Raw genomic sequence first — 55,728 nt, 5'->3', positions numbered from 1 at the left:
GATCTGGTGCTGGTGTTCAATCGCGGCGCAGCGTTCAGCTTTCTGGCCGAGCATTCCGGCTGGCAACGCTGGTTCTTTACCGGACTGGCCGTCATCATCTGCGGCTGGCTGACCGTACTCCTTCATCAGCACCGGAATGAACGTCTGCTGCCGAGCGCGTTCGCACTCATCATTGGCGGAGCGATCGGCAATGTGGTCGATCGCCTGATGCATGGCGCCGTCGTAGACTTTCTGTACTTCCACGCCGGTCGTTTCGGCTGGCCGGCGTTCAATCTCGCCGACTCGGCCATCTTCGTCGGCGTCGCCCTGATGCTGTGGGCGCAGTTCCGCAGCAGCAAACAACACACCCACTCAAAACCGGAGCGTTCCTCGTGAGCCAGACCGTTGCCGACAACAGCCTTGTCACCCTTCACTACCGCATCACGCTGACCAATGGCCAACCGCTGATCAGCACCTTCGAGGCCACCCCCGCCACCCTGCAACTCGGCGCGGGCGAGATGCTGCCGGCAATGGAGAAGCTGATCGTGGGGCTCGAAGTGGGCAGCAACCATGTCTTCGAACTCGAACCCGAGAACGCATTCGGCCCCCACCGCGAGGAACTGGTGGAGCGGGTAAAGCGCGAACACATGCCTGCGGAAGAGATCGAAGCCATGAGTATCATGGAGTTCAGCGCGCCCGACGGTTCGCGCTACTCGGGACTGGTGCGCGAAATCGATGCAGAATCGGCGCTGATCGACTTCAACCACCCGCTCGCGGGAAAGAACATCCGCTTCGAAGTGAAGATCATCGGCACCTCGTGATGCCGGGCTCAGCCACAGAGAGAACAAATGAACGATAAGGAAATCATGCTCGCCACCCCACGCGGCTTCTGTGCCGGGGTGGAGCGCGCCATCGAGATCGTCGAGCGGGCGCTGCAGCGGTTCGGCGCACCGATTTATGTTCGCCACGAAGTGGTGCATAACAAGTTCGTCGTTGATGACTTGCGCAACAAGGGCGCAATCTTCATCGAGGAACTGGAAGAAGTCCCTTCGGGCAACACCGTCATCTTCAGCGCGCACGGCGTGTCGCAAGCAGTGCGTGACGAAGCCGAGCAGCGTGGCCTGCGTGTGTTCGACGCCACCTGCCCGCTGGTCACCAAGGTGCATATTGAAGTGGCCCGCATGCGCGAACAGGGCCGGGAACTGGTCATGATCGGCCACAAGGGGCACCCGGAAGTCGAAGGCACAATGGGTCAGGTCAGGGACGGCATCCATCTCGTCGAGACCGCCAATGACGTCGCCGGCCTCACCGTTGCCGACCCCGACAAGCTCGCCTATGTCACCCAGACCACGCTTTCGGTGGACGATGCGGCAGCGATCGTTGCTGCGCTTCGCGAGCGCTTCCCGAACATCGTTGGCCCCAAAAAGGACGACATCTGCTACGCGACCCAGAACAGGCAGGACGCCGTGAAGTTCATGACGCCGTTTGCCGACGTCGTGTTCGTGGTGGGCTCGAAGAACAGTTCGAACTCCAACCGTCTGCGCGAAGTTGCCGAACTGCGCGGAGTGCCCGCCTACCTGGTGGACAACGCTGACGGTATCGACCCGGCCTGGCTGGACGGCAAGCGCCGCATCGGCGTCACCGCGGGCGCGTCTGCGCCGGAAGTCCTCGTGGAGGACGTCATCGTGCGACTCAAGTCACTGAGCGGCGGAGCGGTGCGCAACCTCGACGGCGTGCCCGAAAAAGTGACCTTCCCGCTCCCCAAGGAGTTGCAGGACACCCCGTAAGGCAGATGGTCGGGGATGCGAGCCCTGCCCCCATCCCCGACCAGACAGCGCCACGGAAGCCACCAGGCGCAGCGCGCCCGGACAGCTTCCACGGACACACATCAGATATGCGGCTCCATGATGCGGCGATAGAACTCATGGAAGTGCTGCATCCCGTCCTCGTAGGGTGACTGGTAAGGCCCCACCTCGCTGCGGCCCTCCTTCAGCAGGGCACGACGGCCGCGATCCATGCGCTCGCCGATCTCGTCATCCTCGATCGCGGTCTCCATGTAGGCGGCCTGCTCGGCCTCGACGAACTCGCGCTCGAACTCGACGATATCTTCCGGATAGTAGAACTCGACCACATTCGTGGTCTTGTCGACATCGACCGGAATCAGCGTGCTGACAACCAGCACGTGCGGATACCACTCCACCATCACGTTCGGATAGTAGGTCAGCCAGATCGCGCCATGCGCCGGCTTCTTCTCGCCGTAGTAATCCTGCACGGCCTTGTGCCACCTGCCGTAGGTCGCCGACCCCGGCTTGGCAAGCGAAGTGATGCCGACGCGCTGCACCGAATACCAGTCACCGAACTGCCAGGAGAGATCATCGCAGGTGACAAACTTGCCCAGCCCCGGATGAAAGGGTGCAACGTGGTAATCCTCGAGGTAGACCTCAATGAAGGTCTTCCAGTTGTAGTTGCACTCGTGAATCTCGACACGATCCAGTTTGTAGCCTGTGAAATCGAGTTCGCGCGCCACCTGCATGCCGGCAAGGTCGGCATTGGCCGAGCGTGGCCCCTTGAACAGCAGCCCCTGCCAGTCCTCAAGCACGTCGCGCCGGAGATTGAGACAGGGATTATCCGCAAAATGAGGCGCGCCCAGCAGTGTGCCCTGCTGGTCGTAGGTCCAGCGATGAATCGGGCATACGATGTGCTCGGTCGAGCCCGACCCTTCGAGCATGATCGCCTGCCGGTGCCTGCAGACGTTGGACATCTGATGGATGCCCGCATCGGTGCGAAACAGCAGCTTGGAATGATCAAGCCATTCAAGCGAACGATAGTTGCCGACTTCCGGTACCATTAGCGCATGGCCAACGTACCCCGGCCCGGCATCGAAGAGGAGTTTCTTCTCCATCTCGAAAACCTTCTCGTCGAAGTACCATGAAACCGGCAGCTGCGATGCTGCTGGTGCCAATTGCGACTTGGCCGCGATATCGGACATTACCGAACCCCCTAATCTGGACCAGAATCCGGACAAATAAACGTAATATCTTAAGCGAAGCCCCGTTTGACCGCCAGACGCCCGATCGGTTATTTTCCCGTCTTTACCCGCGCCACGTCCTGATCCATGCCAAAGTCGGCGTCAGCTCCAAAATCCTTCGAAGCCGCAGTCTCCGAACTCGAGACCATCGTCCAGCAAATGGAATCCGGCACCCTGACGCTCGAGGATGCCCTCGACCGCTATCAGCGCGGCGCCAGCCTGCTCAAGTATTGCCAGGAAACCCTGAGCAATGCCGAGCAGCGCATCCGGGTACTCGAAGGTGATTCACTGGTCGACTTCAATCCGGACCCGACGCGGAGCGATACATGAGCCAGAACGACTTTGCCGACTGGATGCGTCAGGTTCAGGCGCGCACGGAAACCGCGCTGGCGGACGTCCTGCCCGACCCCAGCCTCGCCCCTGCCCGCCTCCACGAAGCAATGCGCTACGCGGTGCTCGGTGGTGGCAAGCGGGTTCGCCCGCTGCTCGTTCATGCTGCCGGGCAGCTCGTCGGCGCACCGTCGGCGCACCTCGACCATGCAGCCTGCGCGGTCGAACTGATCCACGCCTACTCGCTGGTGCATGACGACATGCCGTGCATGGATGACGACATCCTGCGTCGCGGCAAACCGACCGTGCATGTCGAATATGACGAAGCGACCGCACTGCTGGTTGGCGATGCATTGCAAACCCTCGCGTTCCAGGTGCTCGCAGACAACCCGGTCAGTGCCACGCCTGCGGGCCAAATCGCAATGATCCGCCAGCTGGCCACTGCCTCGGGCTCGCGTGGCATGGCAGGCGGTCAGGCCATCGACCTCGCTGCAGTAGGCAAACAGTTGTCGCGCGAAGAGCTCGAGTTCATGCATGTCCACAAGACCGGCGCCCTCATTCGCGCGTCGGTGCTGCTCGGCGCGCAGGCCGGCACGCCCCCCGACGAGGCGGACCTCCAGCGCCTGGACCGTTACGCCAAGCTGATCGGCCTGCTGTTCCAGGTGGTCGATGACATCCTCGATGCCGAGGCCGACACGGCCACGCTTGGCAAGACCGCGGGCAAGGATGCCGACAATGACAAACCGACCTATGTCAGCCTGATCGGGCTCGATGAAGCCAAGCGCCTGTCGCGGGAGATGCTCGCCGAAGCGCATGAGGCACTGGCACCGCTCGGCGAGCGCGCCGCCCGCTTGCGTGCGCTCGCCGAATACATCGTGCATCGCCCATTCTGACTCCCACCTTCTTCTGCCGGCCCGACACATGTCTCCGTACAAAAATCTAGAACGCATCACCTCACCCGCCGACCTGCGCGCCTTCGAACGCCGCGAACTGGGTCTCGTCGCCGATGAGCTGCGTGCGTTCCTGATTGAGTCGGTATCCAAGACCGGCGGACATCTGTCATCGAACCTGGGCACGGTCGAACTGACAATTGCCCTGCACTACGTGTTCAACACCCCGGAAGATCGCATCGTCTGGGACGTCGGGCATCAAACCTACGGCCACAAGATCCTGACCGGGCGCCGTGAAGCGATGAGCAATCTGCGGCGCTGGGGTGGCATTTCCGGCTTTCCGCGCCGCTGCGAAAGCGAATACGACACCTTCGGCACTGCGCACTCCTCGACCTCCATCTCGGCCGCCCTCGGCATGGCCGCAGCGGCCCGCGACCGCGGCGAAGAGAGGCAGTCGATTGCGGTCATCGGTGACGGCGCAATGTCTGCAGGCATGGCCTTCGAGGCACTGAACAACGCCGGCGACATGGAAGGCGTCAACCTGCTGGTGATTCTGAACGACAACGAAATGTCGATCTCGCCACCCGTCGGTGCGCTCACCAAGATTCTTGCCCGTCTGATGTCCGGCTCAACCTACAACACCGCCCGCCGCGTCGGCGAGAAAGTGCTGGGAATGGCACCTTCCGTTGCTGAGCTGGCGCGTAAGGTCGAAGAGCACGTAAAAGGCATGATCACCCCGGGCACCCTGTTCGAGGAGTTCGGCTTTCATTACTACGGCCCGATCGACGGCCACGATCTCGACGCCCTTGTGCCCACGCTGCAGAACCTGCGCAAGCTCAAGGGCCCGCAGTTCCTGCATGTGATCACCCGCAAGGGACAGGGTTACAAGCTCGCCGAAGCCGACCCCATTCTTTACCACGGCGTCTCCAAGTTCGACCGCAACGCCGGCATCCAGAGCAGCAAGACCGGCGGCAAGCTCACCTATACCCAGGTATTCGGTGACTGGTTGTGCGACATGGCTGCGACCGACCCGCGTGTCGTCGGCATTACGCCGGCCATGCGCGAAGGCTCGGGCCTGGTGCGTTTCGAACAGGAGTTCCCCGACCGCTACTACGATGTCGGCATCGCCGAGCAGCACGCGCTCACCTTCGCCGCGGGCATGGCCTGCGAAGGTTATCGGCCGGTTGTGGCAATCTATTCAACCTTCCTGCAGCGCGCTTACGACCAGCTGGTGCATGACATTGCGCTGCAGAACCTGCCGGTGGTGCTGGCAGTCGATCGCGGCGGTCTGGTCGGTGCCGACGGCGCGACCCATCATGGCGCGTTCGACCTGTCCTTCCTGTCGTGCATCCCGAACATGGTGGTGATGGCGCCGGCCGATGAGAACGAATGCCGGCAGATGCTCTACACCGCAGTCTGTCACGACGGCCCCACCGCAGTGCGCTACCCGCGCGGCAGTGGCACCGGCGTTGCGCCGGAAACCGCGATGACCGCACTGCCCATCGGCAAGGCCGAGAAAAAACGGCAGGGCAAGCGCATCGCACTGCTCGCCTTCGGCAGCATGGTCAATACGGCCACTGCAGTGGGCGAAGTGCTCGATGCGACGGTTGTTAACATGCGCTTCATCAAGCCGCTCGACGACGCGCTGATTGTCGAACTTGCCGCGAGCCACGACCTGCTGGTGACGATCGAGGAGAACGCCGTCATCGGCGGCGCAGGCTCGGAGGTCGCACGTGTCGTTGAAACACTCGCCGAACGTCCGCGCATCCTGCGTCTCGGCCTGCCCGACAATTTCATCGACCATGGCGAGCAGGGACAACTTCTGGCCTCGATTGGCCTCGACAAGGACGGCATTCTCGCAAGTATTGCGAAAGCCTATCCAGGCAATAGTTGAGTAAGCTTGTCGGGATTGCTAGCATTCGCGCTCAGAAAGGGCGCAGATCCCGACCACAACAGAGAACACACATGAACACCCAGGCAGCACAGGCCATTCCCGACGTCCAGAGCAGCATCGATCGCCGCGAGATTGCGATCAACAAAGTCGGGATCAAGGCGATCCGTCACCCGATCAAGGTCAGCGACAAGTCGGGCGGCGTGCAGCACACCGTTGCCACTTTCAACATGTATGTCGGCTTGCCCCATAACTTCAAGGGCACCCACATGTCGCGCTTCGTTGAGATCCTCAACAGCAACGAGCGTGAGATTTCGGTCGAGTCCTTCGAGCCGATGTTGCGTGAAATGGTGACGCGCCTCGAGGCCGAAACCGGTCACGTCGAGATGAGCTTCCCCTACTTCATCAACAAGGCAGCACCGGTATCCGGCGTGCAGAGCCTGATGGATTACGAAGTCACCTTCATCGGCACCATCCACGAAGGCGGTCGCTACGCGTTCACCATGCGCATCATGGTGCCCGTCACCAGCCTGTGCCCGTGCTCGAAGAAGATCTCCGAATACGGCGCGCACAACCAGCGCTCGCATGTCACGGTCACCGCAACGCTGAACGACCATCTGTGGATCGAGGACGTCGTACAACTGGTTGAAGGCCAGGCCTCGTGCGAAGTCTATGGCCTGCTCAAGCGCCCCGACGAAAAGTACGTTACCGAGCGCGCCTACGAGAATCCGAAGTTCGTCGAAGACATGGTGCGCGACGTCGCCGGCCTGCTCAACCATGAGCCGCGCATCGACGCTTACGCGGTCGAATCGGAAAACTTCGAATCGATTCACAACCACTCGGCTTACGCACTCATCGAACGGGACAAGCGTCAGGCGGCCTGACTCATATGACTCTGCCCGCCGTCCCGTTGTCGGTGCTCGATCTTGCGCCGGTTCCACAGGGCAGCACGCCTGCCGACGCGCTGCGCAACACCACCGAGCTTGCACGTCACACCGAGCGCCTCGGTTTCAATCGCTACTGGCTTGCCGAACACCACAACATGACCGGCATCGCCAGTGCGGCGACGGCGGTGGTCATTGGTCACGTGGCCGCGGCAACCTCGAGCATTCGCGTCGGCGCTGGCGGGATCATGCTGCCGAACCACGCTCCGCTTGTCATTGCCGAGCAGTTCGGCACGCTTGAGTCGCTCTTTCCCGGGCGCATCGATCTCGGCCTCGGTCGCGCACCGGGCACCGACCAGCGCACCGCGCGCGCATTGCGGCGAAACCTCGCCAGCAGTGATGACAGCTTCCCGCAGGACGTCGCGGAACTCCAGTTCTACTTTGCTCCGCCACAAGCCAACCAGCCTGTGCGAGCCGTTCCGGGCGCAGGTCTCGATGTGCCGATCTGGCTGCTCGGCTCCAGCCTCTACAGTGCGGAGCTCGCAGCCCACCTCGGCCTGCCCTTCGCCTTCGCGTCGCACTTCGCGCCGCGCTTCCTGATGCAGGCAATCGACCTCTATCGCAGCCGCTTCAGACCATCCGCCGCGCTCGACAAACCCTATGTGATGGTCGGCGCCAATGCGATCGGCGCGGACGGCGACGACGAAGCGCAGTTTCTGCTGCGCTCGCTGCGCCTGCGCTTTGCGGGCATGGCCCGCGGCGTGCGTGGCACGCTTCCGCCCCCGGAGGACTTCAAGGAAAGCGACTGGACGGCAGCAGAGCTCGCCTTTGCCGACGAGTCGCTGTCGTGCGCGGCAGTCGGCACCACCTCAAGCATGGCCACGCAACTGTCTGCGCTCGCCGCGCAAACCGGTGCCGACGAAATGATCCTCACCGCGCAGATCTTCGATCACCAGGCGCGGCTGCATTCGTATGAGGTCCTTGCCCAGGCATGGGGTCTGGCGCCCCTGAGCGCATCGCAAAGCTGAATCGCTGCGTGGCACACGCCCCGCAGCGGGCTGAAGCCTGTCAGCGTGCTGGCGCACCCGCAGTGAGCCCCTGCCGCAATTCGCGCAGTTTTGCCTTGATTCGACGTGCGTTGTCGACGCCCATCCGCACCATGACCTTCTGCCCTGCGGACAAGGCTTCGAGTTCGGGGTCTTCGAAGCGGTAACGCACCTTGGGTTGAATCAGGCGAATCGGGCCTGCGACTTCGGGCGCCGCCAGCATGTGATCAATGACGACGACCAGGCGATCGTTGAAATAGGCAGACGGGTAGCCAAGCTCGTCATACGCGGCCTGAAACAAGGGATACAGCCGCCGGTACGCGGCAACGAGCATGCGCATGTCGGCCTGCTCGGCGAACAGCACGTACGGCAGATAACGTGCCTCGTTGTCGGCCGCAATACTCCGTGCGCCGTCCTGTTCGTTAACGATGAACCCGCCTTCGGCCTTGCGCACCGGGGAGCGAGACAAGGGCAGCCGCTCACCAGGCAGGTTATCCACCGTCACCACGATCCGCCGTACGAGATCCTTCACCACGACAAGCTCGCCCAGACCGCCGCCAAAGCTGCTGCCGAACTCCGCAGCCACACGGTCGTCACTGCCGGCGAGCTCGGGCGGTGGTGCGACTGCAGCCTCTGCCGGCGCCTCCACCACGGCGAGCTCGGGCACAATCGGGTAGCGAATGACCGGCTCGATCAGCCCTGACGACGCAGGCTCCGCCGGCTGCTGCACTTGCGGGACCGGTTCGGCCGGCTTGACTTGCTCGAGCGCTGGCCCGAACCCCAGATACGCAACACCCGCTCCGATCGCAAGCACCGCAACCAGCAATACACCCTTCAGCGTTCTTGAGCTCACCCGTCCCCCCGTCAGTCGTGTCCGACGCAGCGCAGCGTCACCCCGTTCGGGGCGAAGCACGCGCGCGTTCCCGTCATCCAAAACAGCCTCGGACGGAACGACGGATTCCATCGCCCCGCGCCGGCAACAGGAACAACAATACACGGACGGGGCGCGCGTGTCCGCCCCGCCGCAGGGCGGACACGTCCACCGCGTTCAGGCGAAGAAGCGCAGCGCGGTGTCGACCACTGCGCTCGCCTGCGGCACGAAAGCCTGTTCGAGCGGGAAACTTGCCGCTGCGGGTGCGTCCGGGCCAGCCACCCTCCGCACCGGCGCCTTGAGCTCAGCAAAAGCCTTGTCCGCGATGGTAGCGGCAATCTCGGCGCCGACACCGCAGCTCCGGCTCGCCTCATGCACGATGATGGCCCTTCCCGTCTTCCTGACCGAAGCGAGGATACTTGCCTCATCCAGCGGCTTGAGCGTGCGCAGATCGATGACTTCTGCCGACACCCCCTGCCCGGCAAGCGTTTGCGCCGCTTCTTCGCACACTGCGACCGTCTTCGCATAGGAGATCAGGGTGACATCCTGCCCCGCCCTGCGTACCGTCGCCTCGCCGATCGGTACCAGACATTCGCCGTCCGGCACGTCGCCGGCAACGAAGGCGAGACCGATATCGACAAAGAACAGCACCGGGTTGTCATCTCGAATCGCAGCCTTGAGCAGTCCCTTGAAATCCGCCACGCTGGAGGGCATGACCACCTTCACGCCCGGGCTATGCACAAACCAGGCTTCGATATTGTGGTTGTGCTGGGCACCGACACACCAGCCGGCGCCGGTCATCGTGATCGCCACCAGCGGAAAACTGAACTGTCCGCCGGACAGATAGCGCAGTTTTCCCGCACTGTTGACCAGCTCGTCCATCGCGTAACACAGGAAAGGCGCGAACAGCAGGTCGGCAACGGGACGCAGCCCGGTGGCCGCCGCACCCGCAGCCGTACCGGCGATGATGCCCTCGGCCAGCGGGGTGTTGCGCACCCGCTCGCGCCCGAAGGCCTCCAGCAGCGCATGTCGTTTCGTCGCCACGCCTTCGCCCATCAGCATCACGCGCGGGTCGCGTGCCATCTCCTCCGCCAGCGCCTGGTCGATCGCTTCCTGAACTGTAATCTGTGCCATTTTTCCTGGCTCCTCAGGCGTAGACATCGGTGACGAGTTCATCGATCGCGGGATAGGGCGAGTCCTTTGCATAGGCGACCGCCGCGTCGACACGGCTTTTCGCCGCCGTCCTCATCGTCGCGATGGCGTCGGCATCGAGCCGTCCGGACTCCCGCAGGCTGGCCTCGAAGCGCGACAGCGGGTCACGCGCCCACGCAGACGCCAGCTCCTGCGCATCGACGTACGCCTGATCATCGGGTTCGAAATGCCCCCGCAGGCGGTAGGTCCGGGCTTCGAGCAGAAAGGGCTTGCCGCTGCGGACCACGTCCAGCGCCTCAGTGGCTACTGCGCGCACCGCCTCGACGTCGTTCCCGTCCACCGTGACACTGTCGATGCCGAACGGCGCAGCCCAGCTCGCGATACGATCGGCCAGCATGGTCTCGCGCCGGCTGACAAAGGCCTGCCATTCGTTGTTCTCGCACACGAAGAGAATGGGCAAACCCCACACCGCGGCAAGATTTAGCGATTCATGGAACCGCCCTTCGCAGGCTGCGCCGTCGCCGAAGAAACACACGACGACACCCGCGCGATGCAGCATCTTCTGTGACAGCCCGACGCCACATGCCAGCCCGAGTTCGCCGCCCACGATGGTCGAGGTCAGAATCACCCCCAGCTCACGCGCCGAGATGTGCAGCGAACCACTCTTGCCCTTGCAATAGCCGTCCCTGCGCCCCATCACTTCCGCGAAAAGACGCCCGGGGTCTGCCCCGCGTGCCAGCAGATGCCCGGCGCTGCGGTGATTGGTGAGAATCAGGTCATCCCTGCCCAGCGCCGCAATCACACCCACCGCGCAGGCTTCCTGACCCACCGAGGTACAGGTGCCGGGCACCCCGGATTCGGCCTGCAAGGCCGCCGCCTGCTTTTCATAGGCACGGATCAGCTGCATCATCTGCAACAGTTCTTCCGGCCGCTCGCCATACAGTTTCACGCTCACGCCACACCTCCTGCTCCGCTTCGGTCTGTGAGTCCGGCGCCAGAAGCGGCCGGACGCGACAGACTCTAGCCGCAGGAACTTCCCTGCGGCACGGGCTTAGGAAACATTTAGCATGATGCGAATGAAATCTTAGACTTCGCCCCGCGCTCAGGCCTGGATCAGGCTCAGCGGACGCTGAACACGCAGACGGAAACGCCCGCGCCCCGTCTTTTCGATCTGCACGGGCGCCGCGCGTTCGACCAGCCGGCGTGCAAGCAGGATCAGCCGCGCCTCGAGATTGTCGCTGATCTCGGGCAGCCGGATTCTGGGGTCGAGCCGCAGTTCACGATTGGAAAACTCAGTCTGCCCCTTGTCAACGTAGTCGCGAACCAGCGCCAGAAAGATGGAACCGGCCACGCCCTTGATCAGGTAGTCCCCATCGAGAAAGACGCTGTCGTTCTCGGCGTAGTGACGCACGGTCACTGCCCGGCCCCGCGCCGGGGATGGCGAGGGCTCAGGCTCAACGGGGTCCTCGCCGGTCTCATGGCTGTGCTGGAGCACACGTATCGCCGCCCCCAGCTGCCCCGCCAGTGCAACCAGGGCGTCCTCGTCGTCATAGCCGAAGCGCAGCTCCTGCGCGCTCTCGACATACAGCATGCCAACGAGCATGTGACAGACCATGATCGGTACGGCCAGCTGGCTGCATGACGCGGGAAGTCCGGGCAGCGGGATCTCGGTTTCGATTCCCCTCACACCACTTTTCTCGAGGCCGCTGCGAATCGCCCGCCCATAGCTGTACTCGGCTGCAAAATGCCCGATCCTGATTGGCGTGCGTTCGCGGGCAGCAACGCCGATGATGCCGTCGCCGAGCGCGATTTCCGAGCCCACGCCCGAGCTCGGATACCCTCTGCTGGCAACCGTGTACAGGTGTCCGCCCCCTTCGTCCAGCATCAGCACCATCGCATGCTCGATGTCGAAGTGACGTGCAAGCCCCGCCAGCAGACGCGACAGCAAACCCTCCAGGTCGGCGGCACCGCAAAGCATCTCGGAGCACGCCCGCAAGGACGACAGCCTGTTGCGGTGAACCGGCGGCAGGACGACGACCTCGCCCGGCACCTTCTCGATATCGAGTACGCGATAGACGTCCGAACCCAGCAGGCGGAAAACGCCGCTCATGCCGGTATGCGAAGCGATACCGGCCAGCCTCACCTTCATGGTCTCGAACAGCGGCCCACTGTCCTCGGTGCGCAGGTACTGCAGGCTCAGCCGATAGTGAGCCGCAGTGTGGGGGTCGATCACCGACACCCGCGCATAGGGAGACGCCAGAATATTGCGCCGCGTGGTGTTGAAGAACTGGTAGGACAAGGCGACATGCTCGCTGTCCACGAACTGAACCTGCGAAAGATAGGCAACGTTCGGCGTGCCGTCCGGCGCGCAGGTGGCGATATTGCCCGGCACGACACCATCCAGGCAATCACGTATGCTTTCCAACCTCACCATCACCGTGCCCCTGCAAGCGGCTCGCCGGCATGCGGCCCAGGCGTCTGGGAAAACGCGGACGTCGGCCTAAATCGCACCATGACAAGCTCATCCACCGGACAGGCGAGCAGCGCGCGCACCATTTCTTCGGTATGACCATAGGGTGCCAGCACACCAACGAAGCCGTCGCGGTAGCGGTCGACCAGCGCTGCGTCGCCGGGCTCGAGGCGCAGGACCAGGGCATCGTCCCCCTTGAGCTGCAGGGTGCGGTGTGTGCTTGGCTCACTGAAAACGACCGCTAATGCGCCGCTACGTCGAACACCATCGAGCACGTCCGCCGCCGCCTTCACCCCGAAGATCACGTTCACGCTGTTGCAGTCCTCCGCGACACGGCAACCGAGCCCGCGCGCCAGGGCTGGGAAGCCCCCGGGGCGACAGGAAGCAGCATTGATCGACACCGCGCCGGAGATGAACTCCGCGTGCGCGCGATCGAGAATCGGCGGGCGTGAACTCGACATCGTGTTCAAATCATAGCCGCGTTTGCAGACACTTCCAGCTCCTGCATGGCCCTGCATCGCCCTTAATGCGCGCCTTGGAAAGCGGCTCGGACACGCACCTTCCGCCAGCTGCGCAAGCCCCATTCCGCCCTGATCCCCGGGAACTCGAGCATGAAAAAAACGCCCCTGCCGGTTTCCCGGACAGGGGCGCTTCACTGCGCCGGCGAGTCTGCTCACGCAGACCCGCCCGGCCTGATGCTTCAGATTTCGACGGTGTCGGCGACTTCCTTGAACTCGGCGATCTGGTCGAAGTTCATGTAGCGATAAACCTCACCCGCCTTCGCGTCGAGCGACTGGACCTGCGCCAGGTACTCGGCAACCGTCGGGATCTTGCCGGTCAGCGCGCACACTGCGGCCAGCTCGGCAGAGCCGAGGTAGACCTGGGTGTCGATACCGAGACGGTTCGGGAAGTTACGCGTCGAGGTCGACATCGCCGTCGAACCCTTGCGAATCTGCGCCTGGTTACCCATGCACAGCGAGCAGCCCGGCGGCTCCATGCGGGCACCGGACTTGCCGAGCACCGAGTAGTAGCCTTCTTCGTTCAGGATCATGGCGTCCATCTTGGTCGGCGGAGCCACCCACAGACGGGTCGGGATGTCCGACTTGCCTTCGAGCACCTTGGCCGCGGCACGGAAGTGACCGATGTTGGTCATGCACGAACCGATGAACACTTCGTCGATCTTGGCACCGGCAACTTCGGACAGCAGCTTGACGTCGTCCGGGTCGTTCGGGCAGGCAACGATCGGCTCCTTGATGTCGGCCAGATCGATGTCGATCACAGCAGCGTAATCGGCATCGGCGTCGCCCGACAGCAGCTCGCCGTTGGCGATCCACGCTTCCATGGCCTTGATGCGACGACCCAGGGTGCGGGCGTCCTGATAGCCATTGGCGATCATCCACTTCATCAGCGTGATGTTCGAGTTCATGTACTCGACGATCGGCGCCTTGTCCAGATGCACCGTGCAGCCAGCGGCAGAGCGCTCGGCCGATGCGTCGGACAGCTCGAATGCCTGCTCGACCTTCAGATCGGGCAGACCTTCGATCTCGAGGATGCGGCCGGAGAAGATGTTCTTCTTGCCCTTCTTCTCGACCGTCAGCAGGCCCGCCTTGATGGCGTACAGCGGAATGGCGTTGACCAGATCACGCAGGGTGACGCCGGGCTGCATCTTGCCCTTGAAGCGCACCAGCACGGATTCCGGCATGTCCAGCGGCATCACGCCGGTGGCAGCAGCAAACGCGACCAGACCGGAACCGGCCGGGAAGGAGATGCCGATCGGGAAACGGGTGTGCGAGTCACCGCCGGTACCCACGGTATCGGGCAGCAGCAGACGGTTGAGCCAGGAGTGGATCACGCCGTCACCCGGACGCAGCGAAACGCCGCCACGCGTCGAGATGAAGCTCGGCAGTTCGCGGTGAGTCTTGACGTCGATCAGCTTCGGGTAGGCCGAGGTGTGGCAGAAGGACTGCATCACCAGATCAGCCGAGAAGCCGAGGCAGGCCAGATCCTTGAGCTCGTCGCGGGTCATCGGGCCGGTGGTGTCCTGGGAACCGACGGTGGTCATCTTCGGTTCGCAGTAGGTACCCGGGCGAACGCCCTTGCCTTCCGGCAGGCCGCAGGCACGACCGACCATCTTCTGTGCCAGCGAGAAGCCCTTGCCGCTGTCGGCGGGGTCTTGCGGCAGACGGAACAGCGAGGACGGCGGCAGGCCAAGCGCTTCACGCGCCTTGGTCGTCAGGCCACGGCCGATGATCAGCGGAATACGGCCACCGGCACGGACTTCGTCGAGGATGACCGGGGTCTTGAGTGCAGCTTCAGCGATTTTTTCGCCGTTCTTGAAGGCGGTGACCACGGCAGTTGCCTGGTCGACCTTCAGTTCGATCTCGTCGCCCATGTCCATCGACGAAACGTCGATTTCGATCGGCAGCGCACCGGCATCTTCCATCGTGTTGAAGAAGATCGGCGCAATCTTGGACCCCAGACACACACCACCGAAGCGCTTGTTCGGCACGAAGGGGATGTCTTCGCCGGTGAACCACAACACCGAGTTGGTGGCCGACTTGCGCGAGGAACCGGTACCGACCACGTCACCAACGTAGGCGACCAGGTTGCCCTTGGCGCGCAGGTCTTCGATGAACTTGATCGGACCGCGAACACCGGCTTCTTCCGGGGTGATGCCCGGACGCGGGTTCTTCAGCATGGCCAGCGCGTGCAGCGGGATGTCGGGACGCGACCACGCATCCGGTGCCGGCGACAGGTCGTCGGTGTTGGTTTCGCCGGTGACCTTGAACACGGTCAGCTTCTGCGACGCGGGGACTTCCGGACGGCTGGTAAACCACTCGCCGTCGGCCCAGGACTGCAACACGGCCTTGGCGTTTGCGTTGCCAGCGTCGGCCAGCTCCTTGACGTCGTGGAAGAAATCGAACATCAGCAGGGTCTTCTTCAGACCTTCAGCCGCGACCGCACCGACCTCGGCATCGCCGAGCACGTCGATCATGGGCTTGATGTTGAAGCCACCCAGCATGCTGCCGAGCAGTTCGACAGCCTTGGTGCGCGACACCAGGGCACAGGTTTCTTCGCTCTTGGCGAGCTTGGCCAGGAACTCGGCCTTGACCTTGGCGGCATCATCGACACCAGCCGGTACGCGGTAGGTGAGCAGTTCGACGAGGAACGCTTCCTCGCCGGCAGGCGGATTCTTGAGCAGTTCGACCAACTCGGTAGTTTGCTGCTTGGTCAGGGGCAGCGCGGGGATACCGAGGGCGGCACGCTCGGCGACATGGGCACGGTAGGCTTCAAGCACGGCGACTTCCTTCCAGTTTGTGACGGTGGCAGGGGCTCCGAACGGGGATTCTCCCGCACGGATCAAACGAGATTATATGTCTTTTATAAGACTTAGGGTGCAGTGCAACACCCAGCACGGTCTCAGACACGACTCAGGCATCCAATTCTACTCCCGACGCATCTACCCACAATAGGCCATTGGCAAGGATTTGGCAGGTTTCGCGGCACACAGCGGAATCCGGGGAACATCACGTGCCTCGGTCTGGTCGGAAACGACACACGGGCATTGCAACAGCGCCCACCCACCCGCAGGAGATGAGCCATGCCCCATGAAAAGTTCGACACGCTGAAGACCTTCTCGACCCGCAGCGGTGCAAGCGGCCGGTATTACTCCCTGCCCGCCCTGGAGTCGGCCGGGGTCGGCCCGGTATCCCGACTGCCGGTGTCGATCCGCATCGTGCTCGAGGCGGTGTTGAGGAACTGCGACGGCCGCCGGGTGACCGAGCGGCATGTGCGCGAACTTGCCAACTGGGCACCCGATGCCCCGCGCAACGCGGAGATTCCGTTTCTGGTCGCACGTGTCGTCCTGCAGGACTTCACCGGCGTTCCCCTGCTGTGCGACCTTGCCGCCATGCGCAACGTGGCCGTCGAACAGGGCAAGGACGCAAAACGGATCGAGCCCCTGGTTCCGGTCGACCTCGTCGTCGATCATTCGGTCCAGGTTGACCACTTCGGCACGCCGCAGGCCTTGCAGCAGAACATGACGCTCGAGTTCGAACGCAACCGCGAACGCTACCAGTTCATGAAGTGGGGCATGCAGGCCTTCGATGCCTTCCGTGTCGTTCCGCCGGGCATTGGCATCGTGCACCAGGTCAATCTGGAGTACCTGTTCGAAGGCCTGCGTCATACCGGCGACCTGTATTACCCGGACACCCTGGTCGGCACCGACTCGCACACAACGATGATCAACGGCGTGGGCGTGGTGGGCTGGGGCGTTGGCGGGATCGAGGCCGAAGCGGGAATGCTCGGGCAGCCGGTGTATTTCCTGACGCCGGACGTGATCGGTGTCGAGCTCCGGGGTCGCCTGCCGGAAGGCGCAACGGCCACCGATCTGGTGCTGCGCGTGACTGAGATGCTGCGGCGCGAGAAGGTGGTGGGCAAGTTCGTCGAGTTCTTTGGCGAGGGAACGGCGGCACTGAGCGTGACCGACCGTGCGACCATTGCCAACATGGCGCCCGAGTACGGAGCAACCATGGGCTTTTTCCCGGTAGACGAGAAAACCGTGGCCTACATGCGCGGAACCGGGCGCAGCGAGGAAAGCTGCGAGCTGATCGAAGCCTATTTCCGGGCGCAGCAACTGTTCGGCGTGCCGCGCGCCGGCGAGATCGATTACACCCGCACCCTGACGCTGGACCTCGACACCATCGTGCCCTCGCTCGCCGGACCGAGCCGGCCGCAGGACCGCATCGAACTGCCCGCCATGCGGCGCACCTTTGAAGCGCTGTTCTCGGCCCCGCCCGCCGACAACGGCTTCGGCCGCGCCGCCGAGCAGCTGGACAAGCGGGTCGCAACCCGCCTCGATGGCGTCGACCTCGGCCACGGCGACATCCTGATCGCCGCCATCACCTCATGCACCAACACCAGCAACCCTGCGGTGATGATTGCCGCCGGGCTGCTTGCACGCAAGGCCGTGATGCGCGGCATGCGGGTCAAGCCGCACGTCAAGACCTCGCTTGCGCCAGGCTCGCGCGTCGTCACCGAGTACCTGGGCAAGGCCGGGCTGCTCGAGCCGCTGGCAGAACTCGGATTTGCGCTCGCAGGCTACGGCTGCACCACCTGCATCGGAAACTCGGGCGATCTCGCGCCGGCGCTGAACGAAGCCATCACCGGCAATGACATCGTCGCCGCCGCAGTACTCTCGGGCAACCGCAACTTCGAGGCCCGGATCCATCCGAACATCCGTGCGAATTACCTCGCCTCCCCTCCCCTCGTGGTGGCCTACGCCCTGGCTGGGACCGCCAGAATCGACCTGAGCAGCGAAGCGCTCGGCACCGACACGGACGGCAAGCCGGTATTCCTGAAGGACCTGTGGCCAAGCTCGGACGAAATCGCCGAGCTCATGCCCTTCGCCATGGATCCGGCCACCTACCGCCGCCTGTACGCCGATTTCAGCAAGGACAATGCACTGTGGCAGGAGATCGCCGCCCCCACCGGGGAGGTTTACGACTGGCCCACCTCCACCTACATCGCGCGCCCGCCCTTCTTCGACGAGTTCACGGTCACACCCGGTGCGGTGTCGGACGTCATCGGCGCGCGTCCGCTGATGCTGCTCGGCGATTCGGTGACCACCGACCACATCTCGCCCGCGGGAGCCTTTTCCGAATCGAGCCCTGCCGGGCAGTGGCTCAAGGGAGAAGGGGTACAACGCAAGGACTTCAACTCCTACGGTTCGCGCCGCGGACAGCACGAAGTCATGGTGCGCGGCACCTTTGCCAACGTCCGCATCAAGAACCTGATGCTGCCCGCGGGTGCGGACGGCAGACGGCGCGAAGGGGGTTACACCCTGCTCGACGGCGAGGAGGCCACCGTGTTCGACGCTGCCGCAGCATGGCGGTCACGCGGTACGCCCACGGTGATTCTGGCCGGAGAGGAATACGGTACCGGCTCCTCGCGTGACTGGGCGGCAAAGGGCACGGCACTGCTCGGCGTGAAGGCCGTCGTCGCGCGCAGTTTCGAGCGCATCCACCGCTCCAACCTGGTCGGCATGGGCGTGCTGCCCTTGCAGTTCGAGGGCGACGTCAGCTGGGACTCGCTCGGCATCGACGGCAGCGAGACTATCGACATCGTCGGCGTGAGCGCCGACATGCAGCCGCAACAGCATCTGAACATGCGCATCCACCGCGCCGACGGCAGCCAGGAGGACGTCAGCCTGCTGTGCCGCATCGACACGCCGATCGAGGTCGAGTATTACCTGCACGGCGGCATTCTTCCCTACGTGCTGCGCGACATACTCTTCCCCGACGGCGCGGCGCACGGCTGAACCTTTTTGCGCCGCGCACAACGCGCGGCGCATACCAATCTCAGCCTGATGGGGCAAAATGGGCACTCGACATCACCGGTAACAAGATGAAACCCACCCCCTGCCCCTGTGGATCCGGCAAGGACTTCAGCGCCTGCTGCGGCCCGGCCATTGACGGCACGCTCAGCCCACAGACTGCCGAGGCGCTGATGCGCTCGCGCTACTCGGCCTATGTGCTTGAGAACGAAGCCTATCTGCTGGCGACCTGGCACGTATCGACCCGTCCGGCACCGCCGCTGTTCGACACCGCTCCGCTGCCAAAATGGATCGGGCTGCAGGTGCGTGCACACCGGCAGACGGACGAAGCACATGCCGAAGTCGAGTTCCTTGCACGCTACAAGGTGGGCGGACGTGCCCACCGGCTGCACGAAACCAGCCGCTTCGTGCGCGAGGACGGACGCTGGCTCTACCTTGACGGCGACATGCACGATGCGGACAAGAACCGCTGAAGCCACCCTATAATCCGCTGCATCAACCCCGAAGCCTCGCCAACGAGAACAACATGAACCTCGAAAAAGTCATCTTCGGTTTCTTCATCCTGCTCGCTGCCACACTGAACTTCGGCTTCTTTGTCGGCGATATTGCCGACCCCGGACACCACGACATCTATGAGCTCTTTGCCGCGATCGTCGTCAGCCTGATCGCCACCATGCTCAAGTTCGGCGACCGCACACAGATTGGCGCCATCCATCTTGCAACCAGTCTGGTGGCCGACCTGCAGCTCATTGCCGCAGCCATGGTCTGGGGTTACGCCGCACACATCGCCGCGAGCGGATTGACGCCCGAGATGACCGCACGCGTCGTCTCGCTGTCGGGCGGCGCCCTGTTCGCAAACGTCGTGTCGGTCGTGATCCTGATCGCCGAAACCATCATGCAGCGTCGCTGATGAACGAACCTCCGTTCGAACCGCTGGCGCGGCACCATAGCGTCTTCTTCCTGATCATGCGGCGGCTGAGACTGCCGCTGATCCTGCTGATCTCGATCGTCGCGATGACCGTGCTCGGGCTCACACTCGCGCCAGGCGTCGATGGCGACGGACGCCCTCATTACCTGAGCTTCTTCCATGCGCTGTACTTCGCCAGCTACACCGCAACCACGATCGGGTTTGGCGAGATTCCCTATGCGTTCTCGGATCAGCAGCGGCTCTGGGTGCTGGTCTGCATCTACCTATCGGTGGTCGGGTGGGCCTACACCCTCGGCACGGTGTTCGCCATTCTGTCGGACCGCAACCTGCAGCAGGCGATCGCGACGCAGCGCTTCGTCCGCGCCGTCCAGCACCTCGGCGAACCCTTTTACCTGATATGCGGCTATGGCGAGACCGGCCGTCTGATCTGCCACGCGCTCGACCGCCTGGGCTACCGTTCGGTCGTCATCGAGCGTGAAGAATCCAAGGTGGGCGAAATCGACCTCCACAGCTACGCTGCAGACGTCCCCTTCCTCACCGCTGATGCCAGCAACCCCGAGACGCTGCGCTATGCCGGCCTGACCCATGAAAGCTGCATCGGGGTCATCGCGCTCACCAACGACGACAGCGCCAATCTCGCCATCGCCATTGCAGCCCGTCTGCTGGCGCCGCGCCTGCCGGTCATGGCGCGCGCGGAAGCCCTTGAGACCGCGGCAAACATGGCATCGTTCGGCACGCCGCACATCATCAACCCGTTCGAGAAATTCGGCGACACACTCGCGCTCGCACTGCATGCACCGGCCGCGTGGCAACTGCTGGGCTGGCTCACCGGCCTGCCAGGCACAACCGTAGAGCGCCACCGGGAACCGCCGCGAGGTTCCTGGGTGCTGTGCGGTCACGGACGCTTTGGCAAGCTCATGGTGGACGCGATGGACTCGGAGGCGGTGCCAGTGACCATCATCGACCGCCAACCGCCGGATGACGCCACGCACCGTTGGGTTCAGGGTGATGGCACCGGCGCGGTGGCCCTGCTTGAGGCCGGCATCAAGGACGCCGTCGGCATCGTGGCGGGCACCAGCTCGGACGTGGACAACCTGTCCATCGCGGTGACCGCGCGTGAGCTCAACAAGAACCTGTTCGTCATCCTGCGCCAGAACCACTATGCCAACCGCGCCCTGTACGGCGCCTTCGAGTCGGACATCACCGTGGTTCCCAGCGAGATCATTGCCCATGAATGCCTCGCCATTCTGAGCACGCCGCTGCTGGCACCGTTTCTCGACGAGATTCGCAGCCGCGACGAAGAATGGTGCGCCTGGCTACTCGATCGCATGACGCGCCGCCTGGGCTGGACCGTGCCCGATGTCTGGAGCGAGCGCATCAACCTGAGCCGTGCGCCGGCCCTTTACCGCCGGCTGATGCGGGGCGAAACGATCACGATCGACCAGTTGCTGCGCTCGCATGGCAACCGTAATGAATTCCTGGCCTGCGAGGTGCTCTACCTGGTGCGGGATGACGACGACGACCTCGTGATACCGGCCGCAAACACCGCGGTGCGACCGGGCGACGAACTGCTGCTCGCCGGCAGGCCCGGGGCACGCGGCCGCTTCGGCTTCAATATCGCCAACGAACACTCATTGAACTACATCCTTACCGGCACCGACCTCCCCGGCGGCTGGATCTGGGAGAAGCTTGCGCAACGGAAAAAACAGCCGAGCAACCGTCACCTGCCGTAACCCGTGACGCTCGCTGCGGCGTGCGTGCTCAGCCCTCTGCCACCAGCAACACGTCCTCACCGTTGAAATGCACCTTCTGTCCGATCCGCAGCTTTGCGCGTTTGCGCGACTCTGGGCGGCCATCGACCTTCACCAGTCCGGCCTCGACCGCAGCATGTGCTTCCCCACCCGAACTCACCAGATTGGCAGCCTTCAGCAGCTGGTCCAGCTGAATGTAGTCACCGCGCACCGCAAACGTCGTCGTCATTTCAGTTCTCTCATCGTTCAGGTCGATGACACGCTGCCCGCAAGTGCTTAAAAGCCACGAGCCTCATGTCACAATGGCGGGCATTGTCTCCCAGTGTTCGTCCCGATGACCAGTTCGCCATCAACCCCGGCCTCCAGCCTGCTCGAGCTGAGCGACCGTTGCACCCTGAATGCACTCGCTGCAGGCACCCTGCAACCGATCAGCACCGAGAAGATCGTACTCAACGATGGTGGCTTCGACTTTTCCGTGCGCTGGGTTTCATCGCTTGAACGCAAGAACGCTGCCCGTGTCGAGGCGGTGACCCGCCGCACCCCCGACTTCAACCCCTTCCTGCCCCCGGAGCCCACGCTGACCGTAGCGCCGCTGGGCCCGGACCATCTGGCGGTGCTCAACAAGTACCCCGTCATCGAACGCCACCTGCTGATCATCACCCGCCACTTCGAGGCCCAGACTGCACCGCTCAGGGTGGCGGACTTCTCCGCACTGGCACGGGTCATGCATGCACATGGGGGCCTCGGCTTCTACAACGGCGGCGCGGTGGCGGGCTCCAGTCAGCCGCACAAACACCTGCAATGGGTTCCGAGCACCGGCAGCCTGCCCGGCTTCACCCGCACGCTTGGCGCCGACACACTGATCGGTGAGAACCCGGCACTTCCGTGGCGCCACCGCTTCGTGCGCCTCGACGCCAAGGTGTGGACAGCGTCAGCTGATGCCGGCGAGCAACTCCACGCGGCTTTTGTGCGTGCATGCACGGCCCTGGAGATGCCCTTCAGCGCCGAGCCAATGCCGCCGTACAACCTGCTGTTGACGCGTGACTGGCTGCTGGTCGTGCCGCGCAGCCAGGAAAAAATCGATGATATCTCGGTCAATGCGCTGGGCTTCGCCGGTTCGCTGTTTGTCCGCCGCAAGGAACAGATCGAACAGCTGCGCGCGCATGGACCGCTCGCCCTGCTGACCGCCGTGGCGCAGCAGCGGCGCTGAACACGCGCCGCGGCAAGCGCGAAGGCGGGCTCAGCGCCGCAGGGTCGCGGCTCAGGCGGTGGAAACCTCGGCCGCCGGATCTGCTGCAGCCACGGTCACGCGCGAGGGATGCGGGTTCGGCAAGGGTGGCAGATTGATCTTGGCGCGCAATTCGTCGCACTTCGGGTTGGGGGTGCCGTCGTCGAAATACACCGGAAACTCGCGGCACGGAGTCGGACGGTTCTCGTAGATCGAGCACGAAACCTGCTGACCGAGCGTGCCCTCGAGTGCTGAACAGCGGCGATTCGCATCATTGCTGCCCTTCATGCAGCGCATGAAGGAATTGAGCTTCTCGGTCATGGCCGCAGGAACGAAGCCGCCAGGTGCGTCGTCAGCCTCACCCCAGTAGAAGGAAATGCGGAAATGGGTGCAGCAGATGCCGCAATCAAGGCAGGGATTGAAACTATCCATGGCAAACCCGTCGACGAGATGAAGAACGTTCCCGAACGGGACCGCCTCCGGATCGACTTGGCGTCATGCAGGCCACATACTCGTACAGCAGTCGTGTGGGCATGATCAGGCCATCAAATCCGGCGACGGCATTCTAGCCATTGCCGGACATTGCGCAAGCACTATTTATTCTTTTATTTCAGCTGCTTGCAAACACAATTTGCAGAAATGTTTCGGACAATTCATCAGGCAGACATGCGATCGCCGCGACCGACGTGCAGCCACGCCAAAGCGGGCATCTGCACAAACCGGATCGGCACCACACGCCGCACCCGGCACAGGGCGCAAGACGCCGCATGGTGCGCGGCGCCTTGCCACATTCAGCGCTTACTCGGCAGTCGCACCACAACATTTCTTGAATTTCTTGCCGCTACCGCAGGGGCAAGGGTCATTGCGGCCCGCCCCGGCGGTCGAGGGGCCCGGCGGTGCATCGACGGGCAGCGGCTGCGGCGCGGGCAGGTCCATATCGCGCCAGTGCGAGAAGATGTCGTTGGCCGCCTCGCCCATCGCCGCGAGCCAGCCCAGCCGCGTGTCGTCGTCGACTGCATCGGCACCGTCTTCGGTCCACGGCGAGAGGACCGTGTTCAGGGTTTCGCGTACCGCTTCGACTGCGTCCTCAGGCAGGCCTTCACGCCAGTCCTTGCGCCATGCGTCCAGCCCCTGGGTGAAACCCTCCACCCACTCGTCGCCGAGCTTGATGGTGTCGACGTCGGTGATCGCAAAGCAGAACGGCTCCCAGCAGCTTTCGTCATCGTCATCGAGCCCCAGCGTGGTCGCCATCTCGTTGTAATACGACAGCACCAGCCGGATGGCTTTCTGCACGCCCTTGCCCGAGCCAAAGCTCATGCCCTCCTCGTGTGCAGACCACACGGCCGGCAGCCAGCGCTCTACCGGAATCGGCTGCGGCGAGAGCAGCACGCCGGCCAGAAAGCCGTCGAGCATTTCGAGGTTCATGCAGTCCTCGGGGACGATATCCGAGGTGAGCATTTCTTCCAGCTCCTCGAACTCCTCGTCAGACATCAGGTGCGGGTTGCCCGAATCGGTGGTCATGTGTTTCTCCAGGGTAAGCAGGGCGATGGCATCGGTTGCATATGCAATCCAGACTGCCGGGGGTTCATTTCAGGTCGATGATCAGACGATACAGGGTCTGACCGGAATCACGATATTTGCGCTCAAAGGGGGTCAGCGGCACCGGCGCCTCGAAGGACTCCCACGGCACTTCCTGCCCCAGCACCTGCCCCAGCGCCGCAGCGAACTCCTCGACATACACCGACCAGTTGCTGCGCAGCTCGAGTACGCCCCCGAGCTGCGGAATGAAGGGGAACACCGGATGGGCATGCCAGCGCCGGGTCAGGTGCCCGATCTTGGGCCAGGGGTTGGGATAGAGGATGTAGTGCCGTGCCAGGCGCAGATCGGCGGCATGCAGCAGGCGCCAGTAATCCACCAGATCCGCGCGCACGAAGACCATGTTCTTCGGCATCAGCGCATCGGGATAAGGCTTGCGACGGGACAGGCGGTCCTGCGACTGATCGACGCCAATCACCCAGTGATCGGGAAAGCTGCGCGCGAGCTGAATGGTGCTGTGACCCACGCCACAGCCTGCATCCAGGATCAGCGGCGCCTGCCGGTCCCATCCCGAAAGGCTGGCCTCGAAGGCGTCGCGGTTGTAATCGTTTATCGGCTTGCGAAAGGGCTCGGCGAGGTGGCGGGCCACCTGCTCGGCGAGCCTGTCGTGCACGCCCTGCTGGGCGCTCACCGGAATGGTGGAATTTGCGTAACTCAAGGAAGGCTGTCTCGTGTTTGGTCAGGCTGCAAGCTGGGCGGGTTCGCCGAGAATGCCCCGGCTCACCAGTACCTGGTCGATCTCGGCCAGCGTCTTCAGCGGGCGGATCTGCATGAAAAGCGTCTCGGCCTGCTCGTAGCGGCGCCGGAGCATGTTCAGCCACTGCTTGATACGCCCCGGCGCGTGGTGAGCGGCCACCTTTACAACCACCCGGTCGCGGAACTCGGCAATAAGGGGGGCAAGCAAGGCCCACTCGGCCGCACGCACCCCGGCATCATCGTCCTGACCGAGGCGAATACGTCGAGCGAGAAAGGGGTCGCTGACGGCCCCGCGCCCGAGCATCACGTCAGTCGCGCCCGACACCGCCCGACAGCGCGCCCAGTCGGCCGCGGTCCACACCTCTCCATTGGCGACGACGGGCACGGACACCACATCGGCGATCCTGCCCACCCACTCCCAGTGTGCGGGCGGACGATAGCCCTCGACCTTGGTGCGGGCGTGCACCACGAGCTCGGACGCACCGCCCGCGGTCAGCGCCTGCGCACATTCGAGCGCACGCCCCTTGTCCACCACGCCGAGTCGCATCTTGGCGGTCAGCATCATGTCGGAGGGCAGTGCTGCGCGCACGGCACGCGCGATGTCATGCAGCAATTCGGGTTCGTCGAGCAGTACCGCACCACCGCGGTGACGATTGACCGTCGGTGCGGGGCATCCAAAGTTGAGGTCGACCGCAGCCGGTGCGAGCAAGGCGAGCTGTGCAGCATTGTCAGCCATTGCCACCGGGTCGGAGCCGAGCAACTGAACACGCACCGGCATGCCGCCGACGGCCCTGCTGCCGTGATCGAGTTCGGGCACAATGCGACGGAAACAGCGGTGCGGCAGCACCGAACCGGACACGCGTGCGAATTCGCTCACTGCGCAGTCATAGCCGCCGATACGGCTCAATACGGCGCGCAGCACGTCGTCCAGCAAACCTTCCATCGGCGCAAGCAGCAGGCGCAAAGTGTCTCTCGCGGTCGGGTGTTGGAAAAGCAGCGCATTGTAAACGAAGCCAGATCATTGCGCGCTTGCCATGCGTGGAAGAGTCGAGGATAATCGCGTGTTTTCAATTTAGGGTGGTCACAACCGCCGCCCGCCGTACTCAGGATCTGACATGAAAGCGGAAATCCATCCCAATTACAAAGACGTCGACGTGACCTGCTCCTGCGGCAACACGTTCGTCACCCGTTCGACCATCGGCAAGCAGCAACTGCACGTTGAAGTGTGCGCCGAGTGCCACCCGTTCTACACCGGCAAGCAGAAGATCGTCGACACCGCCGGTCGCGTCGAGCGCTTCCGTCAAAAGTACGGCAACGTACAGCGCGCAAGCTGAATCGCCGTCGCGTAACAGCGATAGCGCATCACAAAAAGGCAGCCACGGCTGCCTTTTTTGTTGCCCGGCCAGCCGCCCCGGCACAAATGGCGGCCACTGCGCCCCCGGACGCGTCATGCACAATGCAAGCGCTCCGCGAGGCCGATACAATGCAGGTCTTGCGGACACTGGTCTGCCCCATCGACACCGCTACCGAGCGCGAATGCCCCCCCGCGAACCTTACAACCCCTCCGCACTGCAACGCCGAACCTACGGCACTGTCGGCCTGACCCTGCTGGTCGGGCTCTACCTGCTGACCGGCCTCACCGGGCACGAACCCTGGCGCGGCGACGACGCACGCCACTTCGGCCCGGTGTTCTCGATGCTGCAGGGCGAAGGCCTGCTGTTCCCCGCCATCGCCGGCCTGCCCTTTCCTGATTTTCCGCCGCTGTATTACTGGGTCGCTGCGCTGCTGGCAACGCTCACCGGAAGCATCCTGCCACCCCACGATGGCGCACGACTCGCCAGCGCCGTTTTCACGGCAATGACGGTGTACTGGATTGCGCGCGCCGCCGAACGCTTCTACGGGCGCCCGGCGCGCACACCCGCAGCCCTGCTGACCCTGGGCAGCCTCGGGCTGGTACTGCACGCTCACGAAACCCAGCCAATGCTCGCCCTGATGGCGATGGTTGCGCTCGTGATCAACGGGCTTGCCAGAGTTCCCCAGCAGCCAGTCGGCGGCAGCCTTCAGGCAGGCCTGGGCAGCGCCCTCGCACTGCTCGCCGGCGGCCTGAGTGGCGCGATCCTGACCCTGCCGCTGTTTCTTCTGGTCATGACGGCCTGCCCCGACTGCCGCAACCCCCGGGCCAGCGGCGGCCTGCTGGCGGGTCTCTCGCTGGCAACAATCCTGGGCGCCCTGTGGCCCCTGCTCATCCACTTGACCGAGCCGGAACTCCTTTCCCTCTGGCTGCACCGGGAATGGACCTCGCTCACCAGCGATGCGCTGCGCGGCGGCGACCTCAACCGTCTCGTCGAACTGTTGAGCTGGTTTGCGTGGCCGCTCTGGCCGATCGCGCTCTGGGCACTGTGGCGCGCTCGACGCCGAATGCTGGAACTACGCTGGATGCTGCCGCTGCTGTCCGCGCTGATTGCGATCGGCATCATCATCGCCGAGGGCGATCTCTCACCGACGGCGGCCCTGCCCCTGCTTCCCTCCGTCGCTCTGCTTGCCGCGGGTGGCGTTCCGGTACTGCGGCGTGGCGCAGCCAATGCCTTCGACTGGTTTGGCGTGATGAGCTTCGGGGTCTTCGCCACCCTGGTCTGGATTGCCTGGACCGCTCAGGCCTATGCATGGCCGCCCGGGCTGGCGCGCCATATCGCACGGGTAACGCCGTCCTTCACCCACGGCGACGGACTGCTGCAACCGGCCATCGGCATTGCGATCTGCGCACTCTGGATCGTGCTGGTGTGGCGCCTGCCACGCACGACGACGCGCGCGACAGCAAACTGGGCCATGGGCATGACCATGCTGTGGTGCCTGGCGGTCACCTTGCTGATGCCCTGGTTCGACTACGGCCGCAGCTACCGCCCGGCGGTGACGTCGCTGCAGCAGGCCCTGCGCCCCCACAAGGCTGAATGTGTCGCAAGCACGGGGCTCCCCGACGCGGTACGCAGCGCACTCGACTACTATGCAGGCATTCGCCCGGCGCTCACCCGCGACGGCACCACGCCCTGCCGCCTTCTGCTGACCTATTCCGTCCGCCGCCAAGCCGACGGTAAACCGGGCAGTGGATGGCACCGGGTGTGGGAGTATCGGCGTGGCGGCGGTAAACAGCTGGAAGTGCTTCAGCTCTACCTTCGCACCGACAGCGACTGACAAACCTCTGCGTGCCGCAGCCGCGGCGGCCCGCCAAAAGAAGCGAAGCCAGCGGCATGAACTGCGGCTGGCCTCGAACAAGGCAGGTGCAGCGTGCGAGCGTGTCAGCCCAGACGCAGGAAGTTGTCCCGGTAGTGCGCCAACTCGGCGATGGACTCCTGAATATCGGCCAGCGCGGTGTGCGCCCCGGCCTTCTTGACGCCCTTGTACACCTCCGGATTCCAGCGCTTCGCCAGCTCCTTCAGCGTCGACACATCGAGGTTGCGGTAATGGAACCAGGCCTCGAACTGCGGCATGTAGCGCACCAGGAAGCGACGGTCCTGCCCCACCGAATTGCCGCACATGGGCGACGTACGCGACGGCGTCCATTCCTGCAGAAACGCCAGCATCTGCGCCTCGGCTTCAGCCTCGGAGACAGTGGACGCACGCACCCGATCGATCAGACCCGACTTGCCATGGGTATTCTTGTTCCAGTCATCCATCGCATCGAGCACGCTGTCGGGCTGATGCACCACGATCACCGGTGCTTCGGCGACGGTATTGAGATCGCTGTCGGTAATGACGACCGCGATTTCGATGATGCGATCGGTGTCCGGTTCGAGGCCGGTCATTTCCATGTCCAGCCAGATGAGGTGATTCTGATCCTGTGCCATAATCCTTGAGCCTTTCGTGCGCCGGGCGGGCTGTCCGCGGCGAGATGAAACATTCCCGGCCGCGATTGTGTCACATAATGGTCCATCACTTCCCGTCGGCTTTCCCGGATGTCCCCACACCTGTTTACCGTACTCTTCCTCATTGCGCTCGGCAGCACGCTCCTCGTCAAGACGGGCCTCATGCTGCGCCAGATCCGGCACGTGCGCGCTCACCGCAATGCTGTGCCAGGTGCGTTTGCCGACAGCATCGGGCTTGAGGCACACCAGCGGGCTGCGGACTACACCGCCGAGCGGGTGCGACTCAGCCTGGTCGAGCTCGCAGTCTCGGCGGTTTTCGTACTCGCACTCACCATCGGCAGCGGCCTGCAGCTCATCAGCACCCTCTGTGCAGGACTGTTCGATGTAGGCTCCATCGCCCATGGTGTCGCGCTGCTGGCCATGCTCGGCGTAATCAGCGGGGTGATCGATCTGCCTTTCTCCCTGTACCGTACCTTCGTCCTGGAAAAGCGCTACAACTTCAATCGCATGACCCCCGCCCTGTTCGTCTCCGACAGCCTCAAGCAGGCGGCGCTGGCAGCGGTGATCGGCCTTCCGCTCCTCACCGGCGTGCTGTGGCTGATGGCCGCAATGGGCGCAGCGTGGTGGGTCTGGGTGTGGGCCGTCTGGCTCGGCTTCAACCTCCTCGTCCTGCTGATCTGGCCGACCTTCATTGCGCCGCTGTTCAACCGTTTCAGCCCGCTCGCCGACGAGCAGCTCAAGCACCGCGTCGAATCGCTGCTCGATCGCTGCGGCTTCCGCTCCAAGGGGCTTTTCGTGATGGACGGCTCGCGCCGCTCCGCGCACGGCAACGCCTACTTCACCGGCTTTGGGGCTTCAAAGCGCATCGTGTTCTTCGACACCCTGCTCGACAAGCTCACGCCCCAGGAGGTCGAGGCCGTGCTTGCACATGAACTCGGCCATTTTCACCACAAGCACATCGTCAAGCGCCTGCTGGTGCTCGCCCCGGCCAGCCTCGCGCTGTTTGCGCTGCTTGGATGGCTGCTCTCGCAACCCGCCTTCTTCAACGGCCTCGGCGTGACTCAGACCGGCACCGCAGCCGGGCTCGCCCTGTTCTTCCTCGCGCTGCCCTGGTTCACCTTTGCCCTGACGCCGCTGATGAGTCAGTGGTCACGCCGCCATGAATTTGAAGCAGACCGCTACGCAGCCAGCCATACTCAGGCAAACGACCTGGTCAGCGCGCTGGTAAAGCTCTACCGCGACAATGCTTCGACACTCACGCCAGACCCGGTGTACTCCGGCTTCTTCGACTCACACCCGCCGGCTGCAGTGCGTATTGCACGGCTTCAGGGCTGACACACCCGGAGCCGTGACGGAGAACAACAAGGAGGATGACATGAAAAAACATCTGCTGATCGCGCTTGGCTCCACGCTGATGTTCAGCCTTCCAGCTGCCGCAGATCCGTTTGCGGAAGCCGACATCAAGCTGGGCGGCGAGATGCACGGCAAACTGTGCGTCGCCTGTCACGAACAGAAGTACGGCGGCAAGGACGGCTCGGACATCTATGTCCGGGTTGATCGCCGCGTCAATTCGCCCAGCGCCCTGAGCCAGCAACTCACGGCGTGCACGACCATGCTCAATCTTGATTTGTTTCCGGAAGACGAAATGCACATTGCCGGCTATCTGAACAAAAACTACTACAAGTTCAAGTGAATATTCGCAACGCAGGCAGCCGCAAGCGCGCCCAGGCAGAAACAAGCACCGGCACCGTTGTCGCCGCCTTTGGCCGTCACTACGAAGTGGACACCGCGGATGGGCGCCTGCGCTGCTATCCGCGGGGCAAACGAAGCAGCTTTGCCTGCGGCGATGAAGTCGACATCGCCGCCGCCGGCGACGCGCAGGGCGTCATTGAGCACCTGCACCCACGGCGCAACCTGCTGTGGCGCTCGGATGCCTTTCGGGAAAAACTGATCGCGTCCAACCTGAGCCACATCGGCATCGTCGTCGCCACCGAGCCGGGCTTTTCGGACCTGCTGATATCACGCTGCATCGCGGCAGCGGAAAGCCAGGACATCACCGCAGTGATCGTGCTCAACAAGGCCGATCTGACGGATCGACTGGAGACAGCACGCAATCAGCTCGCCCCGTTTTCCGCACTCGGCTACGAGGTGCTCGAGGTTTCGGCGCTGGATGGCGCGGCATCGCTGAAGGCCAGCCTGTCCGGGCACCGCAGCATTCTTGTCGGACAGTCCGGCATGGGCAAATCGACGCTTACCAACGCGCTGATACCCGAGGCCGAGGCCGCCACGCGCGAGATCTCCACCGCACTCGACACCGGCAAACACACCACGACCTTTGCGCGCCTCTATCCGCTCGGCGAAGGCTGGCTGATCGACAGTCCGGGCCTGCAGGCTTTCGGACTTGCCCACATGACAACGGATGAACTGGTCGAGAGCTTCATCGAGTTTCGACCGCACCTTGGCAAGTGCCGCTTCCGCGACTGCAGGCACGAGGCCGAACCGGACTGTGCACTCCTCGGCGCACTCGCGGCGGGACAGATTCACCCCCGCCGCTTCGAGCACTACCGCATCATTCGCAGCGAAATCGCCGCCGCGAAACAGGCCAATCCGGGCTGGTAAATGAAACGGGAGGCAATCAAGGGCCTCCCGTCTGTGTTCAGCAAGCAGACCTGGCGACCGCGTCAGGACACCGGCACCAGGAAGTCGTCCGCAATCCGGTTGCCCAGCGACTGCACGCGATCGAGCAGACGCATGGTGTAGCTATGCAGCCCGCCACGAACGATGTCATCGATCTTGCCAAAACGCAGTTGCGACTCCAGTTCGCCAGCCTGACGCTCGGTCTCCGCCGACTGGGCGTTGCTGACACCCTGAAGGTTGGCATAGACCTCCTTCATGCAGCGCGCCAGCGAACGCGGCATGTCGGCACGCAGCAAAAGCAGCTCGGCCACACGCGCCGGCGTGATCAGATCGCGATACACCTTGCGATAGACCTCGAAGGCCGACACCGAGCGCAGCAAGGCGCTCCACTGATAGTAGTCGGCAGCCCCGCCCTCCGACTCGCCCGCAGGCAGCAGGATCTGGTACTTCACGTCGAGAATCCGCGCGGTATTGTCGGCACGCTCGAGGAAGGTGCCGATGCGGATGAAGCGCAGCGACTCATCCTGCAGCATGGTGCCGATGGTGACGCCACGCGACAGGTGAGAGCGGTACTTCACCCATTCGAAAAACTCGCCGGGGCCGACATCGAGAAACTCTTCGCGGGTGAAGTCGCGCATCTTCAGCCAGGTGGCGTTGGTAGTCTCCCACAGCTCCGAGGTCAGCGTTCCGCGGACAGCATGCCCGTTCTCGCGCGCAGCCAGCAGGCAGCTGCGAATGCTCGAGTGGTTGGTGGGCTCGAAGATCATGAAATCGAGCACATTGTCGGGTGTTATCTCGGAGTGGCGCTCGTGAAAGGCCGCCTCGAGCCCCATGATCCGCAGGGTTGCGCCCCAGGCCTGGTCCTCCTGGACCTGCGACTGCGGCATCATCGACATGCGGTAATTCACGTCCAGCATCCGTGCAATATTCTCTGCCCGCTCCATGTAGCGGGCCATCCAGTACAGGTGATCTGCAGTACGGCTCAGCATTGTCTGTTCTCCATCAAGCCATTCATCACGCTTCAAGCACCCAGGTGTCCTTGGTTCCGCCACCTTGCGACGAGTTCACGACCAGCGAACCTTCGCGCAGCGCGACCCGGGTCAGACCGCCGGGAACCAGCTGGATCTCCTCACCGGACAGGACGAAGGGACGCAAGTCGATATGGCGCGGCGCAATCCCCGACTCAACAAAGGTCGGGCAGTTCGACAGTGCAAGGGTGGGCTGGGCAATGTAGCGCTCGGGGTGGGCCACCAGCACCTTGCGGAAAGCCTCGATTTCATCCTTGGAGGCCGCCGGCCCCACGAGCATTCCGTAACCGCCCGAGCCGTGCACCTCTTTCACCACCAGCTCCGAAAGGTGATCGAGCACATAGGCCAGATCTTCCTTCTTGCGGCACATCGAAGTCGGGACGTTGTGCAGGATGGGCTCCTCACCGAGGTAGAAGCGGATCATCTCGGGCACATACGGATAGATTGACTTGTCATCGGCCACGCCGCCGCCGATGGCATTGGTGACGGTGACCCCGCCCGCCTGGTAGGCACCCAGCAGTCCCGGCACACCGAGCACGGAGTCGGGCCTGAAGGCGGTCGGATCGATGAAGTCGTCATCCACCCTGCGGTAGATCACATCCACGCGCTGCGGGCCTTGCGTGGTGCGCATGAAGACATGATCGTCCTTGACGAACATGTCCTGCCCCTCGACCAACTCCACCCCCATCTGCTGTGCCAGAAACGCATGCTCGAAATACGCGCTGTTGTACGCCCCCGGCGTCATGACAACCACCGTCGGGTCGGTCACCCCGGTCGGCGCCACGCTGCGCAGCATGTTGAGCAGCATGTCAGGATAGCGATCGACCGGCGCCACCTTGTAATGCGAGAACAGACGTGGGAAGAGCCGCATCATCATCTTGCGGTTCTCGAGCATGTAGGACACGCCCGAAGGCACCCGAAGGTTGTCCTCGAGTACGTAGTACTCGCCCGCGCCGGCACGCACGAGGTCGACCCCGGCGATATGTGCGTAAATTTCACGCGCGACATCCACCCCCTGCATGACCTTGCGGTACTGCGCGTTGTTCAGCACCTGCTCGGGCGGAATGTGCCCCGCCTTCAGGATATTCTGGTCGTGGTAGATGTCGCCGATGAACATGTTCAGCGCCTTCACCCGCTGCCTGAGACCTGCAGCGAGGATGGTCCATTCCTCTGCGGGAATGATGCGCGGAATGATGTCGAACGGAATCAGGCGCTCGGTGCCTGCATTCTCCCCATACACCGCAAAGGTGATTCCGTACCGGTGAAACAGTGCATCCGCTTCAGCCCGCTTCTGGGACAAGCGCTCCGCGGGCATCTCGGACAGCCAGTTGGCATAAGAGGCATAGTGCGGACGAACCCGCCCCGCCTCATCGGTCATCTCGTTGTAGAAATTCTTGATGGTCATGACACGAAGCCTGCCTTTCTCGTTGTGATTCCGGACGAGTAGATAGGAGCGAAAAACGTGCCAGCATAAAAGCAGGCGCTAACCCATCAGACGGTAGCTTTGGATCAGTTTACGCACCATGTAAGTGCATACCCGAGGCATTGCACCAAAATGTGGTGCATCGCGCCTCCAGCGGGTGGGCGTGCACGAATCCGGCGCATAAAAAAACCCCGCCGAAGCGGGGTTTTTGCAAGGCAGGAAATCCTGACGATCAGATGCGTTCCCAGATCGTGGTGATGCCCTGACCGCCACCGATACACATGGTGGCCATGCCGTAGCGGCCATTCACACGGATCAGTTCATGCAGCAGCTTGGTGATGATCACGCCACCGGTTGCACCAACCGGGTGCCCCAGTGCGATGGCGCCACCGTTGGGGTTGACCTTGGACGTATCGAGTTCCAGACCCTTGTTCACCGCGATCGACTGGGCAGCAAAAGCTTCGTTGGATTCGATGACATCCATCTTGTCCAGCGACAGGCCAGCGCGCTGCAGCGCAATCTTGGAGGCAGGGATCGGACCTTCACCCATGAGTTCGTTCGGCACGCCGGCAATGGCGTAGGACACCAGGCGAGCGATCGGCTTGTGTCCAGCAGCGGCAGCCTTGGCAGCCTCAGCCAGCACCAGGAAGGAGGCGGCATCGTTGATACCCGACGCGTTACCTGCGGTGACCGAACCGTCTTTCTTGAACGCCGGCTTCATCTTGCCCAGCGCTTCCATGGTGGTTGCACGCGGATGCTCGTCGGTATCAAACACGACCGTACCCTTACGGGTTTCGAACGTGATCGGCACGATCTGGCTCTTGAAACGGCCTTCAGCAATTGCAGCGGCAGCACGATTCTGCGACTCCAGCGCGAATGCGTCCTGATCTTCGCGGCTGATGTCCCACTTGCTGGCCAGATTCTCGGCCGTGATACCCATGTGACCAACGCCGAACGGGTCGGTCAGCACAGCGACCATGGCGTCGATCGCCTTGGTGTCACCCATGCGGGCGCCGCTGCGCAGCGCAGGCATCAGGTATGCCCCGCGGGACATCACTTCCACGCCGCCGCCGATGGCGAAATCGGCGTCGCCCAGCAGAATGGCCTGAGCGGAGTTAACAACTGCCTGTTGGGCCGAGCCGCACAGACGGTTAACCGCGAACGCAACGGATTCCTTGCTCATGCCACCCTGGATCGACGCGAGACGGGCAACATAGGCGTAGCGGGAATCAGTCGGGATGCAGTGACCGACCGCAGCAAACGATACTGCCGCAGGATCGACACCAGCGCGTGCGATTGCTTCCTTGACCACCAGTCCACCCAGTTCGCCCGGCTCGATGTCCTTGAGCGAGCCATTAAAGCCACCCACTGCGGAACGAACGGCACTCAGCACTACGACTTCACGATTAGCCATCAATACACCCTCCTCGAAAATTAACCGCCAACCCAGCCCGCAAGACCCAGCAGGGCAAGCATTACCAGACACACGACCAGTGCTCGCCAGACGAGCCCGACCGTGCTTTGCATGTAATCGGCGTCGGCTTCGTCTCCCAGCCCCATTTCAGGCCGCTCGACGATCTCTCCCGAAATATGTATGGGCATGCCAAGACGCACACCCAATGCACCGGCGCCGCTTGCAATCAGTATAGCCGAGCACTTGTCCGGCCACAGCATTGCCTGCGTGCGCCAGCAGAAAACCGCATCCTCGAAATCCCCCGCCACCGAAAATGACGCAGCGGTAAGACGTGCGGGCATCCAGTCAATCACGGCGAACGCCTGACGCGCGAAACGACCGAAGCTGCCGAACTCGTTGTCGGTGCGAGCGCCCCATTCGTCGTCGAAAAAACGCGCAAGACGGTACATCAGCGCTCCACTCGCCCCCGGGAGCAGCACGAACCAGAACGCCACGCCGAACACGCTGCGGTGAGAAGCGATCAGCGCCTGTTCAATCGCAAGCCTGGCCACCTCGCTGGAACTCGCCTCCTGGTACTGGCCACCACGCCATTCCGACAACAGTGCGCGCGCGCGATCGATTTCGCCCATGCGCAACGCAAGATGGATGTCGGTAAAGAAATGACTTTCCTGCCTGAAGCCCATGGTGAAGTAGAGCACCACGATGTTGAACAGGAAGGCCAGCAGCGGATGCATGTGCCACAACGCGAAGAAGGCGATTGCGCACGCCACCGTCGCCAGCACCACCACCAGCACCCAGGCAATGCGCCCATTGCGGGCCTGCCCGTCGTTGAAACGCACAACCAGCGCCCCCGCAAGCTTGCGCAACGGCCCGACGACGAGTTGCTGCACGGAAAGCGGTCGAACCTGCTCGATCAGCAGGGCAATGATGAGCGAAAGAAGCGTCATGCGAATTCGGTAAAAGGGGAAAAGTCGTCGTGAATAATGGTTTGCACCCAAGATACCACAAACACCGTGACTTCTTCGCACGCGCGCGGCCACGAAAACCGGTAAACCGCGAAACCATCGACCGCGACGGGTGACCGCGCAAGACTCAGTTCAGGGCGATTCCGCCAGGCTCAGGACCGTACCGGATCCACCTCGGTCAGCACTCGATAGAGCGACATCAACATACCGGCGGTCGCACCCCATATGTAGTAATCGCCATACGGCATCGCGTGGAAGTGCCGCGTGCGCCCCTCAATCTCGAGGCTGTGGCGCAAATGATTTCCCGGATCGAGGAAATGCGACAGCGGCACCTCGAACGCTTCCGCGACTTCAAAGGTATCGAGCGTCAGCTCGAACGGCGGATGAACAAGGCCGACCACCGGCGTGACGCGAAAGCCGGTACCGGTAAAGTAGTCAGGCAGGGCGCCAATGAGTTCCACCCGATCGGCACCCAGCCCGATTTCCTCCTGCGTCTCTCGCAGCGCCGTGGCGACCGGCGACGCATCCCCTTTCTCCACCCGCCCGCCGGGAAAGCTGATCTGCCCCGGATGATGATGCAGATGATCTGTGCGGCGTGTCAGCAGGACTGACGCAGCATTGTCTCTCAGCACCAGCGGCACCAGCACTGCAGCAGGCATGTGCGCATCACCCCCAGCCATTTCGGGCCAGTCGGAACCCGCGGGCAGATCCCGCGCAGCTTTCAACCGCTGCTTCAACGCTTCAGAACAAACATCCCGCACCTGTGACTCCTTGATTCCATCCACCCGCCCTGTCGTCGCTCCGCGACAATCACAGACTCATCAATAGCGCTTGCGCAGTACAAGCCTGCTTCCCTCGCGCGTCATCTCCATCCGGCTGAGAAAACTCATCCCAAGCAAGGCAAGCGGGAGATCGTTCTCAAGCACTGAAGCCTCAACATCGTTCAGCACCAGCGTGCCAACCCTGACCGAATCCAGTCTGACCCTCCACACCTTTCTCAACCCCGCTGCAGTCTGGGTTGCACCCACCTCTGCCTTGGACAGGTCGATACCGAGACGACGCGCATCCGACCGGCCGATGGAGACGACCGAGGCCCCCGTATCCACGAGAAAACGGATCGCACCATTGTTGACATGTCCATTGACAAAAAAATGCCCCTGACTGTCACCCTCAAGGTAGACATCTGAATTGCCCTCCGCTGCAGCGCGCCTGACGACGCGCTCACCCAGCCGCACGCTTTCCCGTCGGCCATCAACAACGATCCGGGCAGTGTCGCCGTCGATTGCGACGAGTTGCACCCCCTCCGGCGTGCGCTGCCCAACGGACAAGGTTCGAGGGGGACCACCGTCTACCACCAGCACCGCCTTGTTGGCGAAGATTCCGGCAACGGCCACATCTGCGGCGGAAGCACATATCGGAAGCACTGCACTCAGGCTGACGATGAATCTGCTCGACCAGCGAATGGTCATTGACATGGGGTGACTCCAGCGATGCTGAAACGGTCTCTGGTTATTACATACTTGGCGTTGTTCGTCGAGTCAGAAGCACACTGGTTTCGACCATGATGAGCGCCCGGGCACGGATTCCCGACGTCCATCGCCACCTCGACACAGCTAAGACTCAAACATTATTGACCGACCGGTCGATCAATTTCGCAGTCTTTTGATCCAGGTCAAACTCTGCCGGATCAAGCTGCCTCATCTTTCACTTCGCGCAGCACACGCTGCCACCAAGACCAAGATGAGGAGACAGGCATGGCACATAACGAGAAGCTGGCGATGACGATGGAGTTTCCGCCGGCAACCGAGCAACCGAACATCTACCCGCTGTCGTGGAACGCGCAGACCGCCAAGATGGAAGAGGTCTGGGATGCGGCACAGCGCGAGAACTGGGACCCCAAGAAGCTGCCGTGGGACACGCTCGATGTCGAGTCCTACACCTGGGAAGAGCGCGAGTCGATCGCTTACTGGTGGACCCTGCTGTCGGTGTTCGATGCCTCTGCCCCCCCGGTGTTTGCAGAAGCCTTCATCAAGACCTATGAAGTGCACGAGGAAGACCCGGTGCGGCGCTGCTTCTTCTCGGTCACCCGCGACGAACAGAACCACGAGCAGATGTGCGGCCTCGCGATTACCCGCTTTCTCGGCCATCCCGATCCGATCACCTACGATCCAAAAACCGAACTCGGCAAGCGCCTGCAGAAGAACGCGAAGTGGCTGTACTACAACGGCGGCCGCTACTGGACGGGCTACAAGAAGGCCGTGCCCAAGTATTCGCTGGCAGTGCTGTTCTCATCCTTCCTGATGGGCGAGATCGCCGCGGCGACGATCTTCAAGCAGATGCATGACAACTCGCGAGAACTGGTGTTCAAGGAGGCGTTCCGCAACATCGGCCGTGATGAAGGCCGCCACATGGCGATCTGCATGGCGCTGATGGAGCGCGACTACCCGAAGCTTCCGCCCGAGGACAAGGCACTGGTCACCAAACAGATCCGCGCTGGCTACCTCTTCCTGTCCGCAGTGCTGTTCGAGCCGCCGATGGAGTTCTGGGACCTGCCCGCCGAGTTCATCGACAACCAGCGTGAGGCCGAGGAGGTCGCCCGCGGCGCCGGTTTTGGCGTACCGAGCTACGAGGCCAAGAAGGAAAACTGGAAGGCTGCGATGCTCAACCTCAAGGGTGTGCTCGATCGGTACGAGATTCCTTTCCCGGCAATCCCTGAAGTCGGCATTTCCGGCCAGGAGATCTCCGACATCGACATGAACGACATCATTCCGGTGTTCTGATCAGGGCAGGCCTGCCCTGCCCCGCGCCGACGGACCTGCCCCCGTGGATGCAGGTCCGTCCGGCTGACAACGCCAGCCAGCGCAGTATCCAACAACAGCGACGACGAAACAGACGCCGTCCGCACCGACCTCAGCGAGACAAGCGATGCAGAAGATCAAACTCCACCCCTCCGGTCGTGAAGTGGACTGCCAGGGCGGTGACACCGTCCTGGCTGCCCTCGAGCGTGCCGGCTATGCGCTGCCGAACAACTGCCGCGCCGGCGCCTGCGGCGAATGCAAGGTCAAGGTAATCTCAGGGCAGTTCGACCAGGGCATGGTGCTGGACATGGCGCTATCGCAGGAGGAGCGCAAGCAAGGCTACGGCCTGATGTGCATGGCCAAGCCGCTGTCGCCAGAACTGGTGATCGAATGGGGCACCGAGGACGCGAAACCCAAACTCTTCCCGCCGCGGGAAGATCAGCGCTTCGTGCTCATCGATCGCATCGCACGCACGCCGAGCATTCTTGAGCTCCACCTGCGCCCGGTAGGCCAGGTGATGCGCTACTGGCCGGGCCAGTACGTCACCCTTGGCGATGAACGGGCCGGGGCGCCGCTGCGATGCTATTCGATCGCCAATGCGCCGCGCACCGATGGCGAAATCGTGTTGCAGATCACACGGGTAGACGACGGCAAGACCAGTCGCTGGGCCCACGACAACGTCAGGCTCGGTGACGTGGTGAAGCTCTCCGGCCCTTACGGCACCTTCATCGGCGACCTCTCGGTAGACTCGCCGGTGCTGTGTCTGGCCTCGGGTTCGGGGCTTGCACCGATTCTCGCGCTTGCCGAAGCCGCATTGCGGCGCGGTTACCGCAAGCCGGTCACGCTGATGTTCTCGGCGCGCACCGAGGCAGACCTGTACGACACCGGCCTGATGCAGTTCTGGGAAACGAAACACAGAAATTTCAGCTACAAGCCGAGCCTGACCCGGGAGAAACGCGACGGACGTCTGCACGGGCGACTGCCTGAACTGCTGCCGCAGGCCTTCAAGGACCTTTCGGCGCACAGCGTGTTCGTGGCGGGAAACCCTGAATTCGTGACCGCTTGTGTGGCAGCAGCGAAGGCACTAGGGGCCCGTGAAGAGATGATCCACACCGAAGGCTACTTCGCCCAGGCACAACCGGAAACGGCACCTGCGAGCCAACTGGTAGGCACCTAATACACATGAAAACACCGGATCGTTTCGACGCGCTCGACGCCGCAACGATCCGGTGACAGACGACTTGAAACGGCGAATCAGTCGCGGAAGTTGCCGTACTGGAGCGGGAAGTCGGTAATCGTCTTCTTGACCAGCGCGATCGCCTCTTGCAGCACATCACGCTTGGCACCCGACACACGAACCTCTTCGCCCTGTATCGCGGCCTGAACCTTGAGCTTGTTGTCCTTGAGCAGCTTGACGATCTTCTTCGCCATTTCCTGCTCGACACCAACCTTGACCTTCACTTCCTGCTTGACCTTGTTACCGGACACCTTCTGCAGGTCGCCATACTCAAGGCAGCGCACATCGACCTTCTTGGAGGTCATCTCGGGCAACAGGATGTCCTTCATCTGGCTGATCTGAAAGTCGCTGTCGCCGTAGAGAGTCAGCAACTTGTCGCTCTGCTCGACGCGGGCATCCGTGCCCTTGAAGTCGTAACGGTTGGTGATCTTGCGATTGGCGACCTCGACTGCGTTCTTCAGCGCGACGAGATCGACTTCGGACATGATGTCAAAAGAAGGCATGGCGCTCCCCTGCGTGCTTGTTCAGCCGTAGTGGCAGATGTAGTGGAAGGGCTCGCCCGCCACTTCGATGTCAAAGCTCGAGTTGGCAGGCACGTTGAAGGACTCGCCCGCAGCGTAGGTCTTCCATTCGGTCTCGCCCTTCATGCGCACACGTGCGCTGCCGCTCACGCCTTCCATGACTTCCGGAGCAGCGGTATTGAACGTCAGCGCAGCCGGCAGGATGACGCCAACGGATTTACCCGTGCCGTCTGCAAAGCGCACGCCATGGCTGATGCACTTGCCGTCGAAATAGACGCTGGCCTTGGTAGAGACGGCCACGCCGTCGAGTGTTTCGGTAATGCTCATGAAAAAGTGCTTTCCTATTCGATACCCATGAACTTCTGGATCAGCGCCTTTGCCACGAAGCCGATGAATCCCAGCCCAAGGGCCAGAAACATCCACACCGTGCCATATTTGCCGGCCTTCGACTCGCGGGCGAGATTGCCGATGATGAACAACATGTAAATGATCAGCGCAGAAAAACAGACGGTGAGCGAGATCTTCTCGAACTCTGCAATCGTCAGGCCAAAAATCAGTACTTCGTTGTCCATCACCGGTGTTCCAAGTATTTCCGCCAGGGGCGCGAACGATCAGCCGCGTTTTGCCTTGGCATTTGCCGCAATCCGCAGACGCAGCGAATTGAGACGGATGAAGCCTTGTGCGTCCTTCTGGTCGTAGGCGCCGCGGTCGTCTTCAAAGGTTGCAATCGTCGGATCGAACAGCGAGTCGGACTTCGAGTCGCGCCCGGTCACGATCACATTGCCCTTGTAGAGCTTGATCCGCACCCAGCCGTTGACCGTCTGCTGGGTGTTGTCGATCAGCGCCTGCAGCGCAAGGCGCTCGGGGCTCCACCAGTAGCCGTTGTAGATGATGCTGGCGTAGCGCGGCATGAGGTCGTCCTTGAGGTGGGCAACTTCACGGTCGAGCGTGATCGATTCAATGGCGCGGTGAGCCTTGAGCAGGATGGTGCCGCCCGGGGTTTCGTAGCAGCCACGGCTCTTCATGCCAACGTAGCGGTTTTCGACCAGGTCGAGACGGCCCACGCCATGCTTGCCACCGAGCTCGTTGAGCTTGGCGAGCACTTCATGCGCCTTCAGACGGGTTCCGTTGATGGCGACCACGTCACCCTTCTCGAACTCGAGATCGACGTACTCGGCTGCATCCGGTGCGGCTTCGGGCGACACCGTCCACCGCCACATGTCCTCTTCGGCTTCTGCAGCCGGGTTCTCGAGGTGACGACCTTCGAAGGAGATGTGCAGCAGGTTGGCGTCCATCGAGTAGGGCGAGCCGCCCTGCTTGTGCTTCATCTCGATGGGAATGCCGGCCTTCTCCGCGTAGGCGAGCAGCTTCTCGCGCGACAGCAGGTCCCACTCGCGCCACGGTGCGATCACCTTCACGCCGGGCATCAGTGCGTAGTAACCAAGTTCAAAACGGACCTGGTCGTTACCCTTGCCGGTTGCACCGTGAGAGACCGCATCCGCGCCGGTGGCACGTGCAATCTCGATCTGGCGCTTGGCGATCAGCGGGCGTGCGATAGAGGTACCGAGCAGGTACTCGCCTTCGTACACGGTGTTGCAGCGGAACATCGGGAAGACGAAGTCGCGCACAAACTCTTCGCGCAGATCGTCAATGAAGATGTTCTCGGGCTTGATGCCGAACTTGAGCGCCTTCTGGCGCGCCGGCTCGAGTTCTTCGCCCTGACCGAGGTCGGCAGTAAACGTCACCACCTCGCAGTTATAGGTGTCCTGCAGCCACTTCAGGATTACCGAGGTATCCAGTCCGCCGGAATAGGCGAGCACCGCTTTCTTTACATCGCTCATCATCTTGTCCAGTCTGTTGCCGTGGCGTCTTATGGACGCCCGGCGGTTAGCAGCAAATCGCGTTCTTCAGCTTGCGTCCTCGTCCCCGACGCGACCGAGTACGAGAAATTCCATCAATGCCTTCTGCGCATGCAGCCGGTTCTCCGCTTCGTCCCACACCACTGACTGCGCGCCGTCGATGACTTCGGCCGTGACCTCTTCACCACGATGGGCGGGAAGACAGTGCATGAACAGTGCGTCGGGCGCCGCCACCGACATCATCTCGGCATCAACACACCAGTCCGCAAACGCTTTCATGCGCTCTTCGTTCTCGGCCTCGAAACCCATCGACGTCCACACATCGGTGGTCACCAGATGGGCGCCCTTGCAGGCCTCGAGCGGATCGGTGAACTGCTCGAAGTGGTCGGTGCCATACAGCCCGGCGCGCTCGGGCTCGACTTCATAACCCGGCGGCGTCGACACATGCACATTGAAACCGAGCACCTCGGCTGCCTGCAGCCAGGTGTTGCACATGTTGTTGGAGTCACCCACCCAGGCCACGGTCTTGCCCTTGATGCTGCCGCGGTGCTCGATATAGGTGTAGATGTCGGCGAGGATCTGGCAGGGGTGATATTCGTTGGTCAGCCCGTTGATCAGCGGCACGCGCGAATTCGCGGCGAAGCGCTCGATGATGTCCTGCTCGAAGGTACGGATCATCACCACGTCACTCATGCGCGAGATCACCTGCGCAGCATCCTCCACCGGCTCGCCACGGCCGAGCTGGGAGTCGCGGGTATTGAGGTAGATCGCAGATCCGCCAAGCTGCTGCATCCCGGCCTCGAAAGACAGCCGGGTGCGGGTGCTCGCCTTCTCGAAGATCATCACCAGCGTGCGATCGAAGAGCGGATGGTAGGGCTCGTAGTTCTTGAACTTGTCCTTGATCCACTTGGTACGCTTGAAAATATGCGCGTACTCGTCCGCGGACAGGTCGTTGAACTGCAGATAGTGTCGGGGTGAACTCATGGGCAGTCTGCCTTTGCCGTCACTGCGACAAAAAGTCTTTGATCAGCGGCGCCAGCGCATCGACCAGCGTTGCGGCGTCGTCGCTGCTGAAAATCAGCGCCGGCAGCAGGCGCACAACGCGATCTGCCGTCACGTTGATGAGCAGTCCGGCGTCGAGGCCGCGCTTCACCAGGTCGCCACAGGGGCGGTCGAGCTCGATACCGATCATCAGGCCGCGACCGCGGATATCCACCACGCCGGGCACGCCTTTCAGTGCAGTCGCGAGGCCGTTGCGGATCGCATCACCCACAGCGACCGCGTTGTCCATCAGATTGTCGTCGACGATGGCATCCATGGTCGCAAGCGCGGCCGCGCAGGCCAGCGGATTACCACCGAAGGTCGAGCCATGGTTGCCCGGCTTGAACAAGCCGGCCGCCTTGCCCGCGGTCAGGCAGGCGCCGATCGGCACACCCGAACCGAGCCCCTTGGCCAGCGTCATCACGTCCGGACGCACGCCGGCATGTTGCCAGCCGAACCAGTTTCCGGTGCGGCCCAGACCGCACTGGACTTCGTCGCAGATCATCAGCCAGCCGTGCTCGTCACACAGGGCGCGCAATTCGCGCTGGAAGTCGTCATCAGCGATATGGATACCGCCCTCACCCTGGATCATCTCCAGCATGACCGCAACGACATTGCCGTTGTGTGCAGCGACGTTACGCAGCGATGCGATGTCTTTGTAGGGTACCCGGACGAAACCCGACACCAGCGGCTCGAAGCCTGCCTGCGCCTTGCGGTTGCCGGTTGCCGAAAGCGTCGCCATCGTGCGTCCGTGAAAGGCGTTTTCCATGACCACGATCGTGGGCAGTTCAACACCTTTCTGGTGGCCATACATCCGCGCTAGCTTGATCGCAGCCTCGTTCGCTTCGCAGCCGGAGTTGCAGAAGAAAACCTCTTCCATGCCCGAAGCGTCGGCGAGACGGTCGGAAAGACGATCCTGCAACGGGATGCCGTACAGGTTGGAGGTATGCAGCACGCGCGACGCCTGCTGGGAGATTGCGCGAACGAGGCGCGGGTGATTGTGCCCGAGCGTCGAAACCGCGATGCCAGAGAGCGCGTCAAGATAGCGCTTGCCCGTTTCGTCGTGGAGCCAGACGCCGTCGCCGTGAGTGAATGCCACCGGCAATCTGGCGTAGGTGTTCATGACATGGGACATGGAAAACCCCGATCAGGATGGACCAAAAACGCGCACGGCGGCTGACGCCGCCGTACAGGAAGTGAGCATGGATGTTAAGCCAAAACAGGGGCAAATGTACATACAACGCCCGATACAGCACGATGCTGCAGCACATCACGCACCCCGAATTCTGCTAGAATCCGGCCGGTTTCTTGCAGCGGCTGGCAACCCCGGCCCTGTACCACTCCCCGACATGGCATGACACATGAACCAGAAGATCGAGAGCTTCGTCATCATCGGGGTCACAAGGGAAGGAAAAACATTCCGCCCCAGCGACTGGGCGGACCGGCTGTGCGGAATCATGTCGGCCTTCGGTGCCGACCACCGCATGATGTATTCCCCCTATGTGCGCCCCGGCTGCACCCTCAAGGGCCAGAAGACCGTGATGGTCGACGCCCGCCTCTACGACATCGAACCCCTTGCCTACAAGTTCATGGTGAATTTCGCCAACGACAATGAACTGCAGATGGAACCGATCAGCGACGACCAGCTGTAGGCAGCAGCCCCAGGGATTTCGCCCGCGGCCAGCCCCGGGCGCCGGACACCCCATCCTGCAGGCACGACGCAGAAAACAAAGCACGGAAGCAAAAAAAACGGCGACATCACGGTCGCCGTTTTTGTTTGCGACAATAAGCCGCAGATCGATGCTTGAAGATCAGGCAGCCATTGCCTTCACGGCAGCGGACAGACGGCTCTTGTGGCGAGCAGCCTTGTTCTTGTGAATGATCTTCTTGTCAGCGATGCTGTCAATCGTGCTCATCGAAGTGCTGAAGACAGACTGAGCGGCAGCCTTGTCACCACCCACAACAGCCTTGCGCACGGCCTTGATCGCAGTACGCAGACGCGAACGCAGGCTGGCGTTATGGGCGCGGGCCTTGGTCGCCTGACGTGCGCGCTTGCGAGCTTGTGCCGAGTTGGCCATATTTATAATTCCTGTGAGATTCGTGGTTCTAAGAAGCCCGCGATCTTAACCAATAAGGTCGCCGGACGCAAGCAACATTCTTGGATAATGTGTCGCACGTGTGCCCGGGCCGGCTATCATGCCGCCTTTACCGACGGCCCCATTTCCGCATGAATCTCCTGCGCGCCCTTGCCACCGTCAGTGGCATGACACTGCTGTCCCGCATTCTCGGTTTCGTCCGCGACTTTGTCATTGCGCGTGCATTCGGTGCCGGCATGGCGACCGATGCCTTCTTCGTCGCCTTCCGTCTGCCCAACCTGCTGCGAAGAATGTTTGCCGAAGGCGCTTTCTCACAGGCCTTCGTTCCGATTCTCGCCGAATACAAGAACAAGCAGGGCGAAGCGGTCACCCGCCACCTCGTCGACCGGGTCGCCACCCTGCTCGGCCTCACCGTCGCCGCGGTTGCCCTGCTCGGCATCCTCGGCGCACCTCTGATCATTCAGGTGTCCGCGCCGGGCTTCTCGGCAGATGCGGACAAGTTTGCCCTCACCGTCGAACTGACCCGGATCACCTTCCCCTACATCCTGTTCATGTCCCTGGTCGCGCTCGCCGGCGGCATTCTCAACACCTGGAGCCGGTTTGCAATCCCGGCCTTCACGCCAGTACTGCTCAACCTGTCCTTCATCGGCATGGCACTGTTCGCCGCGCCGTATTTCGATCCGCCGGTGCTGGCGCTGGCGTGGGCCGTTTTTCTGGGTGGCATCCTGCAGCTTGCGCTGCAGATCAGGCCGCTGGCCAGAATCGGCATGCTGCCCCGCTTCAACATCGACTACTCCGACCCCGGCGTGCGCCGCATCCTGAAGCTCATGGCCCCGGCAATCCTCGGCGTCTCGGTCAGCCAGATCTCGCTGCTGATCAACACCATCTTCGCGTCATTTCTTGAAAGCGGCAGCGTGTCCTGGCTCTACTACGCGGATCGCCTGATGGAGTTCCCCGCCGGGCTGCTCGGTGTCGCCCTTGGCACCATCCTCCTGCCCAGCCTCGCAAAGCTGCACGCCGACGCCAACCCCGAAGCCTTTTCGTCGCTGCTCGACTGGGGGCTGCGCCTGACACTGATGCTGACCCTGCCCGCCGCACTCGGCCTGGCCATGCTGTCAGTGCCGCTGATCACCACCCTGTTTCATTACGGGGCCTTCGCAAGCAACGACGTCCTGCAGACGCGCGAGGCACTGCTCGCCTACAGCATCGGCCTCACCGGGATGATCCTGGTAAAGGTGCTCGCCCCGGGGTTCTACGCCCGTCAGGACATCCGCACCCCGGTCAAGATTGCCCTGATCACGCTGCTTGCCACCCAGCTGATGAACCTCGCCTTCATCGTTCCCCTGCGCCATGCCGGGCTGGCCCTGGCCATCGGCCTGGCAGCCTGCCTGAATGCGGGCCTGCTCTATCGCGGCCTGCGCCGGCGCGGCGTGTATGTTCCACAGCCGGGCTGGGGGCGCTTCTGGCTCAAGCTCCTTGTTGCACTGGCTGCGATGGCCGCCGTGCTCTGGTTCGGCGTCAGTGCCGATGCGGTTTGGCTCGAGCGCAGCGGACTGGCGCGTGTCAGCTGGCTGGCCGGGGCGGTGGTCGCCGGCGCGGTCACATACTTCGGGGCGCTGTTTGCGCTGGGCTTTCGTCCGCGCGACTTTCGACGCCGGGCGGCAAGCTGACGTACTCAAGCTGCCGCGCACAAGCCGCGGCCCGGCCCTGTCAGCAGGGCGCCGTCACGCATTTCGGGTGATCAGCACGTCGCACAGCCGCTAGAATCGAATGATTCATCACCCGCAAGGAGGCGCGACATGAAACTGACCAGCCAGAGCCTGACCGACGGCGCACGCATCGCCGGCGAATTTGCTTTCTGCATTCCGGCGACCGAGGGCCATGTGCAGCTCAGCCAGAACCTGAACCCCCACTTGAGCTGGTCCGACGTGCCCACGGGTACGCGTTCCTTCGCCCTCATCTGCCACGACCCCGACGTCCCGAGCAGCGGAGAGGACGTCAATCAGGAAGGGAGAAGTGTTCCGGCCAGCCTGCCGCGGGTCGATTTCTTTCACTGGATCCTGGTGGACATCCCGGCCGATCAGCGCGAAATCGCGCAAGGCAGCTTCTCGAGCGGCGTCACCCCCGGCGGCAAGCCCGGCCCGGACGCCGCGCACGGAACGCGTCAGGGCGTCAATAACTACACCGAGTGGTTTGCGGGCGACGAGTCGATGCGTGGCAACTACCATGGCTACGACGGCCCCTGCCCGCCGTGGAACGACGAACTGATGCACCGCTATGTATTTACGCTGTTCGCGCTCGATGTCGATCGCTGCCCGATCGAAGGCCGCTTTACCGGCCCCGAAGTCCGGGCTGCGATTGCCGGACACGTACTCGCGCAGGCCAGCATCACCGGCACCTACACATTGAACCCGTCCGTCAGCGACTGATTACAGGCCCGCGGCCATTCCTTCCCGACGAGGATCGGCCGCGCCGGCCCAGCCTTCCCCGCTGCGCAGCACCAGGCTGGTCCCGCTGGTAAGTTCGCGCACTATGGTTTCATGCCCGAACAGGGCGAGCCGAGCTGCAAGCGCCTCGCCATCGGGGCGGCGCTCGACTTCGGTCGCCCCGTTGCGACTGGCCGCGTGCGGACGGGCAAGCACTGCATCGGGCGCCATCCCCCAGTCGACCAGACCGATAATCGCCGACGCCACGTAATTGATGATTGCGCTGCCACCCGGCGAGCCGAGCACTGCGTGCAGGCGTCCATCCGGCGCGAACACCAGCGTCGGCGCCATCGAACTGCGCGGGCGCTTGCCCGGCCCCACCCTGTTGGGGTGCAGACCACGCGCATCCCGTGGCGCAAAGGAGAAGTCGGTCAGCTGATTATTGAGCAGCATGCCCCGCGCCATGCGCCGACTGCCAAAGGCGTCCTCGATCGACGCCGTCATCGAAACCGCGTTGCCATCGGCATCGACGATCGAGACATGCGTCGTCGAGGGGCGCTCGGGCGTCGCTGCCGGCACCGGCTCATGCGCGGACGACGGATTGCCCGGCTGCGCACGACCAAGACTGCTGTCGAGCGAGATCAGGGCGGCACGCTGCGCCAGATAGCCAGGTTCGAGCAAGCGCGCAGGCGCAAGCGGCATCGACACCGGATCGCCGTACCAGGCGTCGCGATCAGCGAAGGCAAGTCGCCCAGCCTCGGCAAACAGGTGGGTGGCAAATGCGCTTTCGGGATCGATCTCTGCCAGAGGAAAACGCGCGAGCATGCCGAGCATGGCCAGCACGGTTGCACCGCCCGAGCTTGGGGGCGGCATGCCGCACACCCGCCAGCCGCGGTAGGGGCCACACACGGCTTCGCGCCCGACCACACGGTAGGCTGCGAAATCCTCGATCGACAAGGTACCCGGGTTTTCACCCGCACCCACCACTGCAACGATGTCGGCAGCGATTGCCCCCCGATAGAATGCCTCGCCGCCTTCCTTTGCCAGCAGGCGCATGACATCGGCCAGCGCCGGGTTGCGCAAACGCGCACCGACCGCCAGCGGCGCACCATTGCCATCGAAAAACAGCGCCTTCGCCGCGCCATCGGCCGCGAGATAGCGGTCTTTTGCAATCAGCGCATGAAGGCGGGGCGACACGGCAAAGCCCTCGTCCGCCAGACGAATGGCAGGCTCGAAGAGCTGTGCCCACGGCAGGCGCCCATGCTGCCGATGCACCTCGGCGAGGAGCAGCGGCAGCCCGGGAACACCAACCGCACGCCCGCCCACCGCAGCAGCGTGAAACTGCATGGGCTTGCCGGCCGCATCCAGGAACAGGGCGTCGTCGACCGCAGCCGGCGCAGTCTCACGCCCATCCCAGGCCACCATCCTCTTCTGCGCGGCATCGAAATGAAGCAGAAAACCACCGCCACCCAGCCCCGAGGACTGTGGCTCGACCACATTCAGGACCAGCGCCGCGGTGATTGCGGCATCTGCGGCAGAACCACCCGCACGCAGCATGCCCAGCGCCGCCTCGGTCGCATGAGGATTGGCCGTCACCACCATTGCATGCGGCGCATATGCCGCCGGACGCGGCTCAAAGCCGGTCGCCGCCTCGGGCTGTGCCGGCGTCTGCGCACCAAGCGGCAAAGGGGCGGCAAACAGGCTCAGCATGCCGATGCAAATACTGCGTTTGCAGATCATGATCATGGCAAAGACCTCCAGCGTGAATGCGGCGGGGATTCAGGCAGCGTAAGGCGGCAACTGGCGGGTAAGCAAGGGCTGGTCGATGACGTAATGCGCGGGCAAGCCATCGACGCAAGGAATGGGCAGCTCACCACAGATGAGCGGCTGAATATAGCGCCGCCCGGCTTCGTTGAGCCCCATTCCGTCCGCCGCGATGAAGCCGGCGGGAAGTTTGCGTTCAAGGTTGGCGATTCCGGCCGCGTCCACCGGGACCACATCCCAGGTGTAGGGCGCGTCCGACACACGTCGGATCGCGGCGGTCACCCCGTCCTGGCCCTCGAGGGCATAGCCAACGGCCGCACGACCAACCGCCACCGCCTGCGCATGGTCGGTTGCCGAAATCCAGTGACCTGCTGCACGCTGCAGATAATCCGGCACGGAAAAATGCTGCTTGTAACCCAGGCGTTCGTGCACCAGATGCGCAATGGCCTCGCCCGCCCCACCCAGCTGGACATAGCCTTTTGCATCCCGGTCCTGCTTCATCAGCACACCACCATCGGCACCGCGCAGCCCTTCAGCCACCGTCACCGCGCAATAGCCCAGCCGCTCCACCACGGCCTGCACGCGGGCAAGGAAGGCGGCTTCGTCAAACGCAACCTCAGGCAGAAGCACGATGTGTGGAGCCTCGTCGGGCGTACGCGCTGCCAACGCCGTAGCTGCCGCCAGCCAGCCGACATTGCGCCCCATCACTTCCATCACGAAGACCCGGCCCTTGCGTCCGGTCATCGAGGCCACATCGCGTCCGGCCTCGCGCATCGAGGTCGCCAGATATTTGGCCGCCGAACCGTAGCCGGGGCAGCAGTCGCTACCCTCGATGTCGTTGTCTACCGTCTTCGGCACGCCCACACAGACCAGCGGAAACGAACGCCGGCGCGCCGCGCCCGAGAGCCTGCCAATGAGGTCCATCGAGCCATTTCCGCCGTTGTACAGCACCGCGCCGATGTCATGGGCAGCAAGCACGGCAAACAGCCGGTCGTAGAGCGCGGGCTGTTCGTCCTCCGGAGGCAGATCGAAACGACACGAACCGAAGGCGCCGCCGGGCGTATGGGCCAGCGCAACGGTATCGACACCGGCGGTGTCGTAGATGTCTTCGGCCAGCAGACCGAGAATGCCGTGACGCGCCGCCAGCACCCTGCCGATCCGGCCGGGATGCTCACGCGCAGCATCAATCACCCCGGCAGCACTGGCATTGATGACGGCGGTCACGCCACCGGACTGGGCATAAAGCAGGTTCATGGACGGCGTTTCCGAAGAAAATGGGAGCATGAAGACAAACGCGGCCGGCACCGCAAAACGGCACCGACCGCGCTGGATACGGCAGAGACTGCTTACTTCAGGGCGTCAAAGGCGCGGGCAGTGATTTCCTCGACAGCACCCAGACCCAGGATCTTGCGAACCTTGGGCGCATTGGCGGCACCCGAGGCAGCCCAGTCGCTGTAGTAGGCAACCAGCGGCTTGGTTTGAGCGTGATAGACGTCGAGACGCTTCTTGACCGTCTCTTCCTTGTCGTCGTCACGCTGCACCAGATCCTCACCGGTCACGTCGTCCTTGCCCTCGACCTTGGGCGGGTTGTACTTGACGTGGTAGGTGCGGCCCGACGGCAGGTGGGCACGACGACCGCTCATGCGCTCTACGATTTCGCTGTCGGGAACGTCGATTTCGAGCACGAAATCGATCGGCACGCCGGCATCCTTCATCGCGTCGGCCTGCGGAATGGTGCGCGGAAAACCGTCGAACATGTAGCCGGACTTGCAGTCATCCTGCTGCAGGCGATCCTTGACCAGACCGATGATGATGTCGTCGGATACCAGGCCGCCGGCATCCATCACCTTCTTGGCCTCGATACCCAGCGGCGTTCCCGCCTTCACAGCAGCACGCAGCATGTCGCCCGTGGAGATCTGCGGAATGCCGAACTTCTCCTTGATGAAGTTGGCTTGCGTTCCCTTGCCGGCGCCCGGCGGTCCCAGAAGAATCAGTCGCATACACCCTCCCCGAAAAATGCGTCCGCCATCCGGCGGCATGGTCTTATTGGTTCAAGGCCGAAACTTAACCGACAAGTCCCGACCGGTCAAACACGATCGCGAATGCCTCAACCTGCGGAGAACACCGCCCGTACCCGGATCAGATCTTCGAGCGTATCCACGCCGGCCGCTGGTGCGGCGTCCAGGCGCAGCACCCGGATCGGGAATCCGTGCCACAGCGCGCGCAACTGCTCCAGCGCTTCCCAGTGCTCGACCGGCGCAGGCGTGAGCGATGCATAGCGCTTGAGAAATCCGACCCGGTAAGCATAGAGCCCGACATGGCGCAGCACCGGCAACTCGGGCGGCAGCGCCTGGCGCGTGTCCGCCCAGGCATCGCGTGCCCACGGAATGGGCGCACGTGAAAAATACATCGCACGCTCACGCGCGTCGCACACCACCTTGACCACGTTCGGGTTGAACATCTCGTCAGCAGCATGGATCGGGTGCGCAGCGGTGGCAATCGCGGCATCGGCATCGTCGGCGAGGGCGTTCGCGACCGCAGCGATCAGCGCCGGGTCGATCAGAGGCTCGTCACCCTGCACGTTGACCACGATGTCGTCGTCAGCCCATCCGAGCGCAGTCGCCACCTCGGCCAGGCGGTCGGTACCGCTCGGGTGGTCGGCGCGCGTCATCTGCACCTTGCCCCCGGCCGCAAGCACCGCGTCGCGCACGCCGTCATGGTCGGTTGCGATCCAGACCTCGCTTGCGCCCGCTGCACTCGCACGCTCCAGCACCCGCACCACCATCGGTTTGCCGGCGATATCCGCCAGCGGCTTGCCCGGCAGACGGGTGGACGCGTGGCGCGCCGGCACCACGACTCGAAAAGCAGTCTTCATCGGCCGCCTCAGCGCAGGGCGTCGACGTCTTCAGCGCTCATGACGCGCGCCTCTTCCTCAAGCATCACCGGGATGCCGTCGCGAATCGGGAAAGCGAGTCGATCACCCTTGCACACCAGCTCCTGGCTGCTCTTCAGGTAATCAAGCGGCCCCTTGCAAATCGGACAAACGAGAATCTCAAGCAGTCTGGCGTCCATTGTTCAGCTTCTCCAGGATGCGTTCGGCAGCACCCGAACCAATTGAGGCCTGCACCGGGAACTCCCAGGCATTGTCAGGCGCGAAAGGGGCGCATTTTACCGCATCCTTGCTCGTCATCAGCTTTGCTTCGTCGGGCGCGAAATCGAGATCGGCCGCGCTGAAGCGATGATGATCGGGAAAGGGGTGCTCAACCACGTCGAGACCCATCGCGCGCAACTGATCGAAAAAGCGTTCCGGGCGCCCGATACCGGCCAGTGCATGCACGCGCTGCCCTCGAAATGCCGAGGCCTGGCAGGTGTCATCCGGGCGGCGCAGCGAACGGAAACTGGCACCTTCGAGCACCATGGAGGCCACTGCGACGCTGCCAATCGCCGCACTGACGGGCAGGGAAAGCGCACCGTGCGCAATCACCAGATCGACGCTGCGCAAGCGTCCGAGCGGCTCACGCAAGGGGCCGGCCGGCAGCAGACGACAATTGCCCAGCGTTGCCTGATCGACCACCGCGATCTCGACATCCCGCGCCAGGCGGTAATGCTGCATGCCATCGTCGGACACGATGAGGTCGCATTCCGGGTGCGCTGCAAGCAGGGCCTGCGCCGCAGCCGGGCGATCCCGACCGATTGCGACCGGACAGCGGGTCAGCCTGGCCAGCAGCACCGGTTCGTCACCACACAGACTTGGGTCGCTGTCCGCGCTCACCAGGCCGATACCCTCGACCGTACCGCCATAACCGCGCGACACGATGCCAGGAGACCATCCGGCCGCGCGCAACTGCCTGACCAGCCAGTCGACCGTGGGCGTCTTGCCGCTGCCGCCGACTGCGATATTGCCAACCACGATCACCGGCACCGGCAGGCGCACCGCGCACAGCACGCGCATCCGGTACAGGGCGCGTCGCAGCGACGCCAGCAGACCGAACAGCAGGGACAAGGGAGACAGCAGCAGCGCCCGTCCTGAACGCTTCTGCCAGAAGGCCGGCGCCCGGGCTGCCATCGATGCCGCCTCAGCGCGGAGGCGTCTGGATGGCGAAAGTGATGTGGGCCAGACCGGCGCGCTGCGCAGCCTGCATCACATCGACCACACTCTGGTGGGCGGCCTTGGCATCGGCGTTGATCACCACCACCGGCTCCTTCTGTCCGCCCGGCCGGGCCTTGCCCAATGCCTCGGCAATCGCTTCGATGCCCTTGTCGGCCACCGGATTGCGATTGACGATGACGTCGCCCGCTGCCGTCACGGCGACGACGATCTCGTTGCTCACCGCTTCGTCGCCAGTGGCTTCGGCGGTCGGGAGGTTGATCTCAAGGCCGCTGGTCTGGGTGAAGGTCGTGGTCAGCATCAGGAAGATGATGATGACCAGCACCACGTCGATCAACGGAATGAGGTTGATCTCGGGTTCTTCATGGCGAACGGCACGACGAAAATTCATGGTCGGTGCTCAGCCACGGCGCTCGCCATGGGCGACTTCAACCAGCTTGATCGCCTGCTGTTCCATATCGACCACGAAGTCATCGATCAGACGGCGAAAGTGGCGCCAGAAGATGGTCGCCGGAATGGCAATGATTAGGCCGAGACCCGTGGTGTACAGCGCAATCGAAATGCCCTTGGCCAGCTGTGCAGGATTGGCGCCGTTGACGCCCTGCGAGGCAAAGATGTCGATCATGCCGACGATGGTCCCGAACAGGCCCAGCAGGGGGCTGATCGCGGCAATCGTGCCCAGCGTGGTAAGGAAGCGTTCGAGATCGTGCACCACGGCACGCCCCGACTCCTCGATCGACTCCTTCATGATCACCCGGGTGCTCGTCACATTGCGCAGACCCGCCGCCAGCACACGGCCGAGCGGAGAATGGGCTGCAACGCGGCTCACCATCTCGGGCGAGCTGCCGTGCTGACGCAGATCGGCAATGACGTTGTCGAGCAGGCCGGCGGGCACGACGCGCGCCCGGCGCAGGCTGACCGAACGTTCGATGATCAAAGCGACGGCAATCACCGACGCAAACAACAAGGGCCACATGGGCCAGCCGGCGGCCTGAATGATCGCGAACACGCGTATCAACCTCGAATCAGCAAAAGCGGAACTCTAGCCTTGCCGCGCAGGCAGGGCAAGCCGGCTCGCAGCCCAAGCAATCCACAGAAGCTGTGGATAAGTTTGTGGGGCATTTCTGAATCCTGCCCGCAATCCCGGTAACGGCGCGGCTTGTCTTACTCCGATGAAAATTTGTGCAACATATTTCATCCATAAAAACAATGACTTAAAAATAAGCCTTTGTTTCATCAAGGACTTGCATGACGGCGCTTGAAGTACTTGACAGGCTGTGGATTCCGCTACAATCCCGCCTCCGGAAACCGACCCTCACGCCCGCATGCCCGCAGAAATCCCAGCATCACAGGTACTTGGCGTCTCTGCGCTCAACCGTCTTGCGCGTGAAACACTGGAAGCCGGCATTCCCCTGCTCTGGGTTGGCGGAGAGGTTTCCAACCTGACCCGGGCCAGCTCGGGCCACATCTACTTCAC

At 63.0% G+C, this 55,728-nt stretch carries 58 protein-coding genes (2 of these 58 running past the window's edge); 24 read left to right on the top strand and 34 right to left on the bottom strand.

Annotated features, from left to right (window positions below):
* The 3 genes in view from lspA to ispH are tightly spaced (at most 27 nt apart) and all read left to right on the top strand, a layout consistent with a single transcriptional unit that may run on beyond the window.
* Positions 1–375, top strand: partial view of a signal peptidase II gene (gene lspA, locus AC22G6_RS15320; RefSeq protein ID WP_487367469.1) — the 3' portion only. Its footprint begins 156 nt before the window's first position; only the last 375 of its 531 coding nucleotides appear in the window; its start codon lies off the left edge, out of view; it ends in the stop codon at positions 373–375.
* On the top strand, positions 372–800 hold the full coding sequence (locus AC22G6_RS15315) for an FKBP-type peptidyl-prolyl cis-trans isomerase (RefSeq protein WP_108948839.1): 429 nt from the start codon (positions 372–374) through the stop codon (positions 798–800). The genes lspA and AC22G6_RS15315 overlap by 4 nt, the downstream gene beginning before the upstream one ends.
* A gap of 27 nt (positions 801–827) precedes the next feature.
* Complete coding sequence (gene ispH / locus AC22G6_RS15310) at positions 828–1,766, top strand: 4-hydroxy-3-methylbut-2-enyl diphosphate reductase (protein WP_108948840.1); 939 nt, start codon at positions 828–830, stop codon at positions 1,764–1,766.
* 101 nt (positions 1,767–1,867) lie between these two features.
* On the opposite strand, the gene AC22G6_RS15305 is transcribed toward ispH, so the two are convergent.
* On the bottom strand, positions 1,868–2,968 hold the full coding sequence (locus tag AC22G6_RS15305; RefSeq protein ID WP_487367468.1) for an aromatic ring-hydroxylating oxygenase subunit alpha: 1,101 nt from the start codon (positions 2,966–2,968) through the stop codon (positions 1,868–1,870).
* A 126-nt stretch (positions 2,969–3,094) separates the two neighbouring features.
* Between AC22G6_RS15305 and AC22G6_RS15300 the strand changes: the two genes are divergently transcribed.
* The 5 genes from AC22G6_RS15300 to AC22G6_RS15280 all read left to right on the top strand — a co-directional run bounded on the left by AC22G6_RS15300 (position 3,095) and on the right by AC22G6_RS15280 (position 8,030).
* Positions 3,095–3,337 (top strand): exodeoxyribonuclease VII small subunit, encoded by a 243-nt coding sequence (locus AC22G6_RS15300; protein WP_108948842.1) that lies wholly within the window; start codon positions 3,095–3,097, stop codon positions 3,335–3,337.
* Entirely contained in the window at positions 3,334–4,230 is an 897-nt protein-coding gene (locus tag AC22G6_RS15295; protein ID WP_487367467.1) for a polyprenyl synthetase family protein, read from the top strand. Before AC22G6_RS15300 ends, AC22G6_RS15295 begins: the two co-directional genes overlap by 4 nt.
* 28 nt (positions 4,231–4,258) lie before the next feature.
* Positions 4,259–6,121: a 1-deoxy-D-xylulose-5-phosphate synthase gene (gene dxs, locus AC22G6_RS15290; RefSeq protein WP_487367466.1), complete on the top strand. Its 1,863-nt coding sequence runs from the start codon at positions 4,259–4,261 to the stop codon at positions 6,119–6,121.
* A gap of 71 nt (positions 6,122–6,192) precedes the next feature.
* Positions 6,193–7,002 (top strand): GTP cyclohydrolase FolE2, encoded by an 810-nt coding sequence (folE2, locus tag AC22G6_RS15285; protein WP_487367465.1) that lies wholly within the window; start codon positions 6,193–6,195, stop codon positions 7,000–7,002.
* A gap of 5 nt (positions 7,003–7,007) precedes the next feature.
* Positions 7,008–8,030, top strand: coding sequence for an LLM class flavin-dependent oxidoreductase (locus AC22G6_RS15280; protein ID WP_487367464.1), 1,023 nt, complete (start codon positions 7,008–7,010; stop codon positions 8,028–8,030).
* A 40-nt stretch (positions 8,031–8,070) separates the two neighbouring features.
* Here the strand turns inward: AC22G6_RS15280 and AC22G6_RS15275 are convergent, their stop codons facing one another.
* From AC22G6_RS15275 to acnB, 6 genes are all read right to left on the bottom strand, one after another.
* Positions 8,071–8,961 (bottom strand): DUF3014 domain-containing protein, encoded by an 891-nt coding sequence (locus AC22G6_RS15275; protein WP_487367463.1) that lies wholly within the window; start codon positions 8,959–8,961, stop codon positions 8,071–8,073.
* A gap of 135 nt (positions 8,962–9,096) precedes the next feature.
* Complete coding sequence (locus AC22G6_RS15270; protein ID WP_487367462.1) at positions 9,097–10,053, bottom strand: alpha-ketoacid dehydrogenase subunit beta; 957 nt, start codon at positions 10,051–10,053, stop codon at positions 9,097–9,099.
* Positions 10,054–10,066: 13 nt separating this feature from the next.
* Positions 10,067–11,026: a thiamine pyrophosphate-dependent dehydrogenase E1 component subunit alpha gene (locus AC22G6_RS15265; RefSeq protein WP_487367461.1), complete on the bottom strand. Its 960-nt coding sequence runs from the start codon at positions 11,024–11,026 to the stop codon at positions 10,067–10,069.
* 147 nt (positions 11,027–11,173) lie between these two features.
* Entirely contained in the window at positions 11,174–12,505 is a 1,332-nt protein-coding gene (locus AC22G6_RS15260) for a GAF domain-containing protein (RefSeq protein ID WP_487367460.1), read from the bottom strand.
* Complete coding sequence (locus AC22G6_RS15255) at positions 12,505–13,002, bottom strand: hypothetical protein (RefSeq protein WP_487367459.1); 498 nt, start codon at positions 13,000–13,002, stop codon at positions 12,505–12,507. Before AC22G6_RS15255 ends, AC22G6_RS15260 begins: the two co-directional genes overlap by 1 nt.
* Before the next feature lie 239 nt (positions 13,003–13,241).
* Positions 13,242–15,839: a bifunctional aconitate hydratase 2/2-methylisocitrate dehydratase gene (gene acnB, locus AC22G6_RS15250; protein ID WP_487367458.1), complete on the bottom strand. Its 2,598-nt coding sequence runs from the start codon at positions 15,837–15,839 to the stop codon at positions 13,242–13,244.
* A gap of 303 nt (positions 15,840–16,142) precedes the next feature.
* Here acnB and acnA point away from each other — a divergent pair, with 303 nt between their 5' ends.
* The 4 genes from acnA to AC22G6_RS15230 all read left to right on the top strand — a co-directional run bounded on the left by acnA (position 16,143) and on the right by AC22G6_RS15230 (position 21,536).
* A complete protein-coding gene (gene acnA, locus AC22G6_RS15245) occupies positions 16,143–18,860 on the top strand; it encodes an aconitate hydratase AcnA (protein ID WP_487367457.1) in 2,718 nt (905 codons plus the stop codon).
* Positions 18,861–18,946: 86 nt separating this feature from the next.
* Entirely contained in the window at positions 18,947–19,348 is a 402-nt protein-coding gene (locus tag AC22G6_RS15240) for a YchJ family protein (RefSeq protein WP_487367456.1), read from the top strand.
* Positions 19,349–19,401: 53 nt separating this feature from the next.
* Positions 19,402–19,785: a DUF6394 family protein gene (locus AC22G6_RS15235; RefSeq protein WP_487367455.1), complete on the top strand. Its 384-nt coding sequence runs from the start codon at positions 19,402–19,404 to the stop codon at positions 19,783–19,785.
* The gene (locus tag AC22G6_RS15230) at positions 19,785–21,536 is read left to right on the top strand and encodes an NAD-binding protein (RefSeq protein ID WP_487367454.1); all 1,752 of its coding nucleotides are present in this window, start codon (positions 19,785–19,787) and stop codon (positions 21,534–21,536) included. Before AC22G6_RS15235 ends, AC22G6_RS15230 begins: the two co-directional genes overlap by 1 nt.
* 28 nt (positions 21,537–21,564) lie before the next feature.
* On the opposite strand, the gene AC22G6_RS15225 is transcribed toward AC22G6_RS15230, so the two are convergent.
* Positions 21,565–21,783, bottom strand: coding sequence for an RNA-binding S4 domain-containing protein (locus AC22G6_RS15225; protein ID WP_487367453.1), 219 nt, complete (start codon positions 21,781–21,783; stop codon positions 21,565–21,567).
* 105 nt (positions 21,784–21,888) lie between these two features.
* Between AC22G6_RS15225 and AC22G6_RS15220 the strand changes: the two genes are divergently transcribed.
* Complete coding sequence (locus AC22G6_RS15220) at positions 21,889–22,764, top strand: ATP adenylyltransferase family protein (RefSeq protein ID WP_487367452.1); 876 nt, start codon at positions 21,889–21,891, stop codon at positions 22,762–22,764.
* A gap of 51 nt (positions 22,765–22,815) precedes the next feature.
* On the opposite strand, the gene AC22G6_RS15215 is transcribed toward AC22G6_RS15220, so the two are convergent.
* The 4 genes from AC22G6_RS15215 to AC22G6_RS15200 all read right to left on the bottom strand — a co-directional run bounded on the left by AC22G6_RS15215 (position 22,816) and on the right by AC22G6_RS15200 (position 26,038).
* A complete protein-coding gene (locus tag AC22G6_RS15215; protein WP_487367451.1) occupies positions 22,816–23,214 on the bottom strand; it encodes a YkgJ family cysteine cluster protein in 399 nt (132 codons plus the stop codon).
* Between the two features lie 366 nt (positions 23,215–23,580).
* On the bottom strand, positions 23,581–24,303 hold the full coding sequence (locus AC22G6_RS15210; protein WP_487367450.1) for a UPF0149 family protein: 723 nt from the start codon (positions 24,301–24,303) through the stop codon (positions 23,581–23,583).
* A gap of 64 nt (positions 24,304–24,367) precedes the next feature.
* Positions 24,368–25,036, bottom strand: a complete 669-nt coding sequence (trmB, locus tag AC22G6_RS15205) for a tRNA (guanine(46)-N(7))-methyltransferase TrmB (RefSeq protein ID WP_487367449.1) — start codon at positions 25,034–25,036, stop codon at positions 24,368–24,370.
* A 21-nt stretch (positions 25,037–25,057) separates the two neighbouring features.
* The gene (locus AC22G6_RS15200; protein WP_487367448.1) at positions 25,058–26,038 is read right to left on the bottom strand and encodes a tRNA-dihydrouridine synthase; all 981 of its coding nucleotides are present in this window, start codon (positions 26,036–26,038) and stop codon (positions 25,058–25,060) included.
* 151 nt (positions 26,039–26,189) lie between these two features.
* On the opposite strand from AC22G6_RS15200, the gene rpmE reads away from it, so the two are divergent.
* A complete protein-coding gene (rpmE, locus tag AC22G6_RS15195; RefSeq protein ID WP_108948859.1) occupies positions 26,190–26,408 on the top strand; it encodes a 50S ribosomal protein L31 in 219 nt (72 codons plus the stop codon).
* Between the two features lie 202 nt (positions 26,409–26,610).
* The gene (locus AC22G6_RS15190; RefSeq protein ID WP_487367447.1) at positions 26,611–28,263 is read left to right on the top strand and encodes an ArnT family glycosyltransferase; all 1,653 of its coding nucleotides are present in this window, start codon (positions 26,611–26,613) and stop codon (positions 28,261–28,263) included.
* A 104-nt stretch (positions 28,264–28,367) separates the two neighbouring features.
* Here AC22G6_RS15190 and orn read toward each other — a convergent pair whose 3' ends face one another.
* Positions 28,368–28,916, bottom strand: coding sequence for an oligoribonuclease (gene orn / locus AC22G6_RS15185; RefSeq protein ID WP_108948861.1), 549 nt, complete (start codon positions 28,914–28,916; stop codon positions 28,368–28,370).
* A 108-nt stretch (positions 28,917–29,024) separates the two neighbouring features.
* On the opposite strand from orn, the gene AC22G6_RS15180 reads away from it, so the two are divergent.
* The 3 genes from AC22G6_RS15180 to rsgA are packed head-to-tail and all read left to right on the top strand — an operon-like array spanning position 29,025 to position 31,553.
* Positions 29,025–30,269 (top strand): M48 family metallopeptidase, encoded by a 1,245-nt coding sequence (locus AC22G6_RS15180; RefSeq protein WP_487367446.1) that lies wholly within the window; start codon positions 29,025–29,027, stop codon positions 30,267–30,269.
* 40 nt (positions 30,270–30,309) lie between these two features.
* Positions 30,310–30,627 (top strand): cytochrome c, encoded by a 318-nt coding sequence (locus AC22G6_RS15175; RefSeq protein ID WP_487367445.1) that lies wholly within the window; start codon positions 30,310–30,312, stop codon positions 30,625–30,627.
* A gap of 2 nt (positions 30,628–30,629) precedes the next feature.
* Positions 30,630–31,553 carry a ribosome small subunit-dependent GTPase A gene (gene rsgA / locus AC22G6_RS15170; protein ID WP_487367476.1) on the top strand — a complete coding sequence of 308 codons (924 nt, stop codon included), beginning with the start codon at positions 30,630–30,632 and terminating at the stop codon, positions 31,551–31,553.
* A gap of 62 nt (positions 31,554–31,615) precedes the next feature.
* On the opposite strand, the gene AC22G6_RS15165 is transcribed toward rsgA, so the two are convergent.
* The 6 genes from AC22G6_RS15165 to AC22G6_RS15140 form a co-directional block, all read right to left on the bottom strand.
* Entirely contained in the window at positions 31,616–32,560 is a 945-nt protein-coding gene (locus tag AC22G6_RS15165; protein WP_108948864.1) for an alpha-E domain-containing protein, read from the bottom strand.
* Between the two features lie 25 nt (positions 32,561–32,585).
* Positions 32,586–34,004: a circularly permuted type 2 ATP-grasp protein gene (locus tag AC22G6_RS15160; protein ID WP_487367444.1), complete on the bottom strand. Its 1,419-nt coding sequence runs from the start codon at positions 34,002–34,004 to the stop codon at positions 32,586–32,588.
* Positions 34,005–34,254: 250 nt separating this feature from the next.
* Positions 34,255–35,436, bottom strand: a complete 1,182-nt coding sequence (locus tag AC22G6_RS15155; protein ID WP_108948866.1) for an acetyl-CoA C-acyltransferase family protein — start codon at positions 35,434–35,436, stop codon at positions 34,255–34,257.
* Positions 35,437–35,456: 20 nt separating this feature from the next.
* A complete protein-coding gene (locus AC22G6_RS15150; protein ID WP_487367443.1) occupies positions 35,457–36,383 on the bottom strand; it encodes a CobD/CbiB family protein in 927 nt (308 codons plus the stop codon).
* 170 nt (positions 36,384–36,553) lie between these two features.
* On the bottom strand, positions 36,554–37,081 hold the full coding sequence (locus tag AC22G6_RS15145) for a CoA pyrophosphatase (RefSeq protein ID WP_487367475.1): 528 nt from the start codon (positions 37,079–37,081) through the stop codon (positions 36,554–36,556).
* A 141-nt stretch (positions 37,082–37,222) separates the two neighbouring features.
* Positions 37,223–37,876 carry a retropepsin-like aspartic protease family protein gene (locus AC22G6_RS15140; protein ID WP_487367442.1) on the bottom strand — a complete coding sequence of 218 codons (654 nt, stop codon included), beginning with the start codon at positions 37,874–37,876 and terminating at the stop codon, positions 37,223–37,225.
* A 279-nt stretch (positions 37,877–38,155) separates the two neighbouring features.
* Between AC22G6_RS15140 and AC22G6_RS15135 the strand changes: the two genes are divergently transcribed.
* Positions 38,156–39,181 (top strand): hypothetical protein, encoded by a 1,026-nt coding sequence (locus AC22G6_RS15135; RefSeq protein WP_487367441.1) that lies wholly within the window; start codon positions 38,156–38,158, stop codon positions 39,179–39,181.
* A 145-nt stretch (positions 39,182–39,326) separates the two neighbouring features.
* Positions 39,327–40,376, top strand: a complete 1,050-nt coding sequence (locus tag AC22G6_RS15130) for a 2Fe-2S iron-sulfur cluster-binding protein (protein WP_487367440.1) — start codon at positions 39,327–39,329, stop codon at positions 40,374–40,376.
* 77 nt (positions 40,377–40,453) lie between these two features.
* Here the strand turns inward: AC22G6_RS15130 and AC22G6_RS15125 are convergent, their stop codons facing one another.
* The 6 genes from AC22G6_RS15125 to AC22G6_RS15100 form a co-directional block, all read right to left on the bottom strand.
* Positions 40,454–40,939: a YajQ family cyclic di-GMP-binding protein gene (locus AC22G6_RS15125; RefSeq protein WP_487367439.1), complete on the bottom strand. Its 486-nt coding sequence runs from the start codon at positions 40,937–40,939 to the stop codon at positions 40,454–40,456.
* A 21-nt stretch (positions 40,940–40,960) separates the two neighbouring features.
* Positions 40,961–41,284: a pyrimidine/purine nucleoside phosphorylase gene (ppnP, locus tag AC22G6_RS15120; RefSeq protein ID WP_108948873.1), complete on the bottom strand. Its 324-nt coding sequence runs from the start codon at positions 41,282–41,284 to the stop codon at positions 40,961–40,963.
* A gap of 14 nt (positions 41,285–41,298) precedes the next feature.
* On the bottom strand, positions 41,299–41,529 hold the full coding sequence (locus AC22G6_RS15115; protein ID WP_108948874.1) for a DUF2788 domain-containing protein: 231 nt from the start codon (positions 41,527–41,529) through the stop codon (positions 41,299–41,301).
* A 39-nt stretch (positions 41,530–41,568) separates the two neighbouring features.
* A complete protein-coding gene (locus tag AC22G6_RS15110) occupies positions 41,569–42,798 on the bottom strand; it encodes an argininosuccinate synthase (protein ID WP_108976069.1) in 1,230 nt (409 codons plus the stop codon).
* A 66-nt stretch (positions 42,799–42,864) separates the two neighbouring features.
* Positions 42,865–43,800 carry an ornithine carbamoyltransferase gene (gene argF, locus AC22G6_RS15105; RefSeq protein WP_108948875.1) on the bottom strand — a complete coding sequence of 312 codons (936 nt, stop codon included), beginning with the start codon at positions 43,798–43,800 and terminating at the stop codon, positions 42,865–42,867.
* Between the two features lie 19 nt (positions 43,801–43,819).
* Positions 43,820–44,992, bottom strand: a complete 1,173-nt coding sequence (locus AC22G6_RS15100; RefSeq protein ID WP_487367438.1) for an acetylornithine/succinylornithine family transaminase — start codon at positions 44,990–44,992, stop codon at positions 43,820–43,822.
* A 226-nt stretch (positions 44,993–45,218) separates the two neighbouring features.
* Between AC22G6_RS15100 and AC22G6_RS15095 the strand changes: the two genes are divergently transcribed.
* A complete protein-coding gene (locus tag AC22G6_RS15095; protein WP_108948877.1) occupies positions 45,219–45,509 on the top strand; it encodes a DUF3579 domain-containing protein in 291 nt (96 codons plus the stop codon).
* A 159-nt stretch (positions 45,510–45,668) separates the two neighbouring features.
* On the opposite strand, the gene rpsT is transcribed toward AC22G6_RS15095, so the two are convergent.
* Entirely contained in the window at positions 45,669–45,935 is a 267-nt protein-coding gene (gene rpsT, locus AC22G6_RS15090) for a 30S ribosomal protein S20 (RefSeq protein ID WP_108948878.1), read from the bottom strand.
* Between the two features lie 149 nt (positions 45,936–46,084).
* On the opposite strand from rpsT, the gene murJ reads away from it, so the two are divergent.
* Positions 46,085–47,623, top strand: coding sequence for a murein biosynthesis integral membrane protein MurJ (gene murJ / locus AC22G6_RS15085; RefSeq protein WP_487367437.1), 1,539 nt, complete (start codon positions 46,085–46,087; stop codon positions 47,621–47,623).
* 129 nt (positions 47,624–47,752) lie between these two features.
* Positions 47,753–48,382 (top strand): YbhB/YbcL family Raf kinase inhibitor-like protein, encoded by a 630-nt coding sequence (locus AC22G6_RS15080; RefSeq protein ID WP_487367436.1) that lies wholly within the window; start codon positions 47,753–47,755, stop codon positions 48,380–48,382.
* Here the strand turns inward: AC22G6_RS15080 and ggt are convergent, their stop codons facing one another.
* From ggt to AC22G6_RS15040, 8 genes are all read right to left on the bottom strand, one after another.
* Positions 48,383–50,125, bottom strand: coding sequence for a gamma-glutamyltransferase (gene ggt, locus AC22G6_RS15075; RefSeq protein ID WP_487367435.1), 1,743 nt, complete (start codon positions 50,123–50,125; stop codon positions 48,383–48,385).
* A gap of 33 nt (positions 50,126–50,158) precedes the next feature.
* On the bottom strand, positions 50,159–51,397 hold the full coding sequence (locus tag AC22G6_RS15070) for a 6-phosphofructokinase (RefSeq protein ID WP_487367434.1): 1,239 nt from the start codon (positions 51,395–51,397) through the stop codon (positions 50,159–50,161).
* Positions 51,398–51,489: 92 nt separating this feature from the next.
* On the bottom strand, positions 51,490–52,143 hold the full coding sequence (gene adk / locus AC22G6_RS15065; RefSeq protein WP_108948882.1) for an adenylate kinase: 654 nt from the start codon (positions 52,141–52,143) through the stop codon (positions 51,490–51,492).
* A gap of 107 nt (positions 52,144–52,250) precedes the next feature.
* On the bottom strand, positions 52,251–53,018 hold the full coding sequence (gene kdsB, locus AC22G6_RS15060; RefSeq protein ID WP_487367433.1) for a 3-deoxy-manno-octulosonate cytidylyltransferase: 768 nt from the start codon (positions 53,016–53,018) through the stop codon (positions 52,251–52,253).
* An 8-nt stretch (positions 53,019–53,026) separates the two neighbouring features.
* Positions 53,027–53,215, bottom strand: coding sequence for a Trm112 family protein (locus tag AC22G6_RS15055; RefSeq protein ID WP_108948884.1), 189 nt, complete (start codon positions 53,213–53,215; stop codon positions 53,027–53,029).
* Positions 53,196–54,209, bottom strand: coding sequence for a tetraacyldisaccharide 4'-kinase (gene lpxK, locus AC22G6_RS15050; protein WP_487367432.1), 1,014 nt, complete (start codon positions 54,207–54,209; stop codon positions 53,196–53,198). Before lpxK ends, AC22G6_RS15055 begins: the two co-directional genes overlap by 20 nt.
* 10 nt (positions 54,210–54,219) lie before the next feature.
* A complete protein-coding gene (locus AC22G6_RS15045; protein WP_108948886.1) occupies positions 54,220–54,642 on the bottom strand; it encodes an ExbD/TolR family protein in 423 nt (140 codons plus the stop codon).
* A 9-nt stretch (positions 54,643–54,651) separates the two neighbouring features.
* Positions 54,652–55,260: a MotA/TolQ/ExbB proton channel family protein gene (locus AC22G6_RS15040; protein ID WP_108948887.1), complete on the bottom strand. Its 609-nt coding sequence runs from the start codon at positions 55,258–55,260 to the stop codon at positions 54,652–54,654.
* Positions 55,261–55,576: 316 nt separating this feature from the next.
* Between AC22G6_RS15040 and xseA the strand changes: the two genes are divergently transcribed.
* Positions 55,577–55,728 carry the 5' end (the start) of an exodeoxyribonuclease VII large subunit gene (xseA, locus tag AC22G6_RS15035; protein WP_487367431.1) on the top strand. Its footprint extends 1,189 nt past the window's final position, so only the first 152 of its 1,341 coding nucleotides appear in the window; the start codon lies at positions 55,577–55,579; the stop codon falls past the right edge of the window.

The organism is Parazoarcus sp. PS-13 R2A, from assembly GCF_057621855.1.
Note: the sequence above shows the minus strand (reverse complement) of the source record. Positions and strands in the feature narration are given on the sequence as shown.

Excerpts from the sequence above, each read along its gene's own strand:
- AC22G6_RS15240 (WP_487367456.1), top strand. The coding sequence starts at position 18,947 with ATGAAACCCACCCCCTGCCCCTGTGGATCCGGCAAGGACTTCAGCGCC.
- AC22G6_RS15080 (WP_487367436.1), top strand. The coding sequence starts at position 47,753 with ATGAAACTGACCAGCCAGAGCCTGACCGACGGCGCACGCATCGCCGGC.
- AC22G6_RS15100 (WP_487367438.1), bottom strand. The coding sequence starts at position 44,992 with ATGTCCCATGTCATGAACACCTACGCCAGATTGCCGGTGGCATTCACT.
- AC22G6_RS15305 (WP_487367468.1), bottom strand. The coding sequence starts at position 2,968 with ATGTCCGATATCGCGGCCAAGTCGCAATTGGCACCAGCAGCATCGCAG.
- AC22G6_RS15095 (WP_108948877.1), top strand. The coding sequence starts at position 45,219 with ATGAACCAGAAGATCGAGAGCTTCGTCATCATCGGGGTCACAAGGGAA.
- rpmE (WP_108948859.1), top strand. The coding sequence starts at position 26,190 with ATGAAAGCGGAAATCCATCCCAATTACAAAGACGTCGACGTGACCTGC.
- rpsT (WP_108948878.1), bottom strand. The coding sequence starts at position 45,935 with ATGGCCAACTCGGCACAAGCTCGCAAGCGCGCACGTCAGGCGACCAAG.
- AC22G6_RS15295 (WP_487367467.1), top strand. The coding sequence starts at position 3,334 with ATGAGCCAGAACGACTTTGCCGACTGGATGCGTCAGGTTCAGGCGCGC.
- AC22G6_RS15270 (WP_487367462.1), bottom strand. The coding sequence starts at position 10,053 with ATGGCACAGATTACAGTTCAGGAAGCGATCGACCAGGCGCTGGCGGAG.
- ispH (WP_108948840.1), top strand. The coding sequence starts at position 828 with ATGAACGATAAGGAAATCATGCTCGCCACCCCACGCGGCTTCTGTGCC.
- AC22G6_RS15110 (WP_108976069.1), bottom strand. The coding sequence starts at position 42,798 with ATGAGCGATGTAAAGAAAGCGGTGCTCGCCTATTCCGGCGGACTGGAT.
- AC22G6_RS15130 (WP_487367440.1), top strand. The coding sequence starts at position 39,327 with ATGCAGAAGATCAAACTCCACCCCTCCGGTCGTGAAGTGGACTGCCAG.
- AC22G6_RS15150 (WP_487367443.1), bottom strand. The coding sequence starts at position 36,383 with ATGACGCTTCTTTCGCTCATCATTGCCCTGCTGATCGAGCAGGTTCGA.
- AC22G6_RS15210 (WP_487367450.1), bottom strand. The coding sequence starts at position 24,303 with ATGACCACCGATTCGGGCAACCCGCACCTGATGTCTGACGAGGAGTTC.
- AC22G6_RS15140 (WP_487367442.1), bottom strand. The coding sequence starts at position 37,876 with ATGTCAATGACCATTCGCTGGTCGAGCAGATTCATCGTCAGCCTGAGT.
- AC22G6_RS15280 (WP_487367464.1), top strand. The coding sequence starts at position 7,008 with ATGACTCTGCCCGCCGTCCCGTTGTCGGTGCTCGATCTTGCGCCGGTT.
- AC22G6_RS15180 (WP_487367446.1), top strand. The coding sequence starts at position 29,025 with ATGTCCCCACACCTGTTTACCGTACTCTTCCTCATTGCGCTCGGCAGC.
- AC22G6_RS15215 (WP_487367451.1), bottom strand. The coding sequence starts at position 23,214 with ATGGATAGTTTCAATCCCTGCCTTGATTGCGGCATCTGCTGCACCCAT.
- AC22G6_RS15225 (WP_487367453.1), bottom strand. The coding sequence starts at position 21,783 with ATGACGACGACGTTTGCGGTGCGCGGTGACTACATTCAGCTGGACCAG.
- ggt (WP_487367435.1), bottom strand. The coding sequence starts at position 50,125 with ATGATCATGATCTGCAAACGCAGTATTTGCATCGGCATGCTGAGCCTG.
- AC22G6_RS15190 (WP_487367447.1), top strand. The coding sequence starts at position 26,611 with ATGCCCCCCCGCGAACCTTACAACCCCTCCGCACTGCAACGCCGAACC.
- ppnP (WP_108948873.1), bottom strand. The coding sequence starts at position 41,284 with ATGAGCATTACCGAAACACTCGACGGCGTGGCCGTCTCTACCAAGGCC.
- AC22G6_RS15300 (WP_108948842.1), top strand. The coding sequence starts at position 3,095 with ATGCCAAAGTCGGCGTCAGCTCCAAAATCCTTCGAAGCCGCAGTCTCC.
- acnA (WP_487367457.1), top strand. The coding sequence starts at position 16,143 with ATGCCCCATGAAAAGTTCGACACGCTGAAGACCTTCTCGACCCGCAGC.
- AC22G6_RS15145 (WP_487367475.1), bottom strand. The coding sequence starts at position 37,081 with ATGGCTGGGGGTGATGCGCACATGCCTGCTGCAGTGCTGGTGCCGCTG.
- AC22G6_RS15070 (WP_487367434.1), bottom strand. The coding sequence starts at position 51,397 with ATGAACCTGCTTTATGCCCAGTCCGGTGGCGTGACCGCCGTCATCAAT.
- AC22G6_RS15220 (WP_487367452.1), top strand. The coding sequence starts at position 21,889 with ATGACCAGTTCGCCATCAACCCCGGCCTCCAGCCTGCTCGAGCTGAGC.
- AC22G6_RS15125 (WP_487367439.1), bottom strand. The coding sequence starts at position 40,939 with ATGCCTTCTTTTGACATCATGTCCGAAGTCGATCTCGTCGCGCTGAAG.
- AC22G6_RS15260 (WP_487367460.1), bottom strand. The coding sequence starts at position 12,505 with ATGGTGAGGTTGGAAAGCATACGTGATTGCCTGGATGGTGTCGTGCCG.
- AC22G6_RS15135 (WP_487367441.1), top strand. The coding sequence starts at position 38,156 with ATGGCACATAACGAGAAGCTGGCGATGACGATGGAGTTTCCGCCGGCA.
- AC22G6_RS15115 (WP_108948874.1), bottom strand. The coding sequence starts at position 41,529 with ATGGACAACGAAGTACTGATTTTTGGCCTGACGATTGCAGAGTTCGAG.
- AC22G6_RS15235 (WP_487367455.1), top strand. The coding sequence starts at position 19,402 with ATGAACCTCGAAAAAGTCATCTTCGGTTTCTTCATCCTGCTCGCTGCC.
- lpxK (WP_487367432.1), bottom strand. The coding sequence starts at position 54,209 with ATGGCAGCCCGGGCGCCGGCCTTCTGGCAGAAGCGTTCAGGACGGGCG.
- kdsB (WP_487367433.1), bottom strand. The coding sequence starts at position 53,018 with ATGAAGACTGCTTTTCGAGTCGTGGTGCCGGCGCGCCACGCGTCCACC.
- argF (WP_108948875.1), bottom strand. The coding sequence starts at position 43,800 with ATGAGTTCACCCCGACACTATCTGCAGTTCAACGACCTGTCCGCGGAC.
- dxs (WP_487367466.1), top strand. The coding sequence starts at position 4,259 with ATGTCTCCGTACAAAAATCTAGAACGCATCACCTCACCCGCCGACCTG.
- AC22G6_RS15160 (WP_487367444.1), bottom strand. The coding sequence starts at position 34,004 with ATGACCATCAAGAATTTCTACAACGAGATGACCGATGAGGCGGGGCGG.
- folE2 (WP_487367465.1), top strand. The coding sequence starts at position 6,193 with ATGAACACCCAGGCAGCACAGGCCATTCCCGACGTCCAGAGCAGCATC.
- adk (WP_108948882.1), bottom strand. The coding sequence starts at position 52,143 with ATGCGACTGATTCTTCTGGGACCGCCGGGCGCCGGCAAGGGAACGCAA.
- AC22G6_RS15155 (WP_108948866.1), bottom strand. The coding sequence starts at position 35,436 with ATGGCTAATCGTGAAGTCGTAGTGCTGAGTGCCGTTCGTTCCGCAGTG.
- AC22G6_RS15165 (WP_108948864.1), bottom strand. The coding sequence starts at position 32,560 with ATGCTGAGCCGTACTGCAGATCACCTGTACTGGATGGCCCGCTACATG.
- AC22G6_RS15255 (WP_487367459.1), bottom strand. The coding sequence starts at position 13,002 with ATGTCGAGTTCACGCCCGCCGATTCTCGATCGCGCGCACGCGGAGTTC.
- AC22G6_RS15175 (WP_487367445.1), top strand. The coding sequence starts at position 30,310 with ATGAAAAAACATCTGCTGATCGCGCTTGGCTCCACGCTGATGTTCAGC.
- AC22G6_RS15230 (WP_487367454.1), top strand. The coding sequence starts at position 19,785 with ATGAACGAACCTCCGTTCGAACCGCTGGCGCGGCACCATAGCGTCTTC.
- murJ (WP_487367437.1), top strand. The coding sequence starts at position 46,085 with ATGAATCTCCTGCGCGCCCTTGCCACCGTCAGTGGCATGACACTGCTG.
- AC22G6_RS15055 (WP_108948884.1), bottom strand. The coding sequence starts at position 53,215 with ATGGACGCCAGACTGCTTGAGATTCTCGTTTGTCCGATTTGCAAGGGG.
- AC22G6_RS15045 (WP_108948886.1), bottom strand. The coding sequence starts at position 54,642 with ATGAATTTTCGTCGTGCCGTTCGCCATGAAGAACCCGAGATCAACCTC.
- orn (WP_108948861.1), bottom strand. The coding sequence starts at position 28,916 with ATGGCACAGGATCAGAATCACCTCATCTGGCTGGACATGGAAATGACC.